This window comes from Parageobacillus sp. NEAU-HV-2 (assembly GCF_059115485.1).
This window is the reverse complement of sequence record NZ_JBXUJJ010000010.1, coordinates 57460-114549: the sequence shown is the minus strand read 5'-3', so window position 1 is coordinate 114549 and position 57090 is coordinate 57460. Positions and strand designations below refer to the sequence as shown.

Annotated in this window: 58 protein-coding genes, 1 pseudogene and 1 riboswitch (2 of these 60 cut by a window edge); of the genes and pseudogenes, 31 read left to right on the top strand and 28 right to left on the bottom strand. The window is 45.8% G+C overall.

The annotated features are described in order from the left end of the window. The 5 genes from AC1WMD_RS15290 to AC1WMD_RS15270 form a co-directional block, all read left to right on the top strand. Nucleotides 1-663, top strand: partial view of an NAD-dependent succinate-semialdehyde dehydrogenase gene (locus AC1WMD_RS15290; protein ID WP_494257865.1) — the 3' end only. The gene continues 795 nt to the left of window position 1, outside the view; the window shows 663 of its 1458 coding nt (coding positions 796-1458); the start codon falls outside the window, past its left edge; it ends in the stop codon at nt 661-663. Nucleotides 664-974: 311 nt separating this feature from the next. Continuing rightward, nucleotides 975-2144 carry an LL-diaminopimelate aminotransferase gene (locus AC1WMD_RS15285; protein ID WP_494257864.1) on the top strand — a complete coding sequence of 390 codons (1170 nt, stop codon included), beginning with the start codon at nt 975-977 and terminating at the stop codon, nt 2142-2144. A 5-nt stretch (nt 2145-2149) separates the two neighbouring features. Then, nucleotides 2150-3808 (top strand): thiamine pyrophosphate-binding protein, encoded by a 1659-nt coding sequence (locus tag AC1WMD_RS15280; RefSeq protein ID WP_494257872.1) that lies wholly within the window; start codon nt 2150-2152, stop codon nt 3806-3808. Nucleotides 3809-3883: 75 nt separating this feature from the next. Further along, nucleotides 3884-5365, top strand: a complete 1482-nt coding sequence (locus AC1WMD_RS15275; RefSeq protein WP_494257863.1) for an aldehyde dehydrogenase family protein — start codon at nt 3884-3886, stop codon at nt 5363-5365. 28 nt (nt 5366-5393) lie between these two features. After that, the gene (locus AC1WMD_RS15270) at nt 5394-6551 is read left to right on the top strand and encodes a saccharopine dehydrogenase family protein (protein WP_494257861.1); all 1158 of its coding nucleotides are present in this window, start codon (nt 5394-5396) and stop codon (nt 6549-6551) included. Nucleotides 6552-6596: 45 nt separating this feature from the next. On the opposite strand, the gene AC1WMD_RS15265 is transcribed toward AC1WMD_RS15270, so the two are convergent. The 7 genes from AC1WMD_RS15265 to AC1WMD_RS15235 all read right to left on the bottom strand — a co-directional run bounded on the left by AC1WMD_RS15265 (nt 6597) and on the right by AC1WMD_RS15235 (nt 13177). Then, nucleotides 6597-7754 (bottom strand): MFS transporter, encoded by a 1158-nt coding sequence (locus AC1WMD_RS15265; protein WP_494257860.1) that lies wholly within the window; start codon nt 7752-7754, stop codon nt 6597-6599. Next, on the bottom strand, nt 7754-8185 hold the full coding sequence (locus AC1WMD_RS15260; protein WP_494257859.1) for a MerR family transcriptional regulator: 432 nt from the start codon (nt 8183-8185) through the stop codon (nt 7754-7756). The genes AC1WMD_RS15265 and AC1WMD_RS15260 overlap by 1 nt, the downstream gene beginning before the upstream one ends. Nucleotides 8186-8379: 194 nt before the next feature. Then, entirely contained in the window at nt 8380-8856 is a 477-nt protein-coding gene (locus tag AC1WMD_RS15255) for a (2Fe-2S)-binding protein (protein ID WP_494257858.1), read from the bottom strand. Between the two features lie 4 nt (nt 8857-8860). Continuing rightward, a complete protein-coding gene (locus AC1WMD_RS15250) occupies nt 8861-9694 on the bottom strand; it encodes an FAD binding domain-containing protein (protein ID WP_494257856.1) in 834 nt (277 codons plus the stop codon). Then, nucleotides 9681-12008, bottom strand: coding sequence for a xanthine dehydrogenase family protein molybdopterin-binding subunit (locus tag AC1WMD_RS15245; protein WP_494257855.1), 2328 nt, complete (start codon nt 12006-12008; stop codon nt 9681-9683). Before AC1WMD_RS15245 ends, AC1WMD_RS15250 begins: the two co-directional genes overlap by 14 nt. 119 nt (nt 12009-12127) lie before the next feature. Next, entirely contained in the window at nt 12128-12316 is a 189-nt protein-coding gene (locus AC1WMD_RS15240; protein ID WP_494257854.1) for a type II toxin-antitoxin system antitoxin, read from the bottom strand. Nucleotides 12317-12331: 15 nt separating this feature from the next. Continuing rightward, nucleotides 12332-13177 (bottom strand): SPFH domain-containing protein, encoded by an 846-nt coding sequence (locus AC1WMD_RS15235; RefSeq protein ID WP_494257853.1) that lies wholly within the window; start codon nt 13175-13177, stop codon nt 12332-12334. A gap of 198 nt (nt 13178-13375) precedes the next feature. On the opposite strand from AC1WMD_RS15235, the gene hutP reads away from it, so the two are divergent. The 5 genes from hutP to AC1WMD_RS15210 all read left to right on the top strand — a co-directional run bounded on the left by hutP (nt 13376) and on the right by AC1WMD_RS15210 (nt 17290). Then, nucleotides 13376-13825 (top strand): histidine utilization transcription antiterminator HutP, encoded by a 450-nt coding sequence (gene hutP / locus AC1WMD_RS15230; protein WP_494257852.1) that lies wholly within the window; start codon nt 13376-13378, stop codon nt 13823-13825. A gap of 101 nt (nt 13826-13926) precedes the next feature. Further along, nucleotides 13927-15441, top strand: a complete 1515-nt coding sequence (gene hutH, locus AC1WMD_RS15225; protein ID WP_494257851.1) for a histidine ammonia-lyase — start codon at nt 13927-13929, stop codon at nt 15439-15441. Further along, nucleotides 15404-15670 (top strand): hypothetical protein, encoded by a 267-nt coding sequence (locus AC1WMD_RS15220; RefSeq protein ID WP_144319565.1) that lies wholly within the window; start codon nt 15404-15406, stop codon nt 15668-15670. Before hutH ends, AC1WMD_RS15220 begins: the two co-directional genes overlap by 38 nt. Then, on the top strand, nt 15618-16304 hold the full coding sequence (locus AC1WMD_RS15215; RefSeq protein WP_043903506.1) for a TerC family protein: 687 nt from the start codon (nt 15618-15620) through the stop codon (nt 16302-16304). The genes AC1WMD_RS15220 and AC1WMD_RS15215 overlap by 53 nt, the downstream gene beginning before the upstream one ends. A 53-nt stretch (nt 16305-16357) precedes the next feature. Further along, complete coding sequence (locus AC1WMD_RS15210; protein WP_043903507.1) at nt 16358-17290, top strand: D-2-hydroxyacid dehydrogenase; 933 nt, start codon at nt 16358-16360, stop codon at nt 17288-17290. 38 nt (nt 17291-17328) lie between these two features. Here AC1WMD_RS15210 and AC1WMD_RS15205 read toward each other — a convergent pair whose 3' ends face one another. The 4 genes from AC1WMD_RS15205 to AC1WMD_RS15190 all read right to left on the bottom strand — a co-directional run bounded on the left by AC1WMD_RS15205 (nt 17329) and on the right by AC1WMD_RS15190 (nt 21075). Continuing rightward, a complete protein-coding gene (locus AC1WMD_RS15205; RefSeq protein ID WP_494257850.1) occupies nt 17329-18051 on the bottom strand; it encodes a LutC/YkgG family protein in 723 nt (240 codons plus the stop codon). Continuing rightward, nucleotides 18029-19477, bottom strand: coding sequence for a LutB/LldF family L-lactate oxidation iron-sulfur protein (locus AC1WMD_RS15200; protein ID WP_494257848.1), 1449 nt, complete (start codon nt 19475-19477; stop codon nt 18029-18031). The genes AC1WMD_RS15205 and AC1WMD_RS15200 overlap by 23 nt, the downstream gene beginning before the upstream one ends. Nucleotides 19478-19493: 16 nt before the next feature. Then, complete coding sequence (gene lutA, locus AC1WMD_RS15195) at nt 19494-20210, bottom strand: lactate utilization iron-sulfur protein LutA (RefSeq protein WP_494257846.1); 717 nt, start codon at nt 20208-20210, stop codon at nt 19494-19496. A gap of 139 nt (nt 20211-20349) precedes the next feature. Then, nucleotides 20350-21075: a FadR/GntR family transcriptional regulator gene (locus AC1WMD_RS15190; RefSeq protein ID WP_043903511.1), complete on the bottom strand. Its 726-nt coding sequence runs from the start codon at nt 21073-21075 to the stop codon at nt 20350-20352. 322 nt (nt 21076-21397) lie between these two features. On the opposite strand from AC1WMD_RS15190, the gene AC1WMD_RS15185 reads away from it, so the two are divergent. The 3 genes from AC1WMD_RS15185 to AC1WMD_RS15175 all read left to right on the top strand — a co-directional run bounded on the left by AC1WMD_RS15185 (nt 21398) and on the right by AC1WMD_RS15175 (nt 25985). After that, the gene (locus AC1WMD_RS15185) at nt 21398-23074 is read left to right on the top strand and encodes an L-lactate permease (protein WP_494257844.1); all 1677 of its coding nucleotides are present in this window, start codon (nt 21398-21400) and stop codon (nt 23072-23074) included. A 137-nt stretch (nt 23075-23211) separates the two neighbouring features. Then, nucleotides 23212-24624, top strand: coding sequence for a glycolate oxidase subunit GlcD (gene glcD, locus AC1WMD_RS15180; protein WP_494257871.1), 1413 nt, complete (start codon nt 23212-23214; stop codon nt 24622-24624). Beyond that, on the top strand, nt 24621-25985 hold the full coding sequence (locus tag AC1WMD_RS15175; RefSeq protein WP_494257842.1) for a (Fe-S)-binding protein: 1365 nt from the start codon (nt 24621-24623) through the stop codon (nt 25983-25985). The genes glcD and AC1WMD_RS15175 overlap by 4 nt, the downstream gene beginning before the upstream one ends. Nucleotides 25986-26069: 84 nt before the next feature. On the opposite strand, the gene mreBH is transcribed toward AC1WMD_RS15175, so the two are convergent. Beyond that, on the bottom strand, nt 26070-27077 hold the full coding sequence (gene mreBH / locus AC1WMD_RS15170) for a rod-share determining protein MreBH (protein ID WP_043903514.1): 1008 nt from the start codon (nt 27075-27077) through the stop codon (nt 26070-26072). Between the two features lie 389 nt (nt 27078-27466). Then, nucleotides 27467-27919, bottom strand: a complete 453-nt coding sequence (locus tag AC1WMD_RS15165) for a C40 family peptidase (RefSeq protein WP_494257840.1) — start codon at nt 27917-27919, stop codon at nt 27467-27469. Nucleotides 27920-28380: 461 nt separating this feature from the next. Here AC1WMD_RS15165 and AC1WMD_RS15160 point away from each other — a divergent pair. The 5 genes and pseudogenes from AC1WMD_RS15160 to AC1WMD_RS15140 all read left to right on the top strand — a co-directional run. Next, a pseudogene (locus AC1WMD_RS15160) lies at nt 28381-28631 on the top strand (hypothetical protein); the annotation flags it as partial. After that, nucleotides 28631-29002, top strand: a complete 372-nt coding sequence (locus AC1WMD_RS15155) for a DnaJ family domain-containing protein (protein ID WP_494257870.1) — start codon at nt 28631-28633, stop codon at nt 29000-29002. The pseudogene AC1WMD_RS15160 and the gene AC1WMD_RS15155, both read left to right, overlap by 1 nt. Nucleotides 29003-29241: 239 nt before the next feature. Then, a complete protein-coding gene (locus AC1WMD_RS15150; RefSeq protein WP_494257839.1) occupies nt 29242-29844 on the top strand; it encodes a hypothetical protein in 603 nt (200 codons plus the stop codon). A gap of 61 nt (nt 29845-29905) precedes the next feature. Further along, on the top strand, nt 29906-30529 hold the full coding sequence (locus tag AC1WMD_RS15145) for an NAD(P)-binding protein (RefSeq protein WP_494257838.1): 624 nt from the start codon (nt 29906-29908) through the stop codon (nt 30527-30529). A gap of 17 nt (nt 30530-30546) precedes the next feature. Then, nucleotides 30547-31341 (top strand): PhzF family protein, encoded by a 795-nt coding sequence (locus AC1WMD_RS15140; RefSeq protein WP_043903519.1) that lies wholly within the window; start codon nt 30547-30549, stop codon nt 31339-31341. Between the two features lie 52 nt (nt 31342-31393). Here the strand turns inward: AC1WMD_RS15140 and bshB2 are convergent, their stop codons facing one another. Continuing rightward, nucleotides 31394-32050: a bacillithiol biosynthesis deacetylase BshB2 gene (gene bshB2, locus AC1WMD_RS15135; protein ID WP_494257837.1), complete on the bottom strand. Its 657-nt coding sequence runs from the start codon at nt 32048-32050 to the stop codon at nt 31394-31396. 21 nt (nt 32051-32071) lie between these two features. Further along, the gene (locus AC1WMD_RS15130; protein ID WP_043903521.1) at nt 32072-32416 is read right to left on the bottom strand and encodes a YojF family protein; all 345 of its coding nucleotides are present in this window, start codon (nt 32414-32416) and stop codon (nt 32072-32074) included. Between the two features lie 164 nt (nt 32417-32580). Here AC1WMD_RS15130 and AC1WMD_RS15125 point away from each other — a divergent pair, with 164 nt between their 5' ends. Next, nucleotides 32581-33351, top strand: coding sequence for an arginase family protein (locus AC1WMD_RS15125; protein WP_043903522.1), 771 nt, complete (start codon nt 32581-32583; stop codon nt 33349-33351). Between the two features lie 33 nt (nt 33352-33384). Here the strand turns inward: AC1WMD_RS15125 and AC1WMD_RS15120 are convergent, their stop codons facing one another. The 10 genes from AC1WMD_RS15120 to AC1WMD_RS15075 form a co-directional block, all read right to left on the bottom strand. Continuing rightward, nucleotides 33385-33657: an acylphosphatase gene (locus tag AC1WMD_RS15120; RefSeq protein ID WP_494257836.1), complete on the bottom strand. Its 273-nt coding sequence runs from the start codon at nt 33655-33657 to the stop codon at nt 33385-33387. Nucleotides 33658-33759: 102 nt separating this feature from the next. Beyond that, nucleotides 33760-34506 carry a sirohydrochlorin chelatase gene (locus tag AC1WMD_RS15115; RefSeq protein ID WP_043903524.1) on the bottom strand — a complete coding sequence of 249 codons (747 nt, stop codon included), beginning with the start codon at nt 34504-34506 and terminating at the stop codon, nt 33760-33762. An 11-nt stretch (nt 34507-34517) separates the two neighbouring features. After that, nucleotides 34518-35288, bottom strand: a complete 771-nt coding sequence (gene cobA / locus AC1WMD_RS15110) for a uroporphyrinogen-III C-methyltransferase (protein ID WP_043903525.1) — start codon at nt 35286-35288, stop codon at nt 34518-34520. A gap of 30 nt (nt 35289-35318) precedes the next feature. Then, nucleotides 35319-35537 carry a DUF3906 family protein gene (locus AC1WMD_RS15105; RefSeq protein ID WP_043903526.1) on the bottom strand — a complete coding sequence of 73 codons (219 nt, stop codon included), beginning with the start codon at nt 35535-35537 and terminating at the stop codon, nt 35319-35321. Between the two features lie 13 nt (nt 35538-35550). Then, entirely contained in the window at nt 35551-37176 is a 1626-nt protein-coding gene (locus AC1WMD_RS15100) for a nitrite/sulfite reductase (RefSeq protein ID WP_494257835.1), read from the bottom strand. Next, nucleotides 37177-37782 (bottom strand): adenylyl-sulfate kinase, encoded by a 606-nt coding sequence (gene cysC, locus AC1WMD_RS15095; RefSeq protein WP_043903528.1) that lies wholly within the window; start codon nt 37780-37782, stop codon nt 37177-37179. It lies immediately after the preceding gene. A 13-nt stretch (nt 37783-37795) separates the two neighbouring features. Continuing rightward, nucleotides 37796-38956 carry a sulfate adenylyltransferase gene (gene sat / locus AC1WMD_RS15090; RefSeq protein WP_043903529.1) on the bottom strand — a complete coding sequence of 387 codons (1161 nt, stop codon included), beginning with the start codon at nt 38954-38956 and terminating at the stop codon, nt 37796-37798. A 167-nt stretch (nt 38957-39123) separates the two neighbouring features. Continuing rightward, a complete protein-coding gene (locus tag AC1WMD_RS15085; protein WP_043903530.1) occupies nt 39124-39831 on the bottom strand; it encodes a phosphoadenylyl-sulfate reductase in 708 nt (235 codons plus the stop codon). Nucleotides 39832-39958: 127 nt separating this feature from the next. Then, a riboswitch (SAM riboswitch) is annotated at nt 39959-40067 on the bottom strand. A gap of 148 nt (nt 40068-40215) precedes the next feature. Next, the gene (locus tag AC1WMD_RS15080; protein WP_494257833.1) at nt 40216-41967 is read right to left on the bottom strand and encodes a PAS domain-containing sensor histidine kinase; all 1752 of its coding nucleotides are present in this window, start codon (nt 41965-41967) and stop codon (nt 40216-40218) included. Between the two features lie 153 nt (nt 41968-42120). After that, a complete protein-coding gene (locus AC1WMD_RS15075) occupies nt 42121-42345 on the bottom strand; it encodes a DUF1128 domain-containing protein (protein WP_494257832.1) in 225 nt (74 codons plus the stop codon). A gap of 103 nt (nt 42346-42448) precedes the next feature. Between AC1WMD_RS15075 and AC1WMD_RS15070 the strand changes: the two genes are divergently transcribed. The 3 genes from AC1WMD_RS15070 to AC1WMD_RS15060 are packed head-to-tail and all read left to right on the top strand — an operon-like array spanning nt 42449 to nt 44065. Then, nucleotides 42449-42937: a low molecular weight protein-tyrosine-phosphatase gene (locus tag AC1WMD_RS15070; protein WP_494257831.1), complete on the top strand. Its 489-nt coding sequence runs from the start codon at nt 42449-42451 to the stop codon at nt 42935-42937. Next, nucleotides 42938-43213, top strand: coding sequence for a hypothetical protein (locus AC1WMD_RS15065; protein ID WP_043903534.1), 276 nt, complete (start codon nt 42938-42940; stop codon nt 43211-43213). It abuts the gene before it with no gap. A gap of 18 nt (nt 43214-43231) precedes the next feature. Then, entirely contained in the window at nt 43232-44065 is an 834-nt protein-coding gene (locus tag AC1WMD_RS15060; RefSeq protein WP_043903535.1) for a YihY/virulence factor BrkB family protein, read from the top strand. 354 nt (nt 44066-44419) lie between these two features. Here the strand turns inward: AC1WMD_RS15060 and AC1WMD_RS15055 are convergent, their stop codons facing one another. Both AC1WMD_RS15055 and AC1WMD_RS15050 read right to left on the bottom strand, forming a co-directional pair. Further along, the gene (locus AC1WMD_RS15055; protein ID WP_043903536.1) at nt 44420-44566 is read right to left on the bottom strand and encodes a BH0509 family protein; all 147 of its coding nucleotides are present in this window, start codon (nt 44564-44566) and stop codon (nt 44420-44422) included. A 124-nt stretch (nt 44567-44690) separates the two neighbouring features. Continuing rightward, a complete protein-coding gene (locus tag AC1WMD_RS15050) occupies nt 44691-45833 on the bottom strand; it encodes an MFS transporter (RefSeq protein ID WP_043903537.1) in 1143 nt (380 codons plus the stop codon). Nucleotides 45834-45994: 161 nt separating this feature from the next. Between AC1WMD_RS15050 and cax the strand changes: the two genes are divergently transcribed. Both cax and AC1WMD_RS15040 read left to right on the top strand, forming a co-directional pair. Beyond that, on the top strand, nt 45995-47047 hold the full coding sequence (cax, locus tag AC1WMD_RS15045; RefSeq protein WP_043903538.1) for a calcium/proton exchanger: 1053 nt from the start codon (nt 45995-45997) through the stop codon (nt 47045-47047). Between the two features lie 240 nt (nt 47048-47287). After that, nucleotides 47288-48076, top strand: coding sequence for a YfkD famly protein (locus AC1WMD_RS15040; RefSeq protein WP_494257829.1), 789 nt, complete (start codon nt 47288-47290; stop codon nt 48074-48076). A 26-nt stretch (nt 48077-48102) separates the two neighbouring features. On the opposite strand, the gene yfkAB is transcribed toward AC1WMD_RS15040, so the two are convergent. Beyond that, the gene (gene yfkAB, locus AC1WMD_RS15035) at nt 48103-49227 is read right to left on the bottom strand and encodes a radical SAM/CxCxxxxC motif protein YfkAB (RefSeq protein WP_494257828.1); all 1125 of its coding nucleotides are present in this window, start codon (nt 49225-49227) and stop codon (nt 48103-48105) included. Between the two features lie 247 nt (nt 49228-49474). On the opposite strand from yfkAB, the gene AC1WMD_RS15030 reads away from it, so the two are divergent. The 7 genes from AC1WMD_RS15030 to AC1WMD_RS15000 form a co-directional block, all read left to right on the top strand. After that, nucleotides 49475-51022, top strand: coding sequence for a fumarate hydratase (locus AC1WMD_RS15030; RefSeq protein ID WP_043903541.1), 1548 nt, complete (start codon nt 49475-49477; stop codon nt 51020-51022). Nucleotides 51023-51139: 117 nt separating this feature from the next. Continuing rightward, a complete protein-coding gene (gene pdaA, locus AC1WMD_RS15025; protein ID WP_043903542.1) occupies nt 51140-51943 on the top strand; it encodes a delta-lactam-biosynthetic de-N-acetylase in 804 nt (267 codons plus the stop codon). A gap of 67 nt (nt 51944-52010) precedes the next feature. Beyond that, nucleotides 52011-52877 (top strand): DNA-3-methyladenine glycosylase family protein, encoded by an 867-nt coding sequence (locus AC1WMD_RS15020; RefSeq protein ID WP_043903543.1) that lies wholly within the window; start codon nt 52011-52013, stop codon nt 52875-52877. A gap of 14 nt (nt 52878-52891) precedes the next feature. Continuing rightward, on the top strand, nt 52892-54271 hold the full coding sequence (gene rlmD / locus AC1WMD_RS15015) for a 23S rRNA (uracil(1939)-C(5))-methyltransferase RlmD (protein WP_494257827.1): 1380 nt from the start codon (nt 52892-52894) through the stop codon (nt 54269-54271). 588 nt (nt 54272-54859) lie between these two features. Continuing rightward, nucleotides 54860-55918 (top strand): energy-coupling factor ABC transporter permease, encoded by a 1059-nt coding sequence (locus tag AC1WMD_RS15010; RefSeq protein WP_494257869.1) that lies wholly within the window; start codon nt 54860-54862, stop codon nt 55916-55918. Nucleotides 55919-55974: 56 nt separating this feature from the next. Then, nucleotides 55975-56784, top strand: coding sequence for a cobalt ECF transporter T component CbiQ (gene cbiQ, locus AC1WMD_RS15005; RefSeq protein ID WP_043903546.1), 810 nt, complete (start codon nt 55975-55977; stop codon nt 56782-56784). Beyond that, nucleotides 56785-57090 carry the start of an energy-coupling factor ABC transporter ATP-binding protein gene (locus AC1WMD_RS15000; RefSeq protein WP_043903547.1) on the top strand. The gene runs 465 nt beyond the window's last position, so 306 of the gene's 771 nt are visible here — the first part of the coding sequence; the start codon lies at nt 56785-56787; the stop codon falls past the right edge of the window.

Sequence of the window (57090 nt, the reverse complement as noted above, 5' to 3'; positions counted from 1 at the left end):
GCTGATTTGGATTTAGCGGCGGAACTGACACTGGCGAGCAAGTTCCGCAACTGTGGGCAAACATGTATTTGCGCCAACCGCGTCTATGTGCAGCAGAGCGTTTGGGATGCTTTCCTCGACAAACTAACCGCCAAAGTGAAACGGCTCTCCATCGGAATTGGCACTGAGGAGACAACCGATATCGGGCCATTGATTAACGAAGAAGCGGTAAGAAAAGTGCAAGACCATTTAAACGATGCTGTGCAAAAAGGGGCTTTCGTTCTTTACGGCGGAAAACGATGGAAAGGGTCTTATCCGGGATATTTCTTTGAACCAACGATATTGGCGAATGTAACGAAAGAGATGAAAGTGATGAACGAGGAAACATTTGGCCCGCTTCTGCCGTTGCAGCCGTTTGCCGAGGAGGCGGAAGTAATTCGTCAAGCGAACGATACACCGTATGGTTTGGCGGCCTATATTTTCACTGACTCGCTTCACCGCGCGTATCGGGTCATGGAGAAGTTAGAATACGGCATCGTCGGCATTAATGATGTGTTTCCGGCCGTAGCCGAAGCGCCGTTTGGTGGCGTGAAGCAATCGGGCCTCGGAAAAGAAGGCGGCAAAGAAGGGATTTTCGAATTTGTCGAATTAAAGTATGTATCGATGGGGATCCGATCCTTGTAACTGACATTTCCAAAAGCAGCGATAAAAAATATTCATGACTGATTTCTTGGATGCATAAGTATGATAGTGAAAAAACTGCGTAGTCTATTGCGGCGCCTTTGCCGGCGATCTGCATGCGTAGACAGCGGCCAGTTTCATCATCGAATGATGATACTGGCCGCTTATTTTTATTTGGATGAAACGGTTTTTGTTAGGTTGGTTGAAGGTTCCGCTCACCATCATTTTTGTTAACTTAGGATGCCGTGAATGAAATAAATGAGCAAAAGCATAGATTTAGAGGGAAGGTATTTATTTCATGCGAAGGGATAGGGATGAATGTGTTTTCCGATATCGTCCAAACGATGCCTCCTTATTTATTTTCGCAGTTTCAAAGGAAAAAAGAAGAGTTGATCAAGAAGGGAGTCGATGTCATTGACCTAGGAATCGGCGCACCTGATTTACCGCCGCCGTCTTTTGTGGTGGAAAAATTAAAAGAAGAGTTAAACGAGCCAACCAATTATACGTATTCGCCGTATGCGGGGTGCAAAGAATACCGGGAAGCGGTAGCGCGTTTTTACGAGCGGGAATATGGAGTGCAGTTGGATCCCGATACCGAGGTATTAGCGCTAATCGGATCAAAGGAAGGAATTGTACATTTACTGCAGGCTATGCTCAATCCGGGAGATACGGTGTTGATTCCCGATCCCGGCTATCCGGTCTACCGCACTGCCGTGCATTTCGCACGGGGGAAAAGCGTTTATTTACCGCTCGATGCGGAAAATGGCTATGTTCCTCTTTTTTCCAAGCTTTCTTCGACCATTTATGAAGATGCGAAAATCATGTTTTTAAATTATCCGAGTAATCCAACGACGGCCACTGTCGGCATGGATACATTCGCCGAGGCGGTTTCGCTGGCAAAAAAGCACCGCATCTTCATCGCCCATGACTCTGCTTATTCGTTTGTTACTTTCCAAGGATTTAAAGCGCTAAGCATTTTACAAGTAAACGGGGCAAAGGAAGTAGCGGTCGAATTCGGTTCTTTATCGAAAAGCTACAACATGGCAGGCTGCCGCATCGGTTATATCGTCGGAAACAAAGAGATGATTAAAGCGCTTTCAATTATTAAAAGCAACACGGATACTTGCCAGTTTCTTCCGATTCAAAAAGCAGCGGCGGCAGCGCTGACGAGTGACCATCATTCCGTACAAGAAAATAACCGAATTTATGAGCAGCGAATGAATATGATGGTCGATGCGCTGCAGGCGTTGGGTATGCAAGTGCAGCGTCCGAAAGCTACCTTTTTCCTATGGATTCCTGTTTTCAAAGGGTATTCCTCCGAACAATTTGCCGCGAAGCTGCTTGAAGATGCAGGTGTGATTGTGACGCCGGGAACGGCATTTGGCCCTTCAGGGGAAGGATATGTTCGAGTATCTTTATCAGCGCCAATAGAGAGATTACAGCAAGCGATTGAACGATGGAAACAAATTGATTGGGAGGCGTAGAAATGGTGAAACAGACGATCCGCAACATCACCGCGGCAAAAGCGATCGTTCATTGCCTCAAACGAGAGGGCATTTCCCATGTGTTTTGCGTGCCGGGAGAAAGCTATTTGCCGCTAATGGACGCTATTTTTGATGAACCTTCTATTCAGCTCATTTCTGCTCGCCATGAGGGAGGCGCCTCGTTTATGGCGGAAGGTTATGCAAAAGCGTCGGGAAAACCCGGAGTTGTGCTGGCGACGCGGGGAGTCGGCGGGGCCAACTTAGCGATTGGTGTCCATACGGCGAGGCAAGATTCTACTCCGATGATTGTATTTTTAGGGCAAGTGCACAGCCATTTCCGCGGCCGGGAAGGGTTTCAAGAGGTCGATTTAGACCGGTTTTTCCAACCGATTGCAAAATGGACGGTGGAAATTCGCGAGGCGGAACGAATACCGGAGCTGGTGCAGCGGGCATTTCGCGTTGCGAAAACGGGCAGGCCAGGACCTGTCGTCATTTCTCTTCCAGAAGATATATTTCTTCAAGATATTGCTGAAGCCATCGTTTCGGATGTAGATATACCAAGACCTGTTCCAAGCGCAGAGGATGTGCGGAGCGTGCAGGAAATATTGCAAAGAGCGAAACGGCCAGTTGTCATTGCCGGCGGAGGGGTAAAGCTAGCGAAGGCAGAACAGCTATTGCGGTTATTTGCTGAAAAATATTCCATTCCTGTGGTGGCTGCTTTTCGCCGACATGACGTGTTCCCCAATGACCATCCACTTTATGTCGGCCATCTTGGATTAGGGACGCCGAAATCGATTGTCGAAACGGTAAAACAGGCCGATGTCGTGATCGCCATTGGGACACGATTATCGGAAGTGACGACACAAGATTATCGTTTGCTGTCGCCGGATCAGATACTTATTCATATCGATATCGACAGTGATGTATTAGGAAAAGTATATCCACCGGACATTTCCATCCTAGCAGATTGCAAAGAAACGCTCTTAAAATTGCTAGAAATCGCCGTACAGCCGTCTTGGCGTGATTGGGCGGCAGCGAGACGGAAACAGTATGAGCAAGTATCGACGCTTCCGCCGGAAAAACGGAACTTAAATGAAGCGATCATCGCCGGCTTGCAACAACATTTGCCAAACGATGCGATCATCACGAATGATGCTGGCAATTTCGCCGGCTGGCTCCATACCTTTTTCCAGTTTACCGAGGAGCATACGTATATTGGTCCTACTTCTGGGGCGATGGGGTATGGCATGCCGGCGGCGATTGGCGCCAAGCTTGCTTTCCCGGAGCGCGTCGTCGTTTCTCTATCAGGAGACGGTGGTTTTATGATGACGATGCAGGAGCTGGAGACCGCTGCTAGATATCATATTCCGATTATTAGTATCGTCTTTAACAATTGCATGTATGGAACCATCCGCATGCATCAAGAACTTCACTTTCCGAAACGGGTCATCGGGACGGATTTGGGACATGTATCGTTTGCCGAATTAGCGAAATGTTTAAACGCCAACGGCATTCGCGTGGAAACAGAAGATCAATTTAATAGAGCACTCATTCAATCCTTTAACGAAACAAAACCAACGGTGATCGAAGTCATGACAGATCCGAACCAAATTTCCGTGACAGCGACGATCGACGAGTTGCGAAAGCGGTCGAATTCTCGGTAAACATTTGCATAATAGCCATGATAGTAGATGCATAAATTTTTTATAGAAAATAAACGACAAGGAGGAAACTGTATTGTGAAAGCATTGAATTTTATTAATGGGGAATGGAAAGAATCAGTTAGCAAACAATTTGCTCCGGTGATTAATCCGGCAAATGGCGAAACGCTTGGAGAAGTGACGGTTTCGATCGAAGCGGATGTCGATGCAGCGGTAAAAGCAGCGAAGACCGCGCAAAAAGAGTGGGCGCTCGTACCGGCGCCAAAACGGGCGGAAGTGCTATATAAAGTCGGCTATTTATTAAAAGAAAGAAAAGAACAGCTCGCTAGACTGCTAACGATGGAAATGGGGAAAGTGCTTGAGGAAGCGCGCGGGGAAGTGCAAGAAGGAATTGACATGGCGTTTTATATGGCTGGTGAAGGAAGACGGTTATTCGGTGATACAACTCCTTCGGAATTAAAAGATAAATTTGCGATGAGTATTCGCGTGCCAGTTGGGGTTGTCGGCATCATCACTCCATGGAATTTTCCGATTGCGATCGCGACATGGAAATCGTTCCCGGCCATTGTTGCCGGCAATGCGGTCGTATGGAAGCCGGCGTTAGAAACACCATTTATGGCGCAGGAGCTGGCGAAAATATTCGAAGAAGCAGGATTGCCAAAAGGGGTGTTCAACGTCGTTCACGGCGATGGTCCAACGACAGGAAATGCGTTGGTAGAGCATCCGGACGTGCAAGTGATTTCCTTTACCGGGTCGAACGAAGTCGGGCGGATGATTGCCGAAAAGTGCGGCCGCCGCCTGAAAAAAGTGTCGCTAGAAATGGGCGGAAAAAATGCCGTTATTGTCATGGATGACGCCGATTTATCGTTAGCGGTAGAAGGTATTTTGTGGAGTGCGTTTGGTACGTCAGGGCAAAGATGTACGGCATGCAGTCGCGTCATTGTTCATGAAAAGGTGAAGGAAGAATTAGAAAATAGATTGCTAGAAGCAATGAAGACATTAACGATTGGAAACGGATTGGATGAAAACGTCAAAGTCGGCCCGGTCATTAATGAAGAAGCGCTGCAAAAAATTGACCGTTATGTGCGAATTGGCAAGGAAGAAGGGGCAAAGCTATTAACCGGGGGCTATATTCTGCGGGATGGAGAGTATCAAAAAGGCTACTATTATGCTCCGACTCTCTTTACCGATGTTCAACCAACGATGCGCATTGCGCGCGAAGAAATTTTCGGCCCGGTTGTTTCCATTATTTCGGTAAGCAGTTTAGAAGAAGCAATCGCTGTCAACAACAGCGTCGATTATGGATTATCGAGTTCTATTTTTACAAGAGACGTGAACAAAGTGTTTAAAGCGATGCGCGATTTAGATACAGGTATTGTCTATGTCAATGCCGGTACGACGGGGGCGGAAATTCATCTACCGTTTGGCGGTACGAAAGGAACAGGAAACGGCCATCGCGACTCTGGCGTTGCGGCGCTTGATGTGTTTACCGAATGGAGAAGCGTTTATATTGATTTCAGCGGCAAATTGCAACGGGCACAAATCGATATCGAGGAGTAACATAAAAGAGAACAGGGAGGAAGGCACGATGAAAGCGTTGGTGCTTGGAGCCGGGCTGATGGGAAAAGAGGCGGCGCGCGATTTAGCGCAAAGTGAGGCAGTTTCCGCCGTCACGTTAGCTGATGTGGATATACAAAAGGCAGAGGCTGTTTGCCGGCAGCTGCATTTTAGCAAACTCGAAGCAAAGCAAGTCGATGCAGCGAATGAAAAAGAGTTGGCCGCGCTGATGCGCGAACATGATGTTGTCGTTAACGCGTTATTTTATCGTTTTAATGAAATTGTAGCGAAAACGGCGATCGAAGCTGGCGTGCATTCCGTTGATTTAGGTGGGCATATCGATCATATTACCGACAGAGTATTACAATTAAATGAAAACGCCAAACAAGCCGGTGTTACGATCATTCCAGATTTAGGAGTCGCACCGGGAATGATCAATATTTTATCAGGGTACGGTGCGAGCAAATTAGACGAGTTAAAATCGATCAAACTATATGTTGGCGGAATTCCTGTACGCCCGGAGCCGCCGCTTGAATACAATCATGTATTTTCGCTAGAAGGGCTGCTTGATCATTATACCGATCCATCTCTCATTATTCGGGATGGGAAAAAACAAGAAATTCCGTCTTTATCGGAAGTCGAAACTGTTTATTTTGATCAGTTCGGCCCGCTGGAGGCGTTTCATACTTCAGGCGGGACGTCCACCTTGTCCCATTCTTATCCGCAATTGGAATGCTTGGAATATAAAACGATCCGCTATCCTGGGCACGCAGAAAAATTTAAACTGCTCGTCGATTTGAATTTGACAAGAGACGATTACGAGGTGGAAGTAAAAGGACAAAAAGTGAAGCCGCGCGACGTGCTTTTAGCGGTTTTATTGCCGCTCTTGGATTTAAAAGATAAAGAAGATGTCGTGCTATTGCGGGTCATTGTCGGCGGAGTCAAAAACGGCAAAGAGACGATTTTGGAATATGAAACGGTAACGTTTAAAGACCGCAGAAACAACGTGACAGCGATGGCACGGACTACTGCTAATACAATCTCGGTCGTCGCGCAAATGATCGGAAGCGGAGTCATTCAAAAACGGGGGGTTTATCCGCCGGAGCAAATCGTTCCAGGAGACATTTACATCAAGGAAATGGAAAAGCGGGGAGTAGTGATTAAAGAAAAACAATATGTAAGAGAATGAACAGAAGGCTGGTTTTAGGTGGAAAGTTTCCGCCTAAAACTAGCCTTAATTTGTTTGGGTAACGGACGGTTGTTGTTTGCGCAAGCTGAGAAAGGCAAAGGCGATTAACGTCAGCACCATCGCTACCATAAATGGCGCTTTGGCGGAAATGGAGTGACCGATCACACCCGATAGCACAGGGGCAATCGCAGCCCCCATCCAGCGGACGAAGTTGTACATTCCAGACGTAATTCCGCGTTCATACGGAGATATGTCCATGACATAGCTGGTGAACAAGGCGTTATTTAAACCGGAAACAAGGCCAGACAAAATAATAAGAGCGATCATCAGCCAGGTGCTTTGCGTCATAAATAGCAGCAGCAAAAATACAGCAAACAGCAATAAACTATAAGGCAAAATTTGCTTTGGTGTATACTTTTCTTCTAAACGGTGTGCAAGAATCGCAGAACCATAGGCAAGGCAAAGCCCCCAGCCGAAAAAGACAAAGCCGATTTGAATCGCGGAAATCCCGATGATTAACGGCGAATACGCCAGCACGACGAAAAAGCCATAGTAATACAGCATTGCGCCGATTGCGCCTTTGAGGAAAGGCGGGAACGTTAATAAATGCTGCATTTCTTTCATGCCAACTGCTTTTCTCATTTTTCCTTTATTCGGATCATAGACAAAAAAGACGACAAGAAGAAGTGCGATAAAAATGAAAATGCTCGTTCCAATAAACGGGTATCGCCATGAGTGCTGACCGAGAAGACCGCCGATAAGCGGGCCGCCTGCCATCCCAAGGCCGATGGCTGCTTCGTAAAGGCCAACGGCAGTGCTTGCTTGCGGCGTTAACGCAATTAATAACGTCATCGCTGTCGCAAAAAACATCGAGTTGCCAAGCCCCCATCCAGCCCGGAAAATCGATAATTGCGGAATCGTATTGGATAAGCCGCACAATAAGGAAACAACCGTAACGATACTAAGCCCGATTGCCATCATCCGTTTGTCTCCTATACGGCTAACCATCATTCCAGATGGAATCATCATGATTGCCATCGTAAAAATGTATGCGGTAAACAGCATTTCCACTTGCCAATGAGTCGCACCGATGCTTTCGGCAATCACCGGCAAAATCGGGTCGACAATCCCGATTCCCATAAACGCTAAAAATGTCGCAAATACGGTAATCCATCGTGCCCGTGTCTGTCTTCCTTCCTCCATTATGATCCTCTCCTTTCTTTGTTTAAAATGGCTTGAATTCGTTGTTCCATTTGTTCCAGCTCTTTTTTAAATTGGGCCATTTTTTTCATTTTCTCTTCAAGCATATCGATTTGCTTACGAAGGTTGGCGGCAACATGTTCGAGCTCTTGCCTTTTTTCCTCCTGTTCGCTAGCGTTGCGGTATTCAAAACGATGGGATTCGATCTTTTCCTTCAGCGTTAAAAAACGCTGCAGCTCTTGCAGGGAAAACCCTAATACTTCACGGGCCGCAATCGCTCTTTTTAATTGCTCAATATCTTCTTCTGTATACAGGCGCGTTCCTTTCTCGCTGCGTTCAGGGGGTTTAATTAAGCCGATTTCTTCATAGTAGCGGATCGCCCGCTTTGTTAATCCTGTTTCTTTGGCGACGTCGTCAATTTTGAACCGTTTCATTGTCGTTCCTCTCGCTTTATTTATGTAATAAAGGTTGCTACCATAAATATAACATTAACGTTAACGTTAGATTTTGTCAATGGGAAATAGGATTTATTTGGAAAAATATAGTCAAGAGGGTGAAAAATAACGGTAAAAAAAGCGGCTATCCCGTTCAACGATAAAGGGAAAGTCGCTTTCAAAGGCAAGGGAAACTATTCGGTTGTCCGCTTTTGTTTTAACACCTCTTTTACAGCCGCTTCGATTTCCTGATAACTGGTGCAGCGGCAAATATTTGATTCGAGCCATTCTTGAATGGTGGCATCATCAGCATCGGGTTTTGTTTCCGTCAAGGCGTAGGCGTTCATAATAAAGCCGGGGGTGCAATAGCCGCATTGGAAGGCGAAGTGTTCGATAAACGCGCGCTGAATCGGCGTATTATGAAGACCTTCGATTGTAGTAATCTCCTTGCCAACCGTTTCGATGGCAAGCATCATGCACGATTTGATTGGGATGCCGTCAACTAATACGGTGCAGGCGCCGCAGTCGCCGTTTAGACAGCCAGGCTTTGCTCCGGTAAGACCGAGTTCGTTACGGAGAACAAAGAGCAATGTATCAGCTTGGCGGGCGACAACAGATCTCATTTCCCCGTTTATTAGCAATTGCATTTCACATTTGGTTGAGGATTCCATTTGCTTACTCCCCTCCCAGCTCGTCAATAATATCGAACAGCATTTGTTTGAGCACAAACAGACGGTACGCTGCCGATCCTTCAATATCGTCTAAAATTGGGTGCGGCAGTGCTTCGATTGCCCCCACGACGCGGTCATGTACGGAGAGATGGCGCGCATTTAATCGCTCTTCCATCTCTTTGGAACGGAACGGAAACGGGCACACGCCACTTAGTGCCACGCGAATTTGCCCATCTTTTTTGATGGCGGCGGCGGTGACAAGCGGGTATCCGACTTCGCCTTGTTTGCGGCGCTTGCGATGGAAATGGGGCAGTGATGCGTAGGAGCGGTCGACTTTCATTTGTACGAGAAATTGCCCGGGTTTTAATTGAATATGCTGTTGAAAGACGTCATGAATGCTGCATTGTTTTACGCCGTCTTTTCCGGCAATGACTGCTTGACTGTCAGAAAGCAGAAGCGGCAATACCGTTTCACGGTAAAAAATTTGCCCGCAAATATTGCCGCCAAGGGTGATTTGGTTGCGCGCTGTTCGGTCGGCGACTTCGCTCGCCGCTTTCGTCAAGAGCGGAAACGGATTGGCCTCTTCTAATGCGGTCAGCGACAATGCCGCTCCGAGCACGAGTTCGTGCGGATTGGATTCCAGCGCTCGGCATTCGGGAATATGTTTAATGTCAATGACCGCGTCGGCGGCAACAAGATGGAGGCGGGAGAGCGTAATAAATTCTGTTCCGCCTCCGTAATAGAGCGGTTTTTTGCCCTGCTGCTGCAAGATGTCAAACATTTGCACCGCTTCTTCAATGGAGCGGGGGCGATGATAAGTAATCTCAAATGGAATCATGGCCGTCACCTTTCTTTTTCCGCCAAATCAGCTCAGGGAACAGCGGCAGTTCATTGAGCGGCACTTCCGCAGCGAGCGACAAAGCGTTTGCCAATGCGGCTGGCATGCCGATCAGCCCGTGCTCGCCGGCGCCGCGCGCCCCGTATGGCGCATCGATTTGCGGTGTTTCGATAAACTCGACAATATATTCCGGATGTTCGCCGAAGCGAATTGGCTGATAAGTGCGAAATTGTGGGTTCAGCACCCGTTCGTAGCGGTCGAATAAAAACGTTTCGCGGCTCGCAAAACTCAGTCCCATGCTCATTGCTCCCGTCGCCTGCCCAAGTGCGGCTTTCGGATTGAGCACTTTGCCGATATCAATGACGGCGAACGCTTTGAGGATTTTATACGTGTAGTCGCGGCGGTTGAATTCAATTTCCACTCCTTCCGCGCCGACCGTCCATTCTGGTCCCGGTTTGCCCGCTCCCGTTTCTTTGTCGAGTGGGGTCATGTGGCGCAAAATATAGTTTCCCCGTCCGATGATTTGCCCGCCGATCGCATTGCCGTTTGGATATTTGTAGCCGTAGGCGATGTCTTTAACCGGGACATAGATGCTAGGGTCATCGCGTAAAAATACTTTTCCGTAGCCAACTTCTAAATCTTCCACCGATGCGCGGAGTACGCAAGACGCGATCGCTTTTAGCTGGCGGATGGCGTCGTCCGCCGCTTCGAGCGCTGCCCTTCCTGCCATAAAGGTGCCGCGGCTTCCGACCGTTTTCCAATGTTCAGGGGTTGTTTGCGTATCGATGTCCATTTTCACGTGGACATCGTTGATGTCCATTTTTAATTTTTCAGCAACGATTTGGGCGAGGATCGTTTTCGTTCCGGTTCCGATTTCAACGACGCCGGAGATGACATTGACGCTTCCGTCGGGATTAAATGTTAAAATGACGCCGGAACTGGCATCGGGGTCAATCGTGGATGTTTTCCACGCGCAGCTGATGCCTTTCGCCCGTACGGTATAAGCATCGATTTCGATGCGCTGCCATTCGTCCCATTCCATTAGCTCGCGCAAACGATCGAGGCAGGCTGGCAAGTCGCCAACATTGCTGCGGTTTAACAGCACTTGCGTCGGGGTGGTATGGCCGGGGCGAATTGCGTTTTTGCGCCGCAATTCCCACTTGTCCATATTCAGCTTTTCGGCAAGCAAGTCTAGTGCGCGTTCGATGGCAAAAGCTTGTTCACTATGGCCGAAGCCGCGAAATGGAGTGGCATATGGATGATTCGTATAGACGCATAACGAATCGCACCAGACGTTTTCGATATGATATGGTCCGGTGCAGTCGACAGCAGCGGCGCGGCTGACATCGATCGCTTTATCGGAATACGCGCCGCCGTCAAATAAAAACAAAATTTCCGCCGCTTTGATATAGCCGTCTTTTGTGGCGCCAAGCTTGACGGTGGCCTCCAGGCCGATATGGACCGGAGAGGTGATCATATCTTCTTCCCTTGTATTCCAGACGCTGACCTTTCTTCCCCCCACCGCTTTCGCTGCCAGATAGGCGAGAAGCTCGAGCTGCACAGGCGCTTTTCCGCCGTACGCTCCGCCGACAAGCGGGGTATGGACGATAATGTTGCCGACATCTTCTCCAAAATAGGTGCTGATGAGCCGTTTAATCATAAATGGTGATTGGGAGGAAGCGGAAATAACGATTTTGCCGTCGGGAAGAATTTCTGCAGTGGCGCATCTTGTTTCCATTGCCACGTGGTCGGAAGGGGAAAAGGCCACGCTCGTTTCCACAATGACGTCGCTTTCCGCCCAGCCCCGTTCCATATTGCCTTTGCGGATTTTCGTGCGGTGGGCGATGTTTGTATTCGGTTCGGGATAGGTATGTTCGTTCTTTTGATAGCTTCCTAGCTGTTCATGGATGAGGGGGGCTCCTTCTTTTAGCGCTTCGCTTGGCTTGCCGATGGCAGGAAGAGGTTCATAGACGACATGAACAAGGTTGGCCGCCTTTTCTGCCTGCACAAGCGTATCGGCGACGACGACGGCAACGACTTCGCCATGATAGCGCACTTTATCAAAGGCGATGGGAGGACGATCGCGCAAGTCTTCTCCTGTCAGTGGCAGGCCTTCGCCGGTGATGATCGCGCGCACGCCGGGGATGGCGCGCGCCTTTTCGGCGTCGATCGCGCGAATGCGCGCATGGGCGTACGGGCTAGTAACGAGTTTGGCATGGAGCATGCCTTTTTCTTTGAAATCGTTCGTGTATTTTGCTCTTCCTGTCACTTTGTCCCATGCTTCTTTGCGAATGACGCTTTTACCGATAGCCATCGCATTCCTCCCTTTTTTCGCTTTGTTTGATGGCATGTAGGCTCTGTTATCATTGTATTCTTTTAGAAAATGGCCATGACTGAAAAATAAAGAAGCCAGCGTTTCGAGATGCCGAAACGCTAGCTTCTTTCCACATCTGGATCATTTTTTATTTTCCGCTTATTTAACCGTCCGGCTTGTTTGGCGGCTTCACGCAACAAAAATTCAATATGGGCGTTGACGCTGCGGAACTCGTCTTGCGCCCACTGTTCAATTACTTCATACAAAGCTGGGTCCATGCGCAGAGGGAAATTTTTCTTTTTTGCCATAGCACTCCACAACCGTTAATATAGACTGCCGGTGTTAATGACCGGCTGGGTCGCCCGTTCCGAAACAATGGCGACCATTAAGTTGTTGACCATATTAGCCTTTCGTTCATCATCTAACTCTAAAATTCCCTCTTTGTCAAGCTGCTCGATCGCCATTTGCGCCATAGAGACCGCACCTTCGACGATTTTTTTTCGCGCTGATAAAATAGCGGCAGCTTGTTGGCGCTGAAGCATGGCGCTGGCGATTTCCGGAGAGTAGGCCAGATGGGTAAGGCGTGCTTCCATCACTTCCACTCCCGCCACGCGCAACCGCTCCTGCAGTTCGGCAGCGAGCACATCGGAAATGATATCAGCGTTTCCGCGCAGCGTAATTTCATCTTCATCGCTGAACGTATCATATGGGTATTTCGTCGCCACATGGCGAATCGCCGCCTCGCTTTGAATCTCGACAAACTCTTCATAATGATCGACGTCAAACACTGCTTTGGCCGAGTCAATGACACGGAATACAATCACGGCGGCAATCTCGATCGGGTTTCCTTGTACATCGTTGACTTTCAGCTTGCTGCTAGTGAAGTTGCGCACGCGCAAGGAAACGTTTTGACGGGTGGTGAGCGGAACGGTGAGAAATAACCCGCTGTCGCGAATCGTTCCTAAATAGCGGCCAAAGAAAATAACCACCTTTGCCTGGTTCGGCTGTACGATGGTAATGCCGGTAGCAAAAACGACTGCGACGACAAGGAATAGAGCGGCAATAACGATTTGCTCATGTAATACGCTTAGCAGCGCTACGGCAGCGAGGATAGCGATGCATATAATCCCGATAAACCCATTCATATACCATGCTTTTGTTTCCTTCATCGACTTCGCTCCTTTAATATCTAATTTATATTAAAATGATATCACATTTTGAAATAAATGTAAATGATTTATTCTCTTCATTCTAATAATTTGCTAATATATTAAATTGTTAAAATGTGGTAAATGTTGATTGACAGAACAAGAAAATAAACGATACAATATTTTTAGAAAATTAAAATAAAACAGGTGTGTAGCCACATGCTAAAAGAAGCAAAAGCGCGGATTGGCCGAAACGCCATATTGCTGGCGATGCTCGACGGAGAAGAAGAACTCGAGATCAAAAGGAATTTAGATCATTTATCATGGCGTTATTGTAAAGGAAAAGTCGGCTCGATGGAGCCGCAAAAAATTGTCGCTGCGATTGAAACGGCGGCAAAGCGCAACCATGTCGTCGACGGTGAGCTGTATCGGGAAATGCACGCGCTCTATCATGCGGTCGTCGAAGCGGTGCAAGGCGTAACGAGGGGGCAAGTGGAGCTAGGAGATTTAATGAGAACAGTCGGCCTTCGTTTCGCTGTTGTCAGAGGGACGCCGTATGAAAATGCGGCGGAAGGGGAATGGATTGCTGTTGCTTTATACGGGACGATCGGCGCGCCGATTCGCGGGTTGGAGCATGAGACGGTCGGATTAGGAATCAATCATATATAAAGCCTATAGCGATGAGTTTAGGAGGAGGCTGAATGCTGTGACGTTCAAATTCACAGCGGCAGCCTCCTTTTTGATTTTTACGAAAAAGGAGCGGAGAGAAAATGGTCATATTAACGGGAAATACATTGACGATAGAGGAAGTCAAACGCGTTCTTTATCATGGCGAACTCGTCATTGCCTCAGAAGAAAGCATGAAAGCGGTGGAACGAAGCCGGAAAGCAGTCGAGGACATCGTCGCGAAACAGCAAATCGTTTATGGCATTAATACCGGGTTCGGAAAGTTTAGCGATGTGCTGATTGACGCCAATGACGTCGAACAGCTGCAAGTTAATTTAATTCATTCGCATGCGTGCGGAGTCGGCGAACCGTTTCCGGAAGAGGTGTCGCGGGCGATGCTTTTGTTGCGGGCGAATGCCTTATTAAAAGGGTATTCGGGGGTTCGGCCGATCGTTATTGAACGGCTGCTCGATTTAATTAACGCGCGCATTCATCCCGTCATTCCACAGCAAGGGTCGCTCGGAGCCAGCGGGGACTTGGCGCCGCTTGCCCATTTAGCCCTTGTGTTAGTAGGGGAGGGGGAGGTATTTTATTACGGCAAGCGAATGCCGGCGTTGGAAGCGATGTCAAAAGAAGGAATTGCGCCAATTGCGCTGAAAGCAAAAGAGGGGCTGGCGTTGATTAATGGAACGCAGGCGATGACGGCGATGGGAGTAGTGGCTTATATCGAAGCGGAGAAGCTGGCGTATGAAAGTGAACTGATTGCGGCGATGACGATGGAAGGGCTGCGCGGCATTATTGATGCGTTGGATGAGCGGATTCATGTGGCCCGCGGATTTCCACAGCAAATCGATGTCGCTATGCGCATCCGCGGCTATTTGGCCGGCAGCCAGCTGACGACGAAACAAGGGGAATTGCGCGTGCAAGATGCGTATTCGCTCCGCTGCATTCCGCAAGTGCACGGGGCATCGTGGCAGGCGCTCGATTACGTTAAAGAAAAACTGGAAATCGAGATCAATGCGGCCACCGATAATCCGCTTATTTTTGACGATGGCGCCGCTGTTATTTCAGGCGGAAACTTTCATGGACAACCGATTGCCTTGGCGATGGATTTTATGAAAATCGCCGTAGCGGAATTGGCCAACATATCAGAGCGGCGCATTGAGAGGCTTGTCAACCCGCAATTAAATGATTTACCGCCGTTTTTAAGCCCGCAGCCGGGCTTGCAGTCGGGGGCGATGATCATGCAGTATGTAGCGGCATCGCTCGTATCGGAAAACAAAACGCTCGCCCATCCGGCCAGCGTCGATTCGATTCCATCGTCGGCCAACCAAGAAGATCATGTCAGCATGGGGACGATTGCAGCGCGCCACGCTTATGCGATTGTGCAAAATGCAAGGCGGGTGCTGGCGATTGAACTGATTTGCGCATTGCAGGCGGTCGAGTACCGCGGCGTAGAAAAAATGGCGGCAAAAACGCGGCAGTTTTACGAAGAAGCGCGCAACATCCTGCCGCCGATTATCCATGACCGTGTATTTTCCCGCGACATCGAAGTGATAGCACAATGGCTTAAGCAGATGGATGAGACGTTTTGGCGGAAAGCAAGCCAATATTCGTAAAAAGAGAAATCGCTTTGGTACCGCAAGCTTGCTAGGTTTACTGGCAGCTTGCTTTTTATTTAAAGGAAACACCGGCAAGTTGATGACTAGAAATATTTACGGTAAGATGAAAGAAAGACAAGCTATGAGTGATTGGAAGATTAATAGCGGCGAAAAAAGAGAAGAGGTGTGCTTATTTGACAATTTCTTCAGAGGCGTTGTTGGCATTATTGAAAATCATTGCGATTGATATCATTTTATCCGGCGACAATGCCGTGGTTATTGCGATGGCGACCCGCAAGCTGCCGAAGCATCAGCAAAACAAAGCGATTTTTTGGGGAACAGGCGGCGCCGTTCTCTTGCGTATTTTATTTGCCGCTGTCATTGTCTTTTTGCTAGAAATACCGTTCGTTCATTTGGCAGGCGGGCTATTGCTTCTATGGATTGCCTATAAAGTGCTGGTTGAACGGGAGGAAGAAGCGCATATTCAGTCATCAGACCGCTTGTTGAAAGCGATTATGACGATTATCGTTGCCGATGCGGTAATGAGTTTGGATAATGTTGTGGCGGTAGCGGGAGCGTCAGAAGGACATATCGGCATGATCGCCTTCGGTGTGGCCATCAGCATTCCGATTATGATTTTCGGCTCAAAAGCCATTATGAAGGTGATGGAAAAATATCGCTGGATTGCCTATGCCGGATCGGGAATTTTAGCATGGACGGGCGGAAAAATGATGATGGAAGATGAGGGATTTATGCGTCTTCTTCATCTTCAGGAGGGACCGCTCACTTACGCGATTACCGTAGGATTAACCATTTTCGTATTAGCTGCCGGATATGTGACGAATAAAAAGGCGGAAAGCAAGGAAGGAACGATGGCTTAAGAAAAGGAAATTTTCTTTCTCTTTCTGCGGATGGGAGGGAGAGAAGCAAAACAATGAAGCTCGACCATATTTTAGTGACTGGAAGGTTGTATGCGGAAATGGCGCCATTGTTGCAACAAAAGCGACCGGATAAAAACTTCCGCTTTGTCGCGGAAGAAGCGATTTGCCGTGATGATTTTTTTTGGGCTGATGTGTATGTGGGCTTTCGGCCGGTTCCTTCCTTTGAATTTGGCAACATTCGCTGGGTTCACTCACTTGGTGCCGGGGTCGATGCGTTTTTATGGAACCGGGAGTGGAAAGAAGATGTGGTTCTAACAAGGACGATCGGCACATTTGGCGAACAAATTAGTGAATATTGCCTTAGCTATATGCTTCGGGATTTACAATGCCATGATGTATATGGATGGTATCAATCCCAGCGGCAATGGAAGCCGGTCGCGCCAACGTTGCTGCGGACGCAATGCGTCGTCATTTATGGAACAGGCGAGATTGGACAGCAGATTGCCCGTCACCTGCGTCTGTTTGGCATCGCGCCAATCGGTGTTTCATTAAGCGGACGGCAAAAGCCGCATTTTTCCAAAGTGTTTTCTGTCACGCAGGCGGAAGAGGTGCTGCCAAAAGCAGATTGGATTATTGCCGCACTTCCGCTGACAAAACAAACGTATCATCTGTTTGACGAAAGGTTTTTTTCTCTTTTAAATAACGTTTGCTTCATCAATGTCGGCAGAGGGGCAACCGTAGATGAAATGGCGTTATGGAGCGCATTGGAGACCCGTCATATTCGTCTTGCTGTTTTAGACGTGGTAGAAGAGGAGCCATTACCGGCGGAGTCACCGTTATGGCAGCATCCAAACGTTATCATTACGCCGCATATCGCCGCGCTGACATCGGCGGAGGAAGCGGTGGACTGCTTTTTGCAAACGCTGCGGCGAATCGAGAATAATGAGCCGCTTTTCAACCGAGTAGATATCGAAAAAGGGTACTAAAAACGGGCGTGTCCATTTTGCGACATGCCCGTTTTTTATTAACGATCGGTAACGACCACATAAGTCGCTTTCATTGGACCGTGAACTCCGACGACTAAATTCATCTCAATATCGGCCGAGTTGCTTGGGCCGGTAATAAAGTTAACACACGAAGGAACGAGCTGCCCTTTTTCGATTTGTTCATGAATGTAAGCAGCGGCTTGGGTCATGCGCGGCACAACGGTGCTTTTAGCGATGATCGAGATATATGTTTTCGGCAAAAAGCTGACGGTGCGCCCTTTTCCATTTCCGCTGAACAGCACGACCGTTCCTGATTCAGCCAGCGTAATGTCGCTAAACGTAATGCCGACGTTCGCTTTTTCGGCAAAATCGATATTTTTTCTACCTAGCGCAGCGTTCCAAACGTGAACCTCCACGCTTTCGTTAGGCCATTCACGGCGCAGCAAGTCGGTTAATCCATATTCGTCAAAGCGCGGATCGTCCCATGTGACAACCGGACCGCCCCCGTATTGGACAACGACTTGCTTCACTGTTTCCGCTAGCGTGTCGCATGTCGTTTCTACATATTGGGTGTGAATGAGTGCGCATTGTTCTTTTAACACCGCCAATAAATCGTCTTGGCTGTAGCCTTCAAACACTTTCCATTGCGGCTGGTGCTTCCAATGTGGGCGGGATACCCCTGATACGCGGCGCTGCCGCCCGAGCCGGTCGGCAATCGTTTGTAAAAAAGCTTCGCGGTTATAAATTGCTCCGGTCTTCATTGCTTATACCTCCTTTTTGATGTTCGCGGAACCAGTCGCGGAATCGTTCTTTATTCGGCGCCGGAAATTCACGGCTTTCCGTCCACGCCTTCAGCGGGCCAGGACCTTTAGAAATGCGGTCATCGCTCGTAAATGGTGCCAAGGCGCTTGGCGCGACCTTCGAGCCGAATTGATAGAGAAACGGTGAAGAGGTTCCTAACCGAAATGCTTTCATCGCCAGCCGTTCTGCCACCGGCGCTTTTCCTTCCCGCTCGACAATGACTTGGCGGTGCTTTAACAGCAATTCATGAAGCGGAATTTTAATCGGGCAAACTTCCGTACAGGCTGCGCAAAGGGAGGAGGCGTACGGCAGCTCTTTATAATCGTCATATCCGCCTAGCAACGGTGACAGGACAGCGCCGATCGGTCCAGAATAAATCGAGCCGTAGGAATGTCCGCCAATGTGGCGGTACACAGGACAGACGTTGACACAAGCTGCGCAGCGGATACATTGCAATATGGACTGAAATTCTGTGCCAAGGATGGTGGATCGGCCATTATCAACAATCACAAGATGAAATTCTTCCGGGCCGTCGACGTCTCCTTCATCGCGCGGGCCAGTTAATACGGTAACATAGCTCGTTAGTTTTTGCCCGACAGCGCTGCGTGTCAACATGCTGACGAGCACTTCCATTTCCTCAAATGTTGGCACGATGCGTTCCATCCCCATGACGGTAATCTGTGTTTTTGGCAGCGACGTCACTAAATCCGCATTTCCTTCATTCGTCACCAGCGTAATCGATCCGGATTCCGCAATGGCAAAATTGCAGCCGGTAATGCCGATATCGGCGGTGAGGTATTCGCGGCGCAGCACTTCCCGTGCATGAAGCGCCAGCTCCTCCGGTTTTTCCGATTTTTGATAGCCAAGTTTGCGGCGGAAAACGTCGCGAATTTGCTCTTTATTTTTATGGAGGGCAGGACCAACGATGTGCGAAGGAGGATCATGGTCATCAATTTGCAAAATGTACTCGCCAAGGTCTGTTTCAATCACTTCACAGCCGATTGCTTCTAACACAGGGTTTAAGTTAATTTCCTCCGTTACCATCGATTTCGATTTCACGATTTTTTTTGCCTTTTTTTGCATGGCAACATTGCGGATGTAATTGTTCGCCTCTTCCGCCGTTTTTGCGAAAAAGACGTGGCCCCCGCGTTTGGCAACGTTTTCACTTAACTGCATTAAATAATAATCTAAATTTTCTAGGGTATGCTGGCGAATTTCCTCGCCGAGAGAGCGCCATTCTTCCCAGTTGCCAAGCTCTTTCGTAACCCCGATCCGTCTTTCGTACCCACGGTCCTGCATACTGGCTACCGCACCGCGCATAAATTGGTTATGTAGGTTCGTTTCTACTCGCTCCCAGAACGGTTGATTTCCTATTTTCATTGGCATATCAGAATCCCTCCTTTTAACGACTGTTTAACACTTCGGCAATGTGCATGACTTTAATCGGTTTTCCTTGCCGCTCGATGCGTCCGCCGATATTCATTAAACATCCGCAATCGGCTCCGATCAGATAATCGGCTTGTGTCTCTTCAATATGTTCAATTTTTTCGTCCACCATCTGTTCGGAAATCGGCCCCATTTTTACGGAAAAGGTTCCGCCAAATCCGCAGCATTGGTGGGCATTTGGCAATGGAACAAGTTCCAGTCCTTTTACGTTTTTTAATAACCGGAAAGGCGCTTCTTTCACGCCAAGCAGCCTTGTCATATGGCATGACGTATGGTAAACGGCGCGTCCTTCGAGCTTGGCACCGACATCTTCTACCTTCAGCACGTCAACAAGAAATTGTGTTAGTTCATACGTTTTCGCAGCCAACGCTTTCGCTTTTGATTCCCATTCCGGATCACCGTGGAAAATGTGAGGGTATTCCTTAAACATGGATGCGCACGAGCCGGAAGGAGTGACTACGTAGTCGGCGTGGGCAAACGTGCGGATCATATGCTTCATCGCTTCTTTTGCCTCTTTGGCATAACCGCTGTTGTAGGCAGGTTGCCCGCAGCATGTCTGCGCTTCTGGAAACTCGACTTCGCAGCCTAGCCGTTCCAACAGCTCTACCGTTGCTTTTCCCGCGTTCGTATAGAACAAATCGACAAGACAGGTGACGAACAAGGAAACTTTCATGGTAAATCTCCTTCCACATATAATAGTAATAGGATGAAGTGAACAGGTCATCAGATGACTTTGTATGTATTTATTATATACTATTTTCAGAGAATAGAAGTAGATTTTGACGCAATTTTTGTAAAATAAAAAAAAGCACTCAGTTGTTTCGCTGAGTACTTATATATTGATGAAGCACGTTTTCTACGTTAGTCAGATGCTGAAGCATCCGTTCCTGGGCGGCTTCCGCGTTTCCTTCTTTAATCGCTTCAAAAATTTCGGTATGGTCGTGCAGAAGCTTTTCCGTTGTCGTCTGCTTCGAAAACAGCCAAATTCGCCGCGTTTCCCGCATCGCTTCGACCATCATTTCCGATACGCTGTTCATTAAGCTGACTAAAATTGGATTATGGGAAGCGGCGGCAACGGCCATATGAAAAGCAAGATCCGCTTTTTCGCCAAGTTCGTCGTTACCGATGCCTTCTTTCATGTCGCGAAGCGCTTGTTCCATCGCAATCAGATCGTGATCCGTCCGTTTTTGTGCCGCTAAAGAGGAGGCGCCGGCTTCAAGAAGCTTGCGCACTTCAAGCAAGTGCCAAATATCCTCTTTGTTCATCAGCACGGCCATGGAAAGCGGGAACGTGAGCATCGTCGGGTCAAATTCGCGCACGTACGTGCCTTCTCCTTGCTTTAATTCGATCAATCCCATCGCTTTTAACGCGGTCAGCGCCTCGCGAATGGCAGCCCGTCCTACTTGGAACTTTTCGGCAAGCTGTTGGACAGAGTCCAATTTATCTCCAGGTTTTAGTGCACCTTTTTTGATCATATCAAAAATCGCTTCCGCTACTTCCTCATAAATCTTTTTTGTTTTAATGCGCTTAAAATTCAATGCATTCACCTCGATACCGCAAAACTCAATATTTTGCCTTCTTATCTATAGACTTGCGGGCACATCTTTTTGTTGGAATGTAAAAGAATTCCCATTGTTTTATATATTATACATCCAATACAAAGGAAACAAGTAATTTTCTTTGTCCTAGGAAATTTTGGAAAGTAAATGAAAATTTAAAAAAATTAAAAAACACCTATTGTGTTTTCTGGAAATCATCTCTATAATTTTATTATCCGGTCATCTGATGACTGAGGATGAACTTCATTATAGGGATGGGAGAATAGCTTCATTACATTTACACAAAGGGGGAGGATTGTTTATGCAGTGGAAGCAGGATTTTACGCCCATCGCAGACCATCTTTGGCTGTCAGCCATCGTGGCACTCATTCCAATTTTATATTTTTTCTGGGCACTCGCTATCAAGCGAATGAAAGGGTATGTTGCTGGGGTTACAACATTGCTTCTTGCTTTGCTAATTTCTGTAATCGCTTACAGAATGCCGGCGGGAATGGCCGTCATGTCGATGACACAAGGGGCGGTTTACGGGCTGTTGCCGATTGGTTGGATTATTATTACTTCTGTCTTTTTGTATAAACTGACCGTTAAAACCGGTCATTTTGACATTATTCGCAATTCGGTGACATCGATTACAGAAGACCGCCGCTTACAGGCATTATTGATTGCGTTCTCATTTGGAGCATTTTTGGAAGGGGCTGCTGGATTCGGAGCGCCAGTAGCGATTTCCGCAGCATTGCTCGTTGGGCTGGGATTTAATCCGTTATATGCGGCGGGAATCTGTTTAATTGCTAATACCGCTCCGGTTGCGTTCGGTGCTATCGGAATCCCGATTATCTCGATGGAAGGACCGACGGGCATTCCAGCAATGGAAATTTCAAAAATGGTAGGGCGGCAATTGCCTTTTCTATCCATATTTATTCCATTCTATCTTGTGCTTATTATGGCAGGATGGAAAAAAACAATGGAAGTATTGCCGGCGATCATTGTGTCGGGGGTTTCTTTTGCGATTACCCAATACTTTAGCTCGAACTTCCTAGGTCCTGAACTCCCTGATATTTTATCCGCTTTAGTGTCGATGTTTGCGTTAGCTGTTTTTTTGAAATTTTGGAAACCAGCAAGCACGTATCGTTTTTCAACGGAATCGGAAGTGGCAGCGACTGCTCAGGCCAAAGCGGTTTCCTACACAGGTGGGCAAGTGTTTAAAGCTTGGTCTCCGTTTCTAGTGCTAACGGCATTTATTTCTCTATGGGGGATACCACAAGTAAAAGCAGCGTTGACAGGGCATTATGAGGGAACAAACGGATTGTTAAAGTTAATCAATACGATTGGCTACCATCTGACATTTATGCCGGAAGTGCCGGGATTGAACAATAAAATTATCAATGCGAGCGGTCAGCCGATTGCGGCAGTATATAAATTAGAATTGCTTGGCGCGGCCGGTACGGCGATTTTGTTCGCGGCATTCGTAACGAAATTTATTGTCAACATGTCTTGGAAAGACTGGGGACGTACATTTATCGAAACGTTGGATGAATTAAAGTTCCCAATTATAACAATCGCTTCGGTAGTCGGCTTTGCTTATGTCACCAACGCTTCCGGTATGAGCACGACGCTCGGTATGGCGTTGGCGAAAACAGATGCCTTGTTCCCGTTCTTCTCGCCATTTTTAGGGTGGCTCGGCGTGTTTATTACTGGTTCCGATACGTCTTCGAACTTGTTGTTTGGCAACTTGCAAAAGATAACGGCGACATCCATCGGCATGGATCCGGTTTTAGCGCTGGCGGCAAACTCTTCCGGCGGGGTTGTCGGGAAAATGATCTCGCCGCAGTCCATTGCAGTTGCATGTGCGGCAGTAGGTCTGGCCGGAAAAGAGTCCGATTTATTCCGGTTTACCGTGAAGCATAGCATTTTCTTAATTATTTTGATTGGCATTCTTGTATTCTTGCAGTCTAATATTTTATCATGGATGATACCATAACGTGTTTAGATGGGGAGGGACGGTGCTTAGCGGACAACATGAAGAGTGCGCTAGGCGCTGTCCTTTTTCCGTACCCATGATGAAATCGACATGTTGCGAAGCGGAAAAGGAAAAAGGTAGATGAAAGGGTGAGAAACTTGATTTCCAACGAGGTAAAACAGCAATTGATCCGCATTGTTGGGGCGGAAAATTACGATGATTCCAAAGCAGGGAGACTCGTATATTCCTATGATGCCACCCCGCAATTTCAATCGCTGCCTGATGCGGTGATTGCACCAAGAAATACGGAGGAAGTTTCGCAAATTGTGAAAATTTGCAATGAGCACCGCATTCCAATTGTTCCGCGCGGGTCGGGGACGAACCTTTGCGCGGGCACGTGTCCGGTCGAAGGCGGAATTGTTCTTGTGTTCAAGCATATGAACAAAATTTTAGAGATTGACGAAGAAAATTTAACAGTTACCGTCCAGCCTGGAGTGATTACGCTCGATTTAATCCATGCGGTCGAGGCGAAGGGCTTATTTTACCCGCCGGATCCGAGTTCGATGAAAATTTCGACGATTGGCGGAAACATTAATGAAAATTCAGGAGGCCTACGCGGGCTAAAATACGGGGTTACCCGCGATTATGTAATGGGGCTTGAAGTGGTGCTCGCCAACGGAGACATCATTCGCACTGGCGGTAAATTGGCCAAAGACGTAGCTGGATATGATTTAACCCGTCTGTTCGTCGGTTCGGAAGGGACGCTTGGTGTTATTACGGAAGCAACATTGAAGCTGATTCCAATGCCGGAAACGAAGAAAACGATGCTTGCGCTATATGAAGATCTTGAGGCGGCGGCCCGCTCGGTTTCGAAAATTATCGCCAACAAAATTATTCCAACTACCCTTGAATTTCTCGATCAACCGACATTGGAAGTAGTAGAAGCATACGCGCAAATCGGCCTGCCAACCGATGTTAAAGCGGTCCTGTTAATTGAACAGGACGGGCCGAAGGAAGTGGTGGAGCGCGATATAAAAAAAATGGCGGAAATTTGCAAAAATGAACAAGCCGTTTCTGTACAGCTCGCCCGCTCCGAAGAAGAGGCTGAGGCACTGCGCACGGCACGACGCACAGCCCTGTCTGCGCTCGCCCGCCTCAAACCGACCACCATTTTGGAAGATGCGACTGTGCCGCGTTCCGAGATTGCGAACATGGTAAAAGCGATTAATGAAATCGCGGAAAAATACAATGTGAAAATATGTACTTTTGGCCATGCCGGAGACGGCAATTTGCATCCGACATGTCCGACAGATGCGCGTGACCGTGATGAGATGGAGAGGGTCGAAAAAGCGTTTGAGGAAATTTTCGCGAAAGCGATCGAACTTGGCGGAACGATTACCGGCGAGCATGGAGTCGGAGCGATGAAAGCGCCGTATTTAGAATGGAAGCTTGGCGAAGCGGGCATTGCCGCGATGAAGGCCATTAAGCAGGCGCTCGATCCAAATAATATTATGAACCCGGGCAAAGTATTCGCAAAAAGCACAAGAAAACGGGTGGTGGTGACACGATGATGACGGAAAAAGAACGGACGATCATCCAGAAGCAGTTTCAGGAGCGGATGGATGAAGACGAGCTGATGAACTGTATGCGCTGCGGGTTTTGCCTGCCGACATGTCCGACGTACATTGAGTCGGGGTTTCAGGAATCCCACTCCCCAAGAGGACGCATCGCTCTCATGAAAGCGGTCGTCGACGGACTGATTGAGCCGGATGAAGATGTCGAGCGCTCGTTAAATATGTGTTTAGGCTGCCGGGCATGTGAGCCGGTCTGTCCTTCCGGAGTCCGTTACGGACATTTGCTTGAGGAAGCGCGCGACATTATTCAGCAGCATAAAAAACAATCTTTTCCAGTCCGCGTTGTTCGCAAGTTTGTATTTGATGAGCTGTTTCCACATCCGGAGCGGATGCGGATGGTGACGGGGCTGATCGGTTTTTACCAGCGTTCCGGTCTGCAGTCGTTCGTGCGGAAAACAGGCCTGTTAAACATCTTGCCTTCTTCGCTAAGGCAAATGGAAAAAGTGCTGCCGCATGTGCCGACGCTAAAAGAGATGAAAGAGCGACCGCATCATCTTACACCGGAAGGGACAATCAAACGGCGTGTTGCCTTTTTCGCGGGCTGCTTAATGGACACGATGTTTATGTCAACGAATGACGCGACGATGCGCTTATTGCAGTTAGCCGGATGTGAAGTGATCATCCCGCCGGCGCAAACATGCTGCGGCGCACTGCATGGGCATGGCGGGGAAAAGCAAAAAGCAAAAGAGCTGGCAAAACGAAACATTGAAGCGTTTGAACGGTTAGAAGTCGATTATATTGTGACCAATGCTGGTGGCTGTGGTGCTTTCTTAATGGAATACGACCATTTGCTGAAAGACGAGGCGGAGTGGAGAGAACGGGCGAAAGCTTTTGTGGCGAAAATAAAAGATATTTCCGAAGTGCTCGTTGAATTGGATTTTCAGCAAAAACGGCTGAAAGTCCAACCGCAAATCGTGACGTATCAAGATTCCTGCCATTTGCGCAACGTCATGAAAACTTCTGCAGCGCCAAGAAAGCTGCTCCGCGCGATTGAAGGGGTGGAATTTCGCGAGATGAAAGATGCGGATCGCTGTTGCGGGTCGGCGGGCATTTATAATATCGTCGAGCCGGAAATGTCGATGCAGATTCTCGATTACAAAATGGAAATGGCGAAACAGACAAAGGCGACCACGATTGTGACGGCCAACCCTGGCTGTCTTTTGCAAATGCAGCTTGGCATTGAGCGGACGGGACTTGCCGATCGCGTTCGCGCCGTCCATATTGTTGATTTTCTTCTCGAAGCGGCCAAAGGAATTCAGGCGTCTGAACAGGAAGAACCCATTCGTAAAACGTCATAATCGCAGAAGGAAAGAGTGGACAAGCCTTGTCTAAAGTGAAAACCCCGCGTTACATCAGTATGCGGGGTTTCTCCATCAAAGTGTTTATGGAGTCGCGCTGATCATCTTTGGTACGGCCTGGAGGGCCTTTCCGGTACCGATCGCTACCGCTTCAACCGGATTAGGAGCAGTGTAAACCGGAACGTGCAGCACGGAACTGAGCCAATGCTCGATTCCGTGAAGAAGGGCGACGCCGCCGGTTAACACAATGCCGTGGTCAATAATATCGCCGCTTAGTTCTGCCGGGCACTCTTCCAGTACCGTATGGATGGCGCCAAGAATTTCGGAAAGAGATTCTTCGATGGCTTTTTGCACTTCTGTAGAACTCAACGTCACCGCTTTTAAAAAACCGGTCACCAAGTCGCGACCATGAATAACCATGGTTCGTTCTTCATGGATGCCAGGAGCATGGCCAATTTCTATTTTAATTTGTTCCGCTGTCTGCTCGCCGATTAATAAGTTATAATGTTGCCTTACATATTGAATAATATCATCATCTAGCTGATTACCGCCGACACGAAGCGACTGGCAGGCAACGACTCCGCCAAACGAAATAATTGCCGCTTCCGTCTTGCCAGCGCCTAGATTGACGACGACATTGGCCACCGGCTCATCGACCGGCAAGTCAGCGCCAATCGCCGCGGCAACCGGTTCTTCAATTAAGTGTACTTGTTTCGCACCACAATGCTTGGCGATTTCATAAAAAGAACGGCGTTCTACGGAAGTAGCGTGAAATGGGACGCTGATGACGACATTTGGCTTTTTGACCGAAAAACCGATGCGTTTGCTGGCAAGCTTCAACACTTGTTTAAGCATCGTTGCCGCTTTGTCAAAATCAGCAATCACCCCATTTTTTAATGGATAAGTCGTTTCGACATGATTTGGGGTTTTACCGATCATCACTTTTGCCTCGTTGCCAATCGCCAGCACTTCATTCGTTTGAATATCATAGGCAATCACTGCCGGTTCGTTAAAAATAATGCCTTTATTTTTACTATATAGCAGTATATTCATCGTTCCTAAATCAATCCCAATTTCCGAAGAAGCAAACATGCCTAACACCTGCCTTTATACAAGAATGGATTTACCGAAAGCGTAAAGAGCAGTTTGAGCTAGATAAGCAGTTCCATTCATACATATATAACTTTCGATCTCATTGTTTCTTTTATGACGATAAAATGCGAAAAAGAGAAAAATATGTCGGCAGGTAATATATGGCTAAGAGGAAAATTCCCAACGGATAGAAGAAAAAAAATTTTTTTCCATGTATAAAATAAGAAAAAAGGGGAAATGAATAGTAGCGTAAAGTTTTCCAAGTATTCCCCCGATCCCCTATGAATATATAGAAGCCCTCCTATATCGGGAGGGCAACTTTTTTGTAACATAAAAACTCTCTACACATTAAGCGCACTTGCTTAACATGCCAGAGAGTTTTCGTTTCCTTATAACCGTTTTGCTCCGACATATTTTGATTTCCAATAAGAGTTATTTAGATTATCAATTTTTACTCCTTTTGATACAGCGTGAATAATTTGGTTATTTCCTATGTAGATTGCTACATGGGAAACGCCACTTTTGCCTTTGGAGGTATTAAAGAATACTAAGTCGCCAGCCTTTAATCCTGATTTATGTACCGCTTTCCCTTTTTGATACATCAGTTTAGAAGAACGAGGCAAAGTTATTCCAACTTTTTTATGTGTATAATATACAAACCCGGAACAATCAAACCCTTTTGGTGTAGTGCCGCCATATCGATATGGAGTGCCAATCAGTTTTTTCGCTTCAGCAATCAGCAAGTTTGTATTCCCTGCAGCTTCGGTGTTGGAAGTGTTTACAAATAAAGAGGAAAAAAGAACTAAAACCGATAGTGAAACTAATGCGATAAATTTTTTCATTTTCCCTAAACCCCCGACAACAAATTTTCCGATTCGACTTAATCTGACTCTAGTATAGCAAAGGAAAGCCCTCTTTTTTTTTACAGTTGAATTAAATAATGTTACAGCAAAATTACAAATATATAGGCTAGTCCTAATTTCTCGTATAATGTTTTGGTATTAGTAAAAGAAAAGAATTTTACCATATAATTCATTCAAATAAATGTACATACGCTTTGTCGAAAGAATAGGAATGAGGTGGGGAAGAATGGCCAAAATAATCTTTTCTATAATGTTCATCAAGAAGTCGAATCAATAGATGATTTATGTCGAAAGAAATCGAATATATTTTATGGATAAGTTTTCTCGTGTCTGTGAAGGGATGTATTTGCTGGCGATATATGTCCATTAGAACAGAAATCATTGGAAAAATATAAACGAGAATTAGCGTTTGAAATATTCAAAATTTTGCTGGAGATTATCGTCTAGGGCATAATATTAGTGTAAAGGTGCTCGCCGAAGGGATAGAGACGGAAACGGAAGCGGCCTAGTTAACATGTCCACCGAGAAGTCTCCCATCTCTTAACGGAGTGTAGGTGGGAGAGGTTCATGAGATAAACGTTGCGATGAAGCGCAAGGGCATTATTTTGTACCGCCGCGGCCGTATGAAGCGTTTCTCATCTTTCTGCGCAGTCAGCACCGGAACGAATTGCATATACAGGAGATGAAATGATGGACATTTTTTGGAGAATAGCGGAAGATAAAATTCGCGAAGCGATGAAAAACGGAGAATTTGACAATCTTCCTGGCTTTGGAAAACCGCTTGAACTGGAGGATTTATCCCATATTCCCGAAGACTTGCGAATCGGTTATTTGATGTTAAAAAACGCTGGTTATGTCCATGAGGAAGTCGAGTTAAAAAAAGAGTTGATGACGTTGGAAGATTTGCTGCGCTGCTGTGAAGATGAAGAGGAAAAAGAGAAATTGAAGAAGAAGCTAAATGAGAAATTGTTGCGCTGGAATGCGCTCATGAAAAAGCGCAATAAAACAAATTCCCAAGCATTGCGCGACTACCAGCGGCGAATTGATGAGAAATTCCGATAATCAATGGAGGAGCTTGCTGTGAAAAGCAGCAAGCTCTTTTTTATATGAAAGGAATATGGAATTTTGGGAAAAATAGGGGTGGAGTTGGTGAATGACATTCCTGCTCTGATGGGAGCAAAAGAAGTGGTGCGTTTCCGATGAACAAAAATTTGTCGTCGTATTAGCAGATGGAACTTTTCAACGGCTAATACCAAAATGGTATGAGCAATAACAAACGAAAAAAGGAGAGTGTGAGTCAGATGAAAAAAACATGGATTGCTTTCCTAACTGTTTTGATGCTGACCATTCCAGCAGGAGCGCTGGCAGCTAATCGTGATTCCAGCTCATCGCAACAAGGGAGTATTGTCGAAGCTAACCATGCTATGGAACATTCATTTGCCGGACATATGTTCAAGCACGGAGAGCTCGATGAACAAAAATGGATGGAAATAGTTAAACAATATACGCCAGACCAAGCCGATGAATGGAAAAAAGTTCTGAATGAGCGCAAACAATTACGGGCAAAACTGCAAGATGAACAAGTGAAAAAAGCATTGAAAGCAAAATGCAAAGAGATGAAGAAAAAGCGAGAGCAAGCGCTCGATCGATTGATTGACCGCTTGGCCAACAAAGAAATAACGAAAGAACAATTTAAGCAAGAGTTGAAGCAATTACATAAACGGAAAAAGTGGATGTCCAAAGAAGAAAAGCAAAAACTACGCGAGCTTCATGAAAAAACGTATAAAGCGATGAAAGAAAACGATAAAAAGGCAATGACCATGTTATTGCCGCAATGGCTCGAGCATATGGAACAAGAAAATAAACGGTTGGCAAAATGGATTCAAGAAGCGATGCAAAGATAATATAATGAAGAAAAAGGCCGTGGGTTTCTACACGGCCGTTTTTTGTAAAGGGGAAAATGCTATGGGATATCCAATTATGCTGAATGTCGCAAATCAAAGCGTTGTCGTCGTCGGCGGAGGGAAGGTGGCGGAACGGAAAATTCACGGCTTGCTGGAAGCAAAGGCAAAAATTACGGTCGTAGCTCCCACGATTACAACGGGGATTGAACAGTTAGTAGCAGATAAAAAACTGATTTGGCGTCAAAAAACGTTTTCTCCTGACGATTTGGAAGAAGCATGGGTTGTCGTTGCCGCAACGAACGATCGAGACGTGAACGAAGCGGTGGCGAAGGCGGCGAAGCCTTATCAGCTTATCAACATTGCCGATGACCCGGAACGGTCTAATTTTCATGTTCCTGCGGTCGTAAGGCGCGGCAGATTGACGATTGCGATTTCGACAGGCGGCGCAAGCCCGACCGTCGCCCAGCAAATTCGCCGCCAGCTCGAGGAACTGTACGATGATGACTACGGACGGTATATCGATTTTCTTTACCAATGCCGGCAATGGATTTTACGAAATGTGCACGATGAACGAAAAAGGAAAGAGTTATTTAAAGCAATTGCTGATGAATCATTTCGAAAGAGGGGGAATTGGGAGGAGGAGTTTGAACAACTGCTGGAGAATGCTATGGAAAGAGGAAATTAGGTGAAAGGAAGAGTGGGATGACAATACCAATTTATGTCGTAGATGCGTTTACGAATGAGCGGTTCAGCGGAAACCCAGCTGCTGTTTGTCTTCTTTCTGCTTCAATGCCAGAAGAATGGATGCAAAAGGTAGCGGCGGAAATGAATTTATCAGAGACGGCGTTTCTGTCCCCGTATAAAAATGGATATTTGCTGCGTTGGTTTACTCCGAATGCAGAAGTGGATTTATGCGGTCATGCGACATTAGCAAGTGCACATATATTGTGGGAACTCGGGAAGGTCCATCCCGATGAGATGATTTCGTTTTATACGAAAAGCGGCATTTTGACAGCTCGCAAAGATGGTGAGTGGATACAGATGGATTTTCCAAGTGAGCCGCCGAAACCGCTTGCTGCTTATCCGGATGAACTAATCGAAGCGCTTGGAGTGGAACCGCTATTTGTGGGAAGAAATCGGTTTGACTACCTCATTGAAATAAAGTCAGAACAACAACTGCGTGAATTGCAGCCGAACTTCACCTTATTGCGGCAAGTCAAAACGCGCGGGGTTATTGTCACAAGCCGGTCCTCAACGGAGGAATTTGATTTTCTTTCCCGCTGCTTTTTCCCTGCGATTGGCGTTTCGGAGGATCCAGTCACCGGTTCGGCGCATTGCTGCTTGGGTCCTTACTGGGAGACGAAATTAGGAAAATCATTGCTTATCGCTTATCAGGCGTCGAAAAGAGGAGGAGTAGTCAAAGTAGAAGTAAATAATGATAGAGTAGGACTGTCTGGACAAGCAGTAACCGTATGGAAAGGTGAATTAATAGACTGATAGAAGTATGGAACAAGCAACTTTCCCGCTATGGAGAAAGTTGCTCATTGTTTCAATCATCCCATTTATACGTCCAAAACCGTTCGGTCTTCAGCCATTCTAACACGTCGCCGCCGCGTTTTTTCGCCGCTTTCATCAATCCTTCCGTTTGTGAGCGGTGCGCTTGGATGGCAGCAAGTTTTTTGTCGATGACCGAACTGACATCGCGAATGACATCTGGCTTGCCCAAGTCTTGCTCACAGTTTTTCGCGAACGCGACGCAGTGAACGGTCGGACGCTTGTCTTTTGGCAGGCGCTTGAGAGCGCGAATGACGGCAGCGCCGCATGCGTCATGATCCGGATGGACGCTGTAGCCAGGGTAAAACGTAATGACGAGCGATGGGTTTGTTTCGGCGATAATTTCGCCGATGTGGTCAGCGAGCAATTCTTCATCTTCAAATTCCACCGTTTTATCGCGGTAACCGAGCAGTCGCAAGTCATGAATGCCAATCACTTTACATGCTTCTTCCAATTCTTTTTTGCGGATCAGCGGCAGTGTTTCACGGTTCGCAAACGGCGGCACCCCCATGTTTCGCCCCATTTCGCCAAGCGTTAAGCAGGCATAGGTGACGGGTGTCCCGTTTTCGACGTGCTGTGCCAACGTCCCCGACACCCCAAACGCTTCATCGTCAGGGTGAGGAAATACGACGAGTACGTGTTTTTCTTTCATGATTCATCCCTCCCTCATGCGTTAAAACGGCTCTTGGCTTAGCTGCAGGGCAACCGCTAATCTTCCTTCGTAATCATGGCCGGCTAATAGCAGCTGGCCTTTTTCGGTTATTTCCCAATGGGTTAATCCTTCCGCATACACCCAGCCGAAGTCAAGTTTTAAGCCAACACGGTACGGTCCGTTTCCGACGATTTTCCCGCGGCTGAAACGAATAAGACCGTTGCGAATATAGGCGCCAGCGGAAAAGAAACCTTCATTGTGATGAGAAGCGTACGCACCGTTCGTTGTTTCTAAATGTATGTATACGTCTTGATTGGCGAAAAAGCTGATGGCTGCTTGTACTTCGCGAACGTCAATGGGCTGCAAGCAAATCTCCTCCCTAGTCATTCATTTTTTACTATTTTACATGAAACAAGCGAAAGAGCGGAAATATTTCGTTCTACAAAATTTTTTATTATAATAAAAAAGAACACACATCCAAGACTCATCAATAGAGAAATATGCACCAATATAAAAAAGAGGTGGTATTGGTGAGTTTTCAAGGCAATGGTGTAACGTTTTTAAACTTTGATTATACGTATGCTTCTCAAAAGCAACTGTTTCGCTTTCCGCATGAATGGATCGATTTTACCGATTTAGCACATACAAACTTGTATTGCGAGCCCGAATCTTTGCACGAGATTGAGAGACGTATACGTCTTCGTAAACAAAAAGGAGCGGTATTCATCGGAAACGGAAACTATCATTATGTTTCTTATTTGCTTATTCAAGAAATAAAAGAGCCGTTTACTCTCGTTTTATTTGACCATCATACAGATGTTGGAACTGGAGATGATCCCGTTATTTCCTGCGGCTCATGGGTATCGTATGCGCTGAATCACCCTTATTTAAAAAAGGTGATTATGATTGGTCCAAAACCTTCACAACAACATCTTCGTCTATCTCCTAATATTACTGTCTTCTCGCTCGATCGTTACAATATTTCTCCAAGTATGCTTTTTTCCGTTATTTCTACACATAGTGTCTATATTAGCATCGATAAAGATGCGCTTCGTCGCGATGATGCGGTAACAAACTGGGATCAAGGGACGATGCCGCTATCGTTTTTGCTTGATTGTCTGCGTCATCTACTACTCTATAAAAAGGTTATCGGTGTGGATGTATGCGGTGAATATCCGCAAGCTTCCATTGATGTATTCAACCCGGTTTGCCGGGAAGCCAATCGAAAAAATGAGCATGCTAACCGCTTGATTATCGAAACGTGTTTTCACTATGCATCTACGCACCCGCTTCCGGCGTAATAGGAAAAAGGGGCTGTCTTTATTGGCAGCCCTTTAATACATAATGCGAAATTGTTTTTCTTTTGGATTTACCGCTACTTCCTGCACTGACATCTTTGTTACTTTGGCAAACATGGTTCCTTCACGGATCGTGTCTATAAATAGCTGAATCGCTTCTTCATTTCCTTGCACTTCCATTTCCACTGTGCCATCGTCGTTATTTCTGACCCAGCCGGTGAGCTGCCGCTTTAGCGCCTCATACTGAGTAAAATAACGGAATCCGACGCCTTGAACACGTCCGTGAACGATGAGATGAAACCGCTTCATCTATTCTCTCTCCTTGCCAGCTGTTTTTCTATTCCCATCATACAATAGACAAGGGATTTTGTATACGTAGCCGGGGAGAAGAAAAAGGGGCCTAGGTGAAGATTAGGCTCCCTTCGCGGCGTGCAATAGTGTTTCGATGTTTTCTTTGACCAGCTGTTGCAAAAAAGGATGGTATCCTAAATAGTTGCATAAAATCCATTGCTGATGTGGCGGCTGAAAAGAGCGCAGTTTTCGTTCAATCGTTTTCATTAATACGCCAGTAAATAATAAATAAGGAACGACGAAAATTTTCTTGTAGGAAGAACGGCTTGCTTCATATAAGCCGTCTTCCAATGCTGGCCGGATGGCGGCTAAAAAGCAGACATCTACAAGCGGGACGTTTGTTTTTGCTTGCAGCAGCTTTGCGATCGCGGTGATATCGCGCTTTGTATCCGGATCGCTGCTACCTCTTCCAATGAGGAGAATCATTGATTTGCCGTCTAACGGTACTCCTTGTTCATAGATTCGGTCGATAACGACGTCAATCATCGTTTCATGGACGCCGAACGGCTTCCCATATACGATTTCCACATGGGGATGACGCTGTTTCGCTTGGCGGATTGCTTCCGGGATATCGTGTTTAGCGTGTCCAGCCGATAATAGCAGGAGTGGGAGAACAACGATGCGGGTTGCTCCTTTTTGCACGCAAATATTAATTCCGGTGATGATATCTGGTTCGGCAAGTTCAACAAAGCAAAGTTCCTGAATGGGGACGTCGATGTTTGCCTTGCACCGTTCTACAAAGGCACTCGCTTCCGCGCGAGCTTTTGCGACGCGGCTGCCGTGACAGACGTACAATATCGCTTGCATACTCCACCACGTCATAAGGCGACCGTCTGTTGTTTTTGCAGCAGTTGTTCAAACCATTGAAGGTTTGCCCGCAGTTTCACGACATCCCCAATAATGATCATGCTTGGATTTTCGATTTTTTCTTTTGCGACGACATTGGCAATCGTCGCTAAAGTAGCCGTTACCGTCCGCTGGTCTACAGTGGTTCCCCATTGAATAACGGCCACAGGAGTGGAAGGAGATTTTCCATATTTCATCAGCTGGTTGCAAATATACGGGAGATTGCTAATACCCATGTAAATGGCAAGCGTATCAATGCCTTTGGCAAGGTTTTCCCATTTGATTTCTTCTTCGCTTCCTTTCCGCTTATGGCCGGTGATGAAGGCGACGCTAGAGCTGAAATCGCGATGGGTGACCGGAATGCCGGCGTAAGCAGCGGCGGCGATTCCCGAAGTAATGCCAGGAACGATTTCAAACTCGATGCCATGCTTGACAAGTGCTTCCGCTTCTTCACCGCCGCGGCCGAACACAAACGGATCACCGCCTTTTAAACGGACGACCGTCTTTCCTTTTTTGGCGTGCCGAACGAGGAAATGATTAATCGTTTCTTGTTGCATCGTATGATAGCCCGGCAACTTGCCGCAAAAGATGAGCTCTGCATCCTTTTTCGCATAGGACAGCAGCTCCTCATTAATGAGGCGGTCGTATAAAATGACATCGGCTTGCTGGATGCATTTCAGTCCTTTGACGGTAATGAGTTCAGGGTCGCCGGGACCCGCGCCGACAAGGTATACTTTTCCCATCTTTATTTCAGCCCTTTCTCGTTTGCTTTTTTAGGAAGAATGGTGGGGTTCGCTATAGACAACGAACCCGCCGCCGCGACGAATCGGTTTTTTTTCATGTAGAGAGATATCCATATAATCAGGAACTTTTAAAAAATGTTTTTCTAATTCTACTTCAACAAGGCGAAATGCTTGTTCATCATCGGTGGCGGCGATGACGACATAGATGATCTCGCTTTTCGTTGTTACTTCAAATCGGTACAGAAACATGGCTTGTCACCTTTTATGCTACCGTGCTGACTTGCGCTAAAATGCGGTCTAGTTCTGTTTGTAGCGCTTCTATTCCGACGCGATCTAAGTAAGCTAAGAACGTTTCGCTCGGCAATTTTGTTTCCTTGAAATAGGTTAATAGCTGTAAAAGCACTTCGGAAATTCGTTCCGCATCTACTTTTCCTTTTAATTTTTGATTGTATTTGCCGCCGTTAAGCAACGTGCCGCCGACGTAAATTTCAAACGCTTCAATCATGCCTCTGTCTTTTGTTTTTGTTTTGATGCCTTGCAGGCCGATATCTCCAATTTGCCGTTGTCCGCATGAGTTAGGACAGCCAACCATATGAATCCGTACTGGAACGTCCAGTTCCAAACGTTCGTCTAAATATGCAGCGACGCGCCGCATCCGTTCTTTCGTCTCGACAAGAGCCAAATTGCAAAATTCAGTGCCGGTACAAGAAACAGAATAGCCGGTGAATGTTTTCGGACGGATAGAAATCCGTTCAAACACTTTTTCTTGTAACACCGCATCGACGTATTTATCTGGAATATTTGGAATAATTAAGTTTTGCGAATTGCATGTGCGGACTTCGCCGTTGCCGTATTGGCGAGCGATTCTCGCGATTTCGAATACTTCATCCGCGCTCAAGCGACCTACTGGCACATTAAAGCCGATGAAATTTAATCCTTCTTGTTTTTGGCGATGGACGCCGTAGAAGTAGCCAGGGTTCCAGCCTTTTTGTACGTCTTCTCCTTTCGATGGGAGAGGACCCGTAAGCTCAATTAATTTTTCTTTAAATTTATCGACGCCCCAGTCAGCGACAAGGAATTTGAGACGGGCGCGATGGCGTTTTTCGCGATAGCCGTAATCGCGGAAAATCGTTGTAATGGCGACCGCGACGTCTTTCACGCGATCTGGCGTCACGAATACATCTAACGTTTGGGCAAGGTGCGGTGCAGATGATAAACCGCCGCCGACTTTCACATGGAATCCGAGCACTTCTTTGCCGTCGATCACTTTTTTCGCCGGAGTAAAGGATAAGCAATGGATTTCCGCGTTAACCGTGTTGTAGACGTTGGCGCTGATTGACATTTTATATTTGCGTGGCAAGTTGGAGAAGTCTTCGTTATGTTGGAAAAACTCATATACTTCGCGAACGATGTCTCTTGTGTCAAACAGTTCGTCCGGGTCAATGCCGGCGAGCGGATTGCCAACGATGTTGCGAGTGATATCGCCGCAGGCGCCGGCGGTAGATAATCCAACTCGTTTTAAACGGTCAAAAATATCAGGAATTTGTTCGATTTGCAGCCAGTGGAACTGGACAGCTTGACGGGTTGTAATGTCAAACAAGCCGCGTCCGTAATCACGAGCGATGCCTGCTAACGTTTCGAGCTGCTCGTTATTTAAAATCCCAGAAGGAATGCAAACGCGCATCATAAAATAGCCGTCTTCTTTTGGACGCTGCAGGTAAAGCCCTGCCCATTTGAAAAGATCCCATTCTTCTTGCGGAATAGAAGAGAATCCGTGCTTTGCGTAATAAGGAATATCTTCAAAAATTTTTAGTCCATCTTTTTTAAGCTTTTTTAATTCCACTTTGTTTAAATTCGGGTTATTTGCCCATACTTTTTCGTATGCCATTTAAAATTCCCCCTTGATAAAATTTCGCGCGCGCAAGTAAGCAAGCACTTGATGGACGCATTCATCGATCGTGTAACGATGTGTTTCAATCGTTACTTCCGGAGAAACAGGAGCTTCATACGGAGAATCGATGCCGGTAAACTCGCGAATTTCTCCGTTTCTTGCTTTTTTATACAATCCTTTTGGATCACGTCTTTCACACTCTTCTAATGGGCATTTCACATAAATTTCGATAAACTCGTCTTTTTCTACTAAATGGCGGACAAGCTCACGATCTTGGGCAAAAGGAGAGATAAATGCGGTTAAGACGAATTGGCCGCTGTCGACAAACAGCTTTGCCACTTCGCCGATGCGGCGAATATTTTCTGTACGGTCTGCGGCGGAAAAGCCGAGATCCTTATTAAGCCCATGGCGGATGTTATCGCCGTCTAATACATAGTTTTGAATGCCAAGGTCAAATAACTTTTTTGACACGGCATTGGCGATCGTCGATTTACCGGAGCCGGAAAGCCCGGTAAACCATAAGATCGCGCTGTGATGCCCGTTGCGCTTGCGCCGGTCTTCTTTTGTAATCGCCGTTTGATGCCAAACGATGTTCGTGCTCAATCTTTCTCCTCCTTTAACGTGTAGATGGGGTGACAGCCTCGCGCTGCTGCAATCCTTTAATCAATACCGCTACGACTTCCGGACGGCTGAACGTGCTTGGCGGCACTTGACCGTTGCGCAGCATTTCTCGTACTTTTGTGCCGGATAATACAACATGGTATTTCGGATCATGCGGGCATGTTTTCGTCGACGCCATTCCTTCGCATTTCGTGCAATAAAAGCTATGTTCGAAAAACAGCGGCGTAATGCCCAGTTCTTCCGGTGTGAAATTTAAAAAGATTTTTTGCGCGTCATATGTGCCATAGTAATTGCCAACGCCGGCATGGTCGCGGCCGACAATGAAGTGGGTGCAGCCGAAGTTTTTGCGAACCATCGCATGGAAAATTGCTTCCCGCGGTCCGGCGTAGCGCATCGCGGCTTGGAACACTCCTAAAAACACGCGGTCTTTCGGATAATAGTTTTCTAGTAATACTTGATAGCTTTCCATGCGGATGTCGGCTGGAATATCATCCGCTTTCGTTTCGCCGACAAGCGGGTTTAAAAAGAGGCCGTCGACAATTTCGAGCGCGCATTTTTGAATGTATTCATGGGCGCGGTGGACAGGATTTCGCGTTTGAAAGCCAACCACCGTGTTCCAGCCAAGCTCGACAAAGCGTTGGCGTGTTTCGACCGGATCGAAGTAGAATGGAGCGAAGCGCCCTTTATCAGTGCGTTTCACTAATGTAATCGGTCCGCCTACATATACATTTGGCTTTTCAAATAGTTTTCGTACGCCTGGATGTTTGAGTTCCTCTGTTTTGTAAACGAGAAGTGCTTCTTTTGTTTTATCAGGTTGATAGATTTCTTGAATGTCAATGATGCCATATGCTTCCCCGTTGTAAACGAGTTTGGCCGTTTCGCCGACAGAAAGCTCTTTTGCCTTTTCTTCGGTTACAGCAAGGGTAATTGGAATGCTCCATACGGTGCCATCGACAAGCCGCATTGTTTCGACAACGGAATCATAATCGTTTTTGGTCAGAAAGCCGGTAAGCGGGCTGTAAGCTCCCGTTCCGATTAGCTCTAAATCGCTTAATTCCGCCTTAGACAACTCTATCGTTTTTGTGACGGTGTCTACTGGATAGTCAGGATTCCAGCGATTCACTAAAGTGCCTCCATGAGGAATGCTTAAGCTCATGTTGATACCTCCTTAATTTTTATCGGAAAAATAGGTTTTATCATTGGTTAAATGCCACCGCCGCTTTCATGCAAGGATCGCCGTTCTTCGTCGATGGTTTTCTTTAGGCTAATAATGCCAAGGGTAGCGAGACAAACGCTGAAAATGGCGATGATTGTATACTCTCCCTATGAGATATGAAGCCCGCATTCCGTTTTTCCGTGCCCGACCCAGCGGCCGGAACGCAAGTCGTTTGGATCGAGTGCAGGGGCTGTGCATGGCGCGCAGCCGATGCTTGGATAACCTTGATCATGAAGCACATTGTACGGAAGCTCGTATTTATATACATAGTTCCATACGTCTTTCCATGTCCAATGAATGAGCGGGCAGATTTTGATCGATTGGAATTTGTCATCTTTATTGATGTATTGGACATGGCTGCGTGTCGGCGATTGTTCGCGGCGCAGGCCAGAAATCCAAGCGGTTACCCCGGTCAATACTTCGCGCAGTGGAATCACCTTCCGCAATTCACAGCATTTATTTGGATGGTGTTTCCATAATTCGTCCCCGAATTGTTTTGCCTGTTCGTCTAAGGATATGCTCGGCTGTTTCATCACAATGCGGAGGGAAGGATATTTTTCTTTTACCTTTTCGATTGTTTCGTATGTTTCACGAAAATGAAGCCCGGTATCGAGAAATACGATTTCTGCATCTGGCTTTATTTGCGAAATTAAATCGATTAACACGATTCCTTCAATGCCGAAGCTACAGGCGTACACAATATCGTCCTCATATTGACGGTATGCCCAGGCGAGAACATCAAGCGCCCCTTTTGTTTCATTATCGTGAGGGAATACAGGTTTTTCTTCCGTTTCCCACGTTTGATAAGTAAGCATGTTTCTCCCTCCTTTGAATTCAAAGAAAATAAAGTGGATTAATTGGTTATATTAGGAATAGAACGAGAACGAACGCTTATTAAAAAACGCTCTCCCATTTTGGAAGAGCGAACCGGTCACTAATAGCGCCTTATCTTCCAAAATGGTACCCATTTTGCTGGAATTAGCACCTTGCTTTCGGCCAAGCAGGTTGCCGGAGTTCATTGGGCCAGTCCCTCCCTCACTCTTGATAAGTTCTATATAATTGATTAAAATTTTAACACAATTCAAGCAAAAGTCAATCCTAGTTTTTCGATAGGAATTAATTTTTTTGGCGATGTAACACGTTAGAGGAATAGCGAAGGAGAAGAAGAAAAAAAGGGCAGCTTGTTATTCAGCCCTTTTCTATGCATGTGAGACATGTAAAACAGGTAAGGGAGAAACGCAGATAGGCAATATTACTTCGACCGTTGTTCCTTTATCCACTTCACTCATAATTGACATCGTTCCACCGTGGTCTTCGATAATTTTTTTACTGACCATCATCCCAAGACCAGTACCTTTTTCTTTTGTTGTAAAGAACGGTTTTCCTATTTTTTTTATATATTCTTTTGGAATTCCACAACCTTCGTCGATAAAGCGAATAAGAACGGAATGTTCGTCCTTTTTTTGTGCTTCAATGAAAATATGTCCGCCATTTTTCATCGCTTCCATCGAGTTTTTTAAGAAATTAATAAATACTTGTTTTAATCCGTTTTCGTCACATTCAATGAGAGGAAGAGATGGATCAATTTTTGTGACAATTTGGATGTTATGTAAAATACTTTGTGTTTCTAATAAAGCGGTGACATGTTGAAGCAAAACGCCAATATCCCTTTTTGTAAATTTGATTGTTTGCGGTTTTGCCAACACTAATAGTTCGCCTAAAATAAGTTCAATGCGCTGAATTTCTGATTCAATAATGTGAAGGTAAGGTTTTTTCTCGTCAAGTTCAGATTGCAATAGTTGTATAAATCCTTTTATGGCTGTAAGCGGATTGCGAATTTCATGAGCAATCCCAGCCGCTAGCTGGCCGGCAACCGAGAGCTTTTCCGATGTTCGAATGAATTCTTCTGTTTTTTGCAGTTCGGTAATATCGGTGAACGTCAATACTCCGCCAACGACGGCTCCATTTTCCAAAACAGGTGTTATCGTATAGGAAGCGGGAAAATAGGTACCGTCTTTTTTCCAAAAAATATCTTCACTAATATGATACGTTTTTCCATCTTGAATGGCGCGATCAATCGGGCATTCGCCAAGAGGGTAAGGAGTTCCATCTTTTTTCGTATGGTGAATGATCGCATGTGATGTTTTTCCAATGACTTCTTCCGCTTTATATCCAGTCATTCGTTCTGCGGCTGGATTCCAGAAAACGATATTTTTATGTTTATCAATCCCGCAAACTCCTTCAGCCATACAATTTAATATGAGTGTATGTTTATGATATAAGTGTTCCAGCTCTTTTCGGAATCGATTGAGTTCCGTCATATTTCGGGCAATCATATAAATTCCTTTCAAGTGATTGCCACGAATCATTGGAACGGTTTTAAAATGTATGTCAATAATTTTTCCATTTTTATGCCGTGCTTGTAAATCACATTCGCAAGTTTCTCCTTTTAATGTTCGTTCAAATATTTTTTTGGCTTTTTCAATTTGGTCCGGGACGATAAATTGGGTAAAATGTTTGCCAATATATTCGCTAGGTTTGTATCCAAGCATTTTTCCTACTGCAGGGTTACCAGATATAAATAACCCATTTATGTCTAACAGAAAAATCATATCAGGGTGTTGGAAAAAGAGACATTTATCACATTGTTTATTTTCTTTTAATAAGCGGCTAATAAATGCGATCGTTGTAACACATAGGGCGCCAAGCACAGCAACGATAGGGTTAAACAATAATAGAGTGAAAGAATCGTTTGTCTTTTTTATCATATGGGGCATGTCTAAAATTGACCAAACCACAAGGCTGATGATGCATACGATCGTCGTTACAGAGAGCGTGTAAATAGGGAATGTATGGATGAATAGCATTTTCAATAATATGTAAGAAACGATCACGGTAATGAAGAATAATAGAATGATAAATGATGCGTAATGAATACTGCCATAGATCATTTTTATTCTCCTCTCCCGCCTCAAAACAAAAATATATATCGTTTAGTTTAGCCATATTATACGAAAATAAAGACGAATTGAGTAGAACCAATAAAAAAAGCTGCCCAAAGCGAAAAGGACAGCGATAGACGTATGAACCTCTCCTACTTACATTTATTTTTTGCGTAAGTTTCCTAACTCCTCGGCGATGGCCTGCATCTCGCTTGGGCTAAACGTATTTTTTCTCATCACCATGTCATATATCTCTTTCAACTCATCATACCATTCTTCAGAGAAGTGAGAAGGTTTAATCGCATCAAAATTTAACACTTTTAGCTTTTCTTTGATTTTTTCCACCATGTACTCTACATTTTCTGCCGATTTTTTAGATAAATCCATTTTTTAACTCCTTCCTTGCAAAGGTTACATGTATTGTACCATAGAAAGGAATACATCGCGCTAATATTTTTGTATATAATGGGGTCGAAAGGAGATGTGAACAATGGTAAAAGTGTTGTTTGTCTGTTTGGGAAACATTTGCCGCTCACCGATGGCCGAGGCGGTTTTTCGACATTTAGTGAAAGAGAGAGGATTGGAAGACAAAATCACAGTCGATTCAGCGGGAACGGGAAATTGGCATGTTGGTGAACCGCCGCATGAAGGCACCCAACTCATCTTAAAGCAAAATAATATCGATTTTTCCGGGATTCGCGCCCGGCAAATCGATCGCGAGGACTTGCAGACGTTTGATTACATTATTGCGATGGATGCAGAAAATGTAGGAAATTTGCGGAGATTGGCGGGGTACAATAAAACTGGCTTTATCGGCCGGCTGCTTGACTTTGTTCCTGACAGCGAAATGGCGGATGTGCCGGATCCGTATTATACCGGGAATTTTGCGCAAGTATATGAGCTAATTCAAAAAGGATGCGAACATTTATTGGACACAATTATTAAAGAGAAAAAATTAGAAGTGAAGGGGAGAAAATAGATGAAGGAACGTAAAAACATATGGAAGGGAATGATGGTTGGGGCGGCGTTAGGCGCTGCTTTTTCTTTCTTGATGAGCAAAAAAGAAGAAAAACAAGAGCGGTTTTCCTGGCCGATGAGGTTGAAACAATGGCGCCAGTCCGCAGAAGAAATGGCGGAAGATGCTGCATTTATCATGGAAAAACTGAAGGAAATAGCGGAAAAAACACCAGAGGTTATACAAGTGGTTAAAGAATTATATAACTGGAAAGAGGATGATCGTCCCCGAATAAAATGACAAGGGGGGAAACAGGAAATGCTGATTAATTTAACATTTATTCGTGAATTGGTGCGGCGGTTTCAAGAAGATGAGGTGTCCCGGCTGTCAGCGGAATTGGCTTATTATTTTCTTCTCTCTCTATTTCCGTTTCTTATTTTTTTAATTACGTTGCTTGCTTATTTGCCGATTCCGCATGAAGACGTGCTTTCCGTGGTGCGTGAATATGCTCCGGAGGAAGCGCTTCATTTAATTGAGACGAACCTTCACCGCATTATGGATTATCAAAATGGAAAATTGTTGTCGATTAGCATCATCGGTGCCATTTGGTCGGCATCGAACGGAATGAATGCGATTGTGCGCGCGTTTAACCGCGCATATGACGTCGAAGAGAACCGTCCTTTTTGGATTGCTCGCGGCATGTCTGTTTTGCTTACCATCGGATTAATTTTTGTTATCATTGTCGCCTTGGTGTTGCCTGTATTCGGAAAGATGATCGGTTTGTTTTTATTTTCCGTATTCGGCTTCTCGAAAGAATTTTTAACGCTCTGGGACGCTTTTCGCTGGGTGATTAGTTCGTTAATTTTGTTGGTTGTCTTTACGGCGTTATATTACTTTGCCCCAAATAAAAAGCTGCGCTGCGCCAATGTCATCCGCGGCGCTATCTTTGCGACGATCGGCTGGATTATCACATCGCTTGCGTTTTCTTATTATGTTAATAATTTCGTTAACTATACCGCCATGCACGGAAGTCTTGGCGGAATGATTATTTTAATGATTTGGTTTTATTTGTCGGGAATGATTATTGTGTTAGGCGGCGAAATGAATGCGATTTTTGATTGCGAGCGGGAAGGAAGAAGGCGCGAGCGTTAATCATGCATAAACTTCCTTTCATAAACAGAAGCAGCGGGGAAATAGTAACGATTGCAAGGGGGATTACTGAGAGAGGGGGATTGCTATGACCAAACATACAAAAAAAGATGGCGGCACAAAACAAAAGGGAAAAAATAAGCCGAAGCATAAAACAAGCGGCAGTGCCAACGGCCAAAACGGATACCATTAATCGGTGAGGAACAATAGCAAAATGGACGATGCGCGCAAAAAAGGTTCTCGGGAAAGCGAGAACCTTTTTGTCTTAAGTTCTGGAATTCTTGGCGAGGATTTTTCGATGATGGACAATGCTAGATGAGATGGAAAAATAAAGAACGGTTCAGCGAGTGGTTCTTTTCACTCAGCGATTTCTTCATGATTGTAGTAGTACAGTTCGTAAATATACTCAATTTCCGCATCCGTCATATACGCCAGCTGTTCTTTTGTAAACCCTCTTACTTTCTCGATAAATTCGACCATATTTTTTCGCTCCGCTCTACTCATGAATAAGCAACTCCCTTCATGGTTTATCCTGTTTTAAAACAGTTTATTTATTTGTTGGTATTATTATATAACAGTATAAAAGAAAAGGTCAACGATTTTTTTGAAAAATTAAAAAAGAAGCAGATCAATCGCTCTGCTTCTTTGGCTGCTTTTGAAGCATGATAAGAGAAAGAAGAAAGAGAAGGCTAAACATCATAAAGAAAAAACTGTCATTAGTGCCGATTTGAATCGCGAGGCCGGTCACAAACGGACCGGTCATGCTGCCAAAGCTATACAGCATGCCGCATAGCAAGTTCCCGGCAGGAAGCAACTGTTTCGGCAGCAAATCGGCCATATAGGCGATGCCAAGGGAAAACAAAGAGCCAACAAACATACCGGCAATAAAAAAGCAAATGGCGATCCCAATGAGGGAGTGGTGGAACAGATAAGCGCTAAAAAAGCTGGCACTGCCGATGAACAGAGCAGCTGCAATAACCTGTTTCCGCGGGAAGCGGTCGCTTAATACCCCGAGCGGCAGCTGGAATGCAATCCCTCCAAAAGAGAAAGCGGGCAAAACTAACGCGACTTGTTCTACTCCAATATGTTCACGTAAAGCGTAAACAGGGAAAATCGTATGAATGGTCGCCTCTAAAAAACCGTAAGCAAGCGGAAGCAATAACGCCACCCACGCGTATTTCCAAACATGAAGCAAACGTTGGATAACATTCGTTGAATCGGATTGCGCCCATTCCTTTGGCTGTTCATTTTGCAGGAAAAAGATGGCGCACCAACTAACAAGACTAAACAGCGATGATACATAAAAAGGCAGCCATTCGTGCAAGGAAGTGAGTGATGCTAGCAGCGGTCCTGCGGAAAAACCGATGCCAAAAAATAATCCGTATAAGGATAGATTGCGCCCGCGCCGATCTGGCGGCGAAAAATCAGTAATCCACGTTTGCGTGGCAAAATGAAGCATATGGTCGCCAATTCCGACGCAAAGACGCAGAAAAAACCAGAGAAAAAACGATGGAAAAGCTGGAAATAAGATGAGTGATAGTATTACAATAAAACCACCGACAATAATCATGGGGCGATATCCATATTTGCGCAGAGGCTTTTCTAAAAATGGCGAGATCAATAAAACGCCAATGTACAGCGCCGCCGCATGTATGCCGTTGACAGACGAAGAAACGCCCTGCTTTTCAAGCAGCATCGAAAGCAATGGCAGCAACATTCCTTGCGAAAGGCCGGAAATGGCAACAATAGTGATTAAAATCCAAAAGCGCATCGCATTATACCCCGTTTTCGAACATAGGATATCCGTATCCATGGTACATAGGATGGGAGCGTAAGGCAAGCCAAAAAATCATGAAGAGCTTGTTTTTTCTACACATAACGGTTTCATATTTATTGGACAAACACTAGAGGAGAAAGGTGGAAAAGTGGAAAATGAATAAAGTATTTGCGCTGATGACATGGGTTGGGGTTCCGTTATCCGTCATGGGGAGCTTCCTCCATTGGCCGGAGGTGATAATGTTTGCGGTATATTGTTTAACGATTATTGCGCTTGCCAGTTATATGGGGCGCGCTACGGAAAGTTTGGCGATTGTAGCCGGCCCGCGCATCGGCGGGCTATTGAATGCGACGTTTGGCAATGCAGTGGAGCTGATCATTTCTATTTTTGCGTTAAAGGCGGGGCTCGTCGAAGTGGTGCTTGCTTCTCTTACCGGATCGGTGCTTGGCAACTTATTGTTAGTCGCAGGGTTATCCTTTTTTGTTGGCGGCCTAAAGTACAAACGGCAGGAATTTAACGTGTATGATGCCCGGCATAACGCGGGGCTGCTTACATTTTCCGTTTTGGTAGCGTTTGTCATTCCCGAAGTGTTTACGATGAACATGTCACATCAGGACAGGCTAGCGCTTAGCGTCGGTATTTCGATCATTATGGTGATTTTGTACTTAGCTGCTTTATACTTTAAGCTTGTCACGCATCGTGGCGTGTATCAGCATAAATCCGATATCGTCGAGGAACATGAGGAACCGGAATGGACGAAAGGAAAATCCATATTGATTTTGGCGCTGGCGACGATTGCGGTCGCTTACATATCCGAACGGCTTGTCCATACGTTTGAAACGGTGGCGGAATCTTTCGGCTGGAGCGAACTGTTTATCGGGATTATCATTGTCGCCATCGTTGGCAACGCGGCGGAACATGCATCTGCTGTCATTATGGCATACAAAAACAAAATGAATGTCGCGGTTGAAATCGCCGTCGGCTCCACGTTACAAATCGCGATGTTTGTCGCGCCGGTGCTTGTGCTTGTTTCCTTGCTTTTTCCAGAAAAGATGCCGCTTGTTTTTTCGCTTCCAGAGCTAATCGCCATGGCGGTGTCAGTATTGTTAATGATCGTTTTGTCTAACGATGGAGATACAAACTGGTTTGAGGGGGCAACGCTGCTTGCCGCCTACACGATTATGGGCATCGGCTTTTATTTGTTGTAGAAGGGAGATAAAAAAGAGGCTCTGCTTAGACGCAGAGCCTTTTCCATTTGGCAACGCACATAGTAGGAGGAAAAACATATGCAGAAAGTCAAGAAAAGATTAGCGCAATATTAGTATACCACTTTATTTGAAATTTAGAAATATTCCGAACAAAAATGGTAAATTTTTTTCTATACGGATAAACGCTATTTTTTTGAAAGAAAATAACAATGAAAATAGCAACGGAAAGGAGTCGACAGGATGAAAAAATGGAGTATTTGCTTTTTTATTAGCGTATTAACGATATATATGACAGCTTTTGCCGCCGATGCGGCTTCTCAACAAGCACAGCCGAACTCGGTAGTGGATATTACAAAAGAAAATACGTACCCAAACCCGGCGCAAGATTTGCCGCATTTAGAGCCAAGCAAATTCACGAAGCAGCTCCTGAATTCAGCTAACGTAAAAATTGAAAACCCAGAATTGATTCATCTTCTTAATGAATCTTCTGTTTCGAGCACGCCGTTTGCGCTTGGATATCGGGCAACGATTTATTTAGGGCAGTGGCCACTCAATTATCAGTCGCTCGAAACGTCAACGAACTGGGAATATCAAAAAGTCAATACGAATTTCCTCGATAACCGTGGCGGGAATGTTTCGCAAAAACTGTACTATAAACAGGAAACGCAAAAGCATGTGCGCGGCGGGCTGACGGCGCAAGTTCCAAATGAAGAAGCGGTGCAAAAAATGATGCTAAATAAGGCGATGGAAAAGACGAACTTGCCGCTCGCGTTTAGCACGGTGGTAGGGATTGGAACGAGAAAAGATCAGCCGTATCAAGTGCCTGCGAAAAAGCTCGGCTATTTATACGCGTATGCCCCAGCCGTCAATGAAAAAGGGAAAGTGACGTATGGCGAAGTGTATATCGTGCTGAAAGGAAATAAAAAGAAAATTGTCGTAAAAAACGTAACGACACGTGGAGTCGGCGCTTGGATTCCGGTGCAAGACCGCCTTTATTTTTCATACATTGTTAGCGAGCAGCCAAGATAAAACGTCAAGGTGAAAACCTTGACGTTTTATTTTTTGATCCGCGCTTTCTGCTTTGTAAAATCGACATCTTTATAATAAGCGTTTTTGACGAGTACGTTTGGCCCGAGACATTGAGCGGCAGGACAATGGCAAAGAAGCTGTTTGGCAAGGTCGGAATTCTGCCATTTTTTGTATGCGTCAAGCAGCGTATCATGCTGAATGTTGCCAAGCGCCGGCTCGTCGCCGAAATCGGTGACGATGATATCACCGGTAAAAATGTTGACATTTAAGCGCGACCGCCCGTCTGGATCGTTGCGGACGGTGACGTTTTTGCTTGTGTAAAGCCGTTTTAATAATGCCAAATCTTCTTCGTTGTCGCTGCAAGGATAAAACGGCAGCGTTCCAAACAGCATCCATACGCTTTCATCACGAATGTCCAAAAGATGGTGAATCGCCTGCCGCAATTCGTCTAAACTTAACGCCTCGAGCACACTAGCGAAATCGCTCGGATACATCGGATGAATTTCATGGCGCTTGCACTCCATTTCCTTGGCCACTTGCCGATGAATCGTTTCTAGATGGCGGACGGTCCGTTTGTTTAGCATGGTTTCTGCCGAAACCATCACTCCCGCCCTCGCCAATGCTTTGGCGTTGTCGAGCATGCGCTGAAAATATTTTTCGCGCTGGGCGGTGCTTGGCTTGCGCTCCATCATCGCAAACCCGCCCTCGATAAAATCTTCGATCGTTCCCCAGTTATGTGAAATATGCAAGACGTCCAAATAAGGGATAATTTTTTCATAGCGCTCTAAATCGAGCGTCAAATTAGAGTTGAGCTGCGTCCGAACCCCGCGTTCACGAGCATATTTTAGCAGAGGAACGACGTAGTCGCTTACAGATTTCAGCGATAACATCGGCTCACCGCCGGTGATGCTCAATGAGCGTAAATGCGGGATTTCCTCGAGCCGCTTGATAAGCAAATCAAGCGGGAGCGCTTCCGGGTCTTTCGTTGTCAGCGTGTAGCCGACGGCGCAATGTTCACAGCGCATATTGCATAACGTAGTTGTGGTGAATTCCACATTTGTTAACTGAAGTTCCCCATATTGTTCGACATCCAAATACGCTTCCCACGGATCAAAGGATGGGGTAATCGGTTGAAGTGTAAATGAATTCATAACGTTCTCCTCTTCCTTCATCGAAATTACGTCCGTCATCATTTTATTATCATTGTACGGGAATATGTAAGTTTCCGCTAGAAAGGAATAGGAAATAAAAGTATTAAAAATAAGTGGAATTTTACGAATAAATAATATGGTAACAACTTTTTGTTTTTACACAAGAGAGAGAAAAGGAGTATAATAAATAAAGATTGTAGTGATAGTCAACTACATAGGACGACGAAAAGGGGAAGGGGCGTTGAACATGGAACAGTTCCAGCAGAGCATGTATAAACTCATCGTGGAGACGTCCACGAAATTGCCAAAGGACGTGCGTCGAGCGATCGCTCGGGCAAAAGCGCGTGAAAACGCGGGAACGCGGGCGGCGATGGCGCTGACGACGATTGCCGGCAACATCAAAATGGCGGAAGAAAATGTGTCGCCAATCTGTCAAGATACCGGGCTGCCGACATTTAAAATTAAAGTGCCGGTCGGCGTCAACCAAATCAAAATGAAAGAAGCGATTTATGCCGCAATCGCGCAGGCAACCAAAGATGGTAAGCTTCGTCCGAACTCCGTCGATTCGCTAACCGGCAAAAACAGCGGCGACAATCTTGGTGTCGGTATTCCGGTTATTAAATTTGAACAATGGGAAAACGATTACATTGATGTCCGTCTGATTTTAAAAGGTGGCGGCTGTGAAAACAAAAACATTCAGTACAGCTTGCCTTGCGAGCTAGAAGGTCTTGGCCGCGCCGGCCGTGATTTAGACGGAATCCGCAAATGCATTTTGCATGCGGTATACCAAGCGCAAGGGCAAGGCTGCAGCGCAGGATTTATCGGTGTCGGCATCGGCGGCGACCGCGCTTCCGGCTATGAACTGGCAAAAGACCAGCTTTTCCGTTCCGTCGACGATGTCAACCCGAATGAAGATTTGCGCCGTTTGGAAGAATATATTATGGAAAACGCCAATAAACTTGGCATCGGCACGATGGGATTTGGCGGCGAATCGACGCTGTTAGGCTGTAAAATCGGAGTGATGCACCGCATTCCGGCCAGCTTCTTCGTGTCCGTCGCCTATAACTGCTGGGCGTTCCGCCGCCTTGGCGTGAAAATCGACCCAGAAACAGGCGAAATCATGGAATGGTTATATCAAGAAGGAGAAGATGTTGATTTTGGAAAAGAATTAGAAAAAGCGGAAGCAGCCGCGACGGCGGAGCTTGGTGAAGTGCGCGAAATCGTCCTCGAGCCGCCGATTACGGAAGAGCAAATCCGGCAGCTGAAAGTCGGCGATGTCGTGCGCATTAACGGTATTATTTATACCGGCCGCGACGCGATTCATAAATATTTGATGGATCATGATGCGCCTGTCGATCTGAACGGACAAATTATTTACCACTGCGGCCCGGTGATGCTGAAAGATGAAAACGGCAATTGGCAAGTCAAAGCGGCCGGTCCGACGACAAGCATTCGCGAGGAGCCTTATCAAGGCGACATTATGAAAAAATTCGGCGTTCGCGCGGTCATCGGCAAAGGCGGAATGGGCGCAAAAACGCTGCAGGCCCTAAAAGAACACGGCGGCGTCTATTTGAACGCGATCGGCGGCGCGGCGCAATATTATGCGGACTGTATTAAGTCGGTCGAAGGCGTCGATTTATTGGAATTCGGCATCCCAGAAGCAATGTGGCACTTGCGCGTCGAAAACTTTACCGCCGTCGTCACGATGGACTCTCATGGCAACAGCCTGCATGAAGATGTAGAAAAATCGTCATTAGAAAAACTTGCGCAATTTAAAGAGCCGGTTTTTAAATAAGAATTGATCACCGTCAGCGCTTAGCTGGCGGTGATTTTTTATGCAAAAAATGGCGCGGTTAAAGTGGCAATGGTGGAAAAAACTAATGGTTAGCAGCACGACAAGGAGGAAAGACCGATGAAGAAATGGACGATATGGCTGTTTGTATATGTCATCATCTTATCGTTTGTTCCTGCTTCCGCGGAAGCCGCAAGCAATCAAGCGATTCATTGGGGGTTTAAGCGAAGCGAGAACCACGATCCTCCTTCCGCGGGAAAAGAGCTGGATCAACTGCTTGCCAAATATGACGCATTTTATTTAGGGGATCCAAGCAAAAAAGAAATTTATTTAACGTTTGATAACGGGTATGAAAACGGCTATACGGCTAAAATTTTAGATGTCTTAAAAGAAAAAAAAGTGCCGGCGACGTTTTTTGTTACGGGGCACTATTTAAATACGGCTCCTGATTTAGTAAAACGAATGGTAAAAGAAGGGCATATTGTCGGCAATCATTCGTGGCATCACCCCGATTTGACGCAAGTGAGCGATGAAAAACTGCGAGAGGAATTGGAATCTGTCCGTAAAAAAACGGAAGAGCTTACGGGGCAAAAAGGAATGATGTATCTTCGCCCGCCGCGTGGCATTTTCAGCGAACGGACGATGGCGGTCGCCCGCGAGCTTGGTTATTACCATGTGTTTTGGTCGCTTGCGTTTGTTGATTGGCAGACGAACAATCAAAAAGGATGGAAGTACGCATACGACAACATTATGAAACAAATTCATCCGGGCGCGATTTTATTGCTTCATACCGTCTCGAAAGATAACGCCGACGCCCTGGCGAAAGTGATTGACGATTTGCGCAAGCAAGGCTATACGTTTAAAAGCCTTGATGATCTGATGGTCGAAAAAATGAGTTTGCATCCGTGGCTTTTTACCCCTTGAACGTTTGGTTCAAAGGGGTGTTTTTCGTTATAATGTGGGTATTAACGATAATAAAAAGGTGATAGTTATGTGGCAACAGCAAGTTGAGGTCACCCCTCCATATGATTTTTCCCACGCGCTGGAGCGGCTTGCGCTCGATCCTCTTATATCGGTGGATATAGCGAAACAGAAGGTGGTTGTGCCGCTTTATGTTCGACATATCCCAATCGCTGTTACGGTCAAAAGCATTGGGACAAAGGATGAGCCGAGCTTCCTTGTTACGGCGCCATATCCTGAACGAAAAAAGGAAATTATGGAGCGGGTTTCTCATCTGTTTCAATGGAATACGCCGCTTGCCCCGATTCACGAACATTTTCAACGGACCGAATTACAGTCGCTTTTTACCAAATATGAAGGAATGCCGCTTATTTTAGATTTTGACCTTTATTTTTGTTTAATGAAATGTCTCATTCACCAGCAATTAAGTTTGAAAGTTGCTTATCGCCTGACAGAGCGGTTTGTGAAAACGTTTGGAACACAAATCGACGGCGTTTGGTTTTATCCGCGGCCGGAAGACATTGCCGCTCTTTCGTATGATGAACTGAAACAGCTGCAGTTAAGCGGGCGAAAAGCGGAGTATATCATCGATACATCGCGGCTTATTGCCGAAGGGAAGCTTTCATTAGAGGAACTTGCGCACAAAAGCGAGGAAAAAGTGATGGAAGAATTGTTATCGATTCGCGGCATCGGTCCATGGACAGTGCAAAATTTTCTTCTGTTTGGGCTTGGAAAACCAAACCTGTTTCCAAAAGCAGACATCGGCTTGCAGCGGGCGATCCAGCGGCTGTTCGGTCTTTCGGAAAAGCCGTCGATAAAACAAATGGAAGAGCTAAGCACGCGATGGGAGCCGTATTTAAGCTACGCATCGTTATATTTATGGAGAAGCATTGAATAGAGGAGTGGCAAACAGTGACGAAGCAAACAATTACCATCAAGAAAGGGCAGCAGTTTCCGTTGACGATTAAGCGGCTCGGCATCAACGGGGAAGGAGTCGGCTATTTTAAAAAGCAAGTGGTGTTTGTCCCAGGTGCGCTCCCGGGAGAAGAAGTCGTCGTAGAGGCAACGAACATCCATCCGAAATACGCGGAAGCGAAAATTAAAAAAATTCGTAAGCGCTCCCCGTATCGAGTAACGCCGAAATGCCCGTTTTACGAACAATGCGGCGGCTGCCAGCTGCAACATCTTGATTACGAAGCGCAGCTTCGCGAAAAACGCGATATCGTTATTCAAGCTTTTGAGCGGCATTGCCGGCTTCCGATGGAAACGCTGTCGATCCGCCCGACGATCGGAATGGATGACCCTTGGCATTACCGCAATAAAAGCCAGTTTCAAGTCGGCGCGAAAAAAGGAGAGGTCATCGCCGGTTTGTACGGCTTGAATTCCCATCAGCTCATTGACATTTCCGAATGCCTCATCCAGCATCCGGCTACGAACCGTGTGACCAACATTGTGAAAATGATTCTCCAAGATTTGCACATTCCGATTTACAACGAGCGGACGCAGACCGGAGTTGTCCGCACGATTGTCGCAAGGGTCGGGTTTCATACAGGGGACGTGCAGCTTGTGCTCATTACGGCGACAAAAGAAATCCCGCGCAAGCAATTGCTGATTGACGAAATAAAGCGGCGCCTTCCGGAAGTCAAGTCGATCGTGCAAAATATTAACGGACGGAAGACGTCGCTTATTTTCGGGGAAGAAACGAAGCTGCTCGAAGGAAAAGAATACATTCAGGAAGTGCTCGGCGACTTATCGTTCGAACTGTCGGCGCGCGCGTTTTTTCAGCTGAATCCGGTGCAAACGGTGAAACTGTACGATGAAGTGAAAAAGGCCGCCGCTTTAACGGGAACAGAAAAGGTCGTCGATGCTTACTGCGGCGTCGGCACGATCGGGCTTTGGCTCGCCAAAGACGCCCGCGAAGTGCGCGGCATGGATACAATTCCGGAAGCGATTGAAGATGCGAAGAAAAACGCGAAAAAACATGGGTTTACCAATATGATGTATACGACAGGCAAAGCGGAAACGCTGCTTCCAAAATGGGTGAACGAAGGATGGATGCCCGATGTCATCGTCGTCGACCCGCCGCGCACCGGCTGCGACAGTGCACTGTTGCAAACGATTCTCCGTGTTCAGCCGAAAACGGTTGTGTACGTCTCCTGCAACCCGTCCAGCCTCGCGCGCGATATCGATGTGCTTCGAGAGAGTTATCATGTTGACTACGTCCAGCCGGTCGATATGTTTCCGCATACGGCGCATGTGGAAAGTGTGGCGCGATTAGTGTTAAAGATGTAGAGCATAAATAAACTCTTGCCAAACTCGAAATAAAGTGGTGCAAAAGGGCAGGGGAAAGGTGTAAGGGAGAAGGAGAAATCCTTTTCCTCAAGCCTTTTCTTTTTTTATGTCAAAAGATATAAAGTTTTGGCAGAAAAATCAAAGCAAAAATCGGAAAAATGAGCGATTCGTGAATGGCTTTAGTATGAATGGAAAAATATAGGGGGAATAAGAATGCGGGGTGAGGAAGGATTGGATAGCAAAGGAGAACAAAGACAAATCGTTTCCAGTGAAGCTGAAAGTTGCTAACCGGTGAAAGTCCTGTAACATAACGTTCACTTGACTATTCATGATAAGCCGTGATACGCTCGACTTGGATTCGAAACCATGAATGTTTCTTCAACAAATTTTTTGTAAAGTCCTGCGATAATATGTCAAGTGCCAAAAATTGAAAATTCTAATCCGCAAAAGTTCTAAAAAAGCAATACTAAAGAAACCTAGTAAAATTTATGCTCCTAGCGCACTTGTTGATCAATCACCTCCATGAGCTGCCTGGTGGAAATTCCCTTGAAAGCGGATTCTAAAAATACTATACGAAGGGTGAATATTATGCACATGGCTGATGCCTTGATTTCACCAGCTGTTGGTGGAACTATGCTGGCAGCCACTGCCGGCGTTGCAGCTTATTCAATCAAAAAACTCCAGAATGAGATGGATGAAAAGAAAATTCCTTTAATGGGAGTTATGGGAGCATTTGTTTTTGCAGCACAAATGATTAATTTTTCAATACCAGGTACTGGTTCAAGCGGACACCTCGGAGGAGGAATGCTGCTTGCCATATTATTGGGCCCTTATGCGGGATTTTTGACGATGGCTTCGATTTTGTTGATACAGGCATTGTTCTTTGGTGACGGTGGATTGCTTGCTTATGGCTGCAACGTATTTAATCTTGGTTTTTATACCTGCTTTATAGCATATCCTTTAATATATAAATGGTTTACACGTAAAGAGGTTACTTCCAAAAGGATTTTTGTCGGTTCAATGGCTTCAGCGCTGGTTGCTCTCCAATTGGGTGCTTTTAGCGTTGTCCTTGAGACTCTTTTATCAGGAAAGACCGAATTGCCTTTTGAGAAATTCGTATTGCTGATGCAGCCGATACACCTTGCGATTGGGGTAGTTGAAGGGCTGGTAACCGCAGCAATTGTTACTTTCGTATGGAGAGCCAGACCTGAAGTTTTGGAAAAAGCAGCGAATGGAGAAGCCCTTGGCAATATATCCATGAAGAAAGTATTGACAGTTCTTTCAATCGCAGTAGTTGCGGTTGGCGGCTTGTTTTCTTGGTTTGCTTCCGCAAATCCTGACGGCTTGGAATGGTCTATCGAAAAAACAGCAGGTACGACAGAACTGAAAGCTTCTGATGGCATTCATAAAATACTCTCTGAAATTCAAAGCAAAACAGCATTATTACCTGATTATAACTTTAAGACAAATGAAAGTGAAAATAATAAAGAAGAAACAGCTTCACAGGCTGAAAATGTGTGGCCTGCTGTTAATGCCGGAACAAGTGTTTCGGGTATAGTAGGAGGAGCGTTGACCCTTGCGTTGGCCGTATTTACAGGATGGATAATCATTGTGATTAAAAGGAAAAAGAAAAAAATTACCGCTTAATTATTTTTATGGCGGGGTAAAAAACTACCTTTAGTTTTTAAGAGGAATTGATTTAAATGGCGAATATGATAAATTCATTATCTAATATGAGGCTTCTAGATGACCTAGCACGAAAAGAGACCTTTATACACAGAATTCATCCACTAATAAAGCTGTTAACCACAGTCGCTTATTTGACTGTGGTTGTGTCATTTGAAAGGTATGAAATCAGCGGTCTTTTGCCTTTTATTTTTTATCCTATACTAATTTTTGCTTTTTCAGAGATACCAGTTGCGCCAATTCTAAAAATGATATTGCTTATTGAGCCTTTAATTATCGGAATTGGAATATTAAATCCATTGTTTGATCATTCCAAAGTGGTGCTTGGTGGAATTGCTGTTTCAAGAGGATGGATTACTTTTTTATCCATTTTTATAAAATGCAGTTTAACAGTGACAGCCAGCATTTTACTCATTGCAACTACAGGTATGGATCGGTTGGCGGCAGCTTTGCGGATGCTCAAAATCCCTAAGATTTTTGTCTTACAGCTTTTATTAACATACCGATATATATCGGTACTGATCGAAGAGGTTTCCAGGATGATGAGGGCGTATTCCCTTAGGGCACCAGGACAAAAGGGAATAAAGTGGAGTGTTTGGGGTTCTTTTGCCGGGCAAATATTGCTAAGGACTTTTGAGAGAGCAGAGCGGGTATATCAAGCAATGAGTTTAAGAGGCTTTACAGGAGAGTATCATACCGGAGATATTTCAAAACTAAGCTTTAAAGATCTCACCTATTTTGCAGCATGGTGTCTGTTTTTTGTTATTGCAAGAATTTACAATATACCTGTATGGATAGGGTCATTGTTTACAGGAGTGATTCGATAGATGAGTCATCATAAAATTGAAGTAAGAAATTTGCATTTTTCGTATCCCGATGGACATGAAGCAATTAAAAATATTTCTTTTTCAATTCATCACGGTGAATCTGTGGGGATCATTGGTGCGAATGGTGCTGGGAAGTCTACGCTGCTGATGCTGTTGATGGGGGTTCTCTTTCCAGATGGTGGAGAAGTACTGGTAGGAGATGTTCGTGTAACAAAAAAGACATTACCGATGATACGCCAGAGATTGGGAATGGTTTTTCAGGACCCTGACGATCAATTGTTCATGACTACTGTTTATGATGATGTT

What these genes read in the sequence shown, in the direction of transcription:
- AC1WMD_RS15175 (WP_494257842.1), top strand. Translation starts at nt 24,621, where the DNA reads ATGATGACGGAAAAAGAACGGACGATCATCCAGAAGCAGTTTCAGGAG.
- AC1WMD_RS15010 (WP_494257869.1), top strand. Translation starts at nt 54,860, where the DNA reads ATGCACATGGCTGATGCCTTGATTTCACCAGCTGTTGGTGGAACTATG.
- cobA (WP_043903525.1), bottom strand. Translation starts at nt 35,288, where the DNA reads ATGGGAAAAGTATACCTTGTCGGCGCGGGTCCCGGCGACCCTGAACTC.
- AC1WMD_RS15205 (WP_494257850.1), bottom strand. Translation starts at nt 18,051, where the DNA reads ATGAAGACCGGAGCAATTTATAACCGCGAAGCTTTTTTACAAACGATT.
- AC1WMD_RS15285 (WP_494257864.1), top strand. Translation starts at nt 975, where the DNA reads ATGAATGTGTTTTCCGATATCGTCCAAACGATGCCTCCTTATTTATTT.
- AC1WMD_RS15070 (WP_494257831.1), top strand. Translation starts at nt 42,449, where the DNA reads ATGGTAAAAGTGTTGTTTGTCTGTTTGGGAAACATTTGCCGCTCACCG.
- pdaA (WP_043903542.1), top strand. Translation starts at nt 51,140, where the DNA reads ATGAAGAAATGGACGATATGGCTGTTTGTATATGTCATCATCTTATCG.
- AC1WMD_RS15235 (WP_494257853.1), bottom strand. Translation starts at nt 13,177, where the DNA reads ATGAAGGAAACAAAAGCATGGTATATGAATGGGTTTATCGGGATTATA.
- AC1WMD_RS15080 (WP_494257833.1), bottom strand. Translation starts at nt 41,967, where the DNA reads ATGATCTATGGCAGTATTCATTACGCATCATTTATCATTCTATTATTC.
- AC1WMD_RS15055 (WP_043903536.1), bottom strand. Translation starts at nt 44,566, where the DNA reads ATGAGTAGAGCGGAGCGAAAAAATATGGTCGAATTTATCGAGAAAGTA.
- AC1WMD_RS15060 (WP_043903535.1), top strand. Translation starts at nt 43,232, where the DNA reads ATGCTGATTAATTTAACATTTATTCGTGAATTGGTGCGGCGGTTTCAA.
- hutH (WP_494257851.1), top strand. Translation starts at nt 13,927, where the DNA reads ATGGTCATATTAACGGGAAATACATTGACGATAGAGGAAGTCAAACGC.
- AC1WMD_RS15210 (WP_043903507.1), top strand. Translation starts at nt 16,358, where the DNA reads ATGAAGCTCGACCATATTTTAGTGACTGGAAGGTTGTATGCGGAAATG.
- AC1WMD_RS15270 (WP_494257861.1), top strand. Translation starts at nt 5,394, where the DNA reads ATGAAAGCGTTGGTGCTTGGAGCCGGGCTGATGGGAAAAGAGGCGGCG.
- AC1WMD_RS15100 (WP_494257835.1), bottom strand. Translation starts at nt 37,176, where the DNA reads ATGGCATACGAAAAAGTATGGGCAAATAACCCGAATTTAAACAAAGTG.
- AC1WMD_RS15155 (WP_494257870.1), top strand. Translation starts at nt 28,631, where the DNA reads ATGGACATTTTTTGGAGAATAGCGGAAGATAAAATTCGCGAAGCGATG.
- AC1WMD_RS15245 (WP_494257855.1), bottom strand. Translation starts at nt 12,008, where the DNA reads ATGGCTATCGGTAAAAGCGTCATTCGCAAAGAAGCATGGGACAAAGTG.
- cax (WP_043903538.1), top strand. Translation starts at nt 45,995, where the DNA reads ATGAATAAAGTATTTGCGCTGATGACATGGGTTGGGGTTCCGTTATCC.
- AC1WMD_RS15150 (WP_494257839.1), top strand. Translation starts at nt 29,242, where the DNA reads ATGAAAAAAACATGGATTGCTTTCCTAACTGTTTTGATGCTGACCATT.
- AC1WMD_RS15065 (WP_043903534.1), top strand. Translation starts at nt 42,938, where the DNA reads ATGAAGGAACGTAAAAACATATGGAAGGGAATGATGGTTGGGGCGGCG.
- AC1WMD_RS15260 (WP_494257859.1), bottom strand. Translation starts at nt 8,185, where the DNA reads ATGAAACGGTTCAAAATTGACGACGTCGCCAAAGAAACAGGATTAACA.
- yfkAB (WP_494257828.1), bottom strand. Translation starts at nt 49,227, where the DNA reads ATGAATTCATTTACACTTCAACCGATTACCCCATCCTTTGATCCGTGG.
- AC1WMD_RS15050 (WP_043903537.1), bottom strand. Translation starts at nt 45,833, where the DNA reads ATGCGCTTTTGGATTTTAATCACTATTGTTGCCATTTCCGGCCTTTCG.
- AC1WMD_RS15220 (WP_144319565.1), top strand. Translation starts at nt 15,404, where the DNA reads ATGAGACGTTTTGGCGGAAAGCAAGCCAATATTCGTAAAAAGAGAAAT.
- AC1WMD_RS15140 (WP_043903519.1), top strand. Translation starts at nt 30,547, where the DNA reads ATGACAATACCAATTTATGTCGTAGATGCGTTTACGAATGAGCGGTTC.
- AC1WMD_RS15020 (WP_043903543.1), top strand. Translation starts at nt 52,011, where the DNA reads ATGTGGCAACAGCAAGTTGAGGTCACCCCTCCATATGATTTTTCCCAC.
- AC1WMD_RS15200 (WP_494257848.1), bottom strand. Translation starts at nt 19,477, where the DNA reads ATGCCAATGAAAATAGGAAATCAACCGTTCTGGGAGCGAGTAGAAACG.
- AC1WMD_RS15085 (WP_043903530.1), bottom strand. Translation starts at nt 39,831, where the DNA reads ATGCTTACTTATCAAACGTGGGAAACGGAAGAAAAACCTGTATTCCCT.
- AC1WMD_RS15265 (WP_494257860.1), bottom strand. Translation starts at nt 7,754, where the DNA reads ATGGAGGAAGGAAGACAGACACGGGCACGATGGATTACCGTATTTGCG.
- AC1WMD_RS15240 (WP_494257854.1), bottom strand. Translation starts at nt 12,316, where the DNA reads ATGGCAAAAAAGAAAAATTTCCCTCTGCGCATGGACCCAGCTTTGTAT.
- AC1WMD_RS15030 (WP_043903541.1), top strand. Translation starts at nt 49,475, where the DNA reads ATGGAACAGTTCCAGCAGAGCATGTATAAACTCATCGTGGAGACGTCC.
- hutP (WP_494257852.1), top strand. Translation starts at nt 13,376, where the DNA reads ATGCTAAAAGAAGCAAAAGCGCGGATTGGCCGAAACGCCATATTGCTG.
- AC1WMD_RS15185 (WP_494257844.1), top strand. Translation starts at nt 21,398, where the DNA reads ATGCAGTGGAAGCAGGATTTTACGCCCATCGCAGACCATCTTTGGCTG.
- AC1WMD_RS15255 (WP_494257858.1), bottom strand. Translation starts at nt 8,856, where the DNA reads ATGGAATCCTCAACCAAATGTGAAATGCAATTGCTAATAAACGGGGAA.
- lutA (WP_494257846.1), bottom strand. Translation starts at nt 20,210, where the DNA reads ATGAAAGTTTCCTTGTTCGTCACCTGTCTTGTCGATTTGTTCTATACG.
- AC1WMD_RS15145 (WP_494257838.1), top strand. Translation starts at nt 29,906, where the DNA reads ATGGGATATCCAATTATGCTGAATGTCGCAAATCAAAGCGTTGTCGTC.
- AC1WMD_RS15075 (WP_494257832.1), bottom strand. Translation starts at nt 42,345, where the DNA reads ATGGATTTATCTAAAAAATCGGCAGAAAATGTAGAGTACATGGTGGAA.
- AC1WMD_RS15040 (WP_494257829.1), top strand. Translation starts at nt 47,288, where the DNA reads ATGAAAAAATGGAGTATTTGCTTTTTTATTAGCGTATTAACGATATAT.
- bshB2 (WP_494257837.1), bottom strand. Translation starts at nt 32,050, where the DNA reads ATGAAAGAAAAACACGTACTCGTCGTATTTCCTCACCCTGACGATGAA.
- AC1WMD_RS15115 (WP_043903524.1), bottom strand. Translation starts at nt 34,506, where the DNA reads ATGCAAGCGATATTGTACGTCTGTCACGGCAGCCGCGTCGCAAAAGCT.
- AC1WMD_RS15105 (WP_043903526.1), bottom strand. Translation starts at nt 35,537, where the DNA reads ATGTTTCTGTACCGATTTGAAGTAACAACGAAAAGCGAGATCATCTAT.
- sat (WP_043903529.1), bottom strand. Translation starts at nt 38,956, where the DNA reads ATGAGCTTAAGCATTCCTCATGGAGGCACTTTAGTGAATCGCTGGAAT.
- mreBH (WP_043903514.1), bottom strand. Translation starts at nt 27,077, where the DNA reads ATGTTTGCTTCTTCGGAAATTGGGATTGATTTAGGAACGATGAATATA.
- AC1WMD_RS15120 (WP_494257836.1), bottom strand. Translation starts at nt 33,657, where the DNA reads ATGAAGCGGTTTCATCTCATCGTTCACGGACGTGTTCAAGGCGTCGGA.
- cbiQ (WP_043903546.1), top strand. Translation starts at nt 55,975, where the DNA reads ATGGCGAATATGATAAATTCATTATCTAATATGAGGCTTCTAGATGAC.
- AC1WMD_RS15250 (WP_494257856.1), bottom strand. Translation starts at nt 9,694, where the DNA reads ATGATTCCATTTGAGATTACTTATCATCGCCCCCGCTCCATTGAAGAA.
- AC1WMD_RS15165 (WP_494257840.1), bottom strand. Translation starts at nt 27,919, where the DNA reads ATGAAAAAATTTATCGCATTAGTTTCACTATCGGTTTTAGTTCTTTTT.